At 58.2% G+C, this 57,671-nt stretch carries 53 protein-coding genes (2 of these 53 running past the window's edge); 30 read left to right on the top strand and 23 right to left on the bottom strand.

Annotation, left to right across the window (positions count from 1 at the left end; translation table 11 throughout):
• Positions 1-107: the 3' end of a hypothetical protein gene (locus H2Z84_RS12920; protein ID WP_181836339.1), read on the top strand. Its footprint begins 289 nt before the window's first position; the window shows 107 of its 396 coding nt (coding positions 290-396); the start codon falls outside the window, past its left edge; the stop codon is at positions 105-107.
• Between the two features lie 23 nt (positions 108-130).
• Here H2Z84_RS12920 and H2Z84_RS12925 read toward each other — a convergent pair whose 3' ends face one another.
• Entirely contained in the window at positions 131-829 is a 699-nt protein-coding gene (locus tag H2Z84_RS12925) for a substrate-binding periplasmic protein (RefSeq protein ID WP_258869413.1), read from the bottom strand.
• Between the two features lie 158 nt (positions 830-987).
• Here H2Z84_RS12925 and H2Z84_RS12930 point away from each other — a divergent pair, with 158 nt between their 5' ends.
• The 6 genes from H2Z84_RS12930 (at position 988) to H2Z84_RS21540 (ending at position 9,493) form a co-directional block, all read left to right on the top strand.
• A complete protein-coding gene (locus H2Z84_RS12930; RefSeq protein ID WP_181836341.1) occupies positions 988-1,488 on the top strand; it encodes a prolyl-tRNA synthetase associated domain-containing protein in 501 nt (166 codons plus the stop codon).
• Between the two features lie 469 nt (positions 1,489-1,957).
• Positions 1,958-4,825 carry a hypothetical protein gene (locus tag H2Z84_RS12935; protein WP_181836342.1) on the top strand — a complete coding sequence of 956 codons (2,868 nt, stop codon included), beginning with the start codon at positions 1,958-1,960 and terminating at the stop codon, positions 4,823-4,825.
• A 217-nt stretch (positions 4,826-5,042) separates the two neighbouring features.
• The gene (locus H2Z84_RS12940; protein WP_181836343.1) at positions 5,043-5,699 is read left to right on the top strand and encodes a TnsA endonuclease N-terminal domain-containing protein; all 657 of its coding nucleotides are present in this window, start codon (positions 5,043-5,045) and stop codon (positions 5,697-5,699) included.
• Positions 5,696-7,573, top strand: coding sequence for a TnsB C-terminal domain-containing protein (locus H2Z84_RS12945; protein ID WP_181836344.1), 1,878 nt, complete (start codon positions 5,696-5,698; stop codon positions 7,571-7,573). Before H2Z84_RS12940 ends, H2Z84_RS12945 begins: the two co-directional genes overlap by 4 nt.
• Positions 7,570-8,457 carry a TniB family NTP-binding protein gene (locus tag H2Z84_RS12950; protein WP_181836345.1) on the top strand — a complete coding sequence of 296 codons (888 nt, stop codon included), beginning with the start codon at positions 7,570-7,572 and terminating at the stop codon, positions 8,455-8,457. Before H2Z84_RS12945 ends, H2Z84_RS12950 begins: the two co-directional genes overlap by 4 nt.
• Position 8,458: 1 nt before the next feature.
• A complete protein-coding gene (locus tag H2Z84_RS21540) occupies positions 8,459-9,493 on the top strand; it encodes a TniQ family protein (RefSeq protein ID WP_369597788.1) in 1,035 nt (344 codons plus the stop codon).
• A 91-nt stretch (positions 9,494-9,584) separates the two neighbouring features.
• Here H2Z84_RS21540 and H2Z84_RS12960 read toward each other — a convergent pair whose 3' ends face one another.
• The 9 genes from H2Z84_RS12960 to H2Z84_RS13000 form a co-directional block, all read right to left on the bottom strand.
• Positions 9,585-10,529, bottom strand: a complete 945-nt coding sequence (locus H2Z84_RS12960; RefSeq protein WP_181836347.1) for a DNA adenine methylase — start codon at positions 10,527-10,529, stop codon at positions 9,585-9,587.
• The gene (locus H2Z84_RS12965) at positions 10,522-12,000 is read right to left on the bottom strand and encodes a hypothetical protein (RefSeq protein WP_181836348.1); all 1,479 of its coding nucleotides are present in this window, start codon (positions 11,998-12,000) and stop codon (positions 10,522-10,524) included. The genes H2Z84_RS12960 and H2Z84_RS12965 overlap by 8 nt, the downstream gene beginning before the upstream one ends.
• Positions 12,001-12,037: 37 nt before the next feature.
• Positions 12,038-12,304, bottom strand: coding sequence for a helix-turn-helix domain-containing protein (locus H2Z84_RS12970; protein ID WP_181836349.1), 267 nt, complete (start codon positions 12,302-12,304; stop codon positions 12,038-12,040).
• Between the two features lie 694 nt (positions 12,305-12,998).
• Entirely contained in the window at positions 12,999-14,483 is a 1,485-nt protein-coding gene (locus tag H2Z84_RS12975) for a hypothetical protein (RefSeq protein ID WP_181836350.1), read from the bottom strand.
• Between the two features lie 200 nt (positions 14,484-14,683).
• Positions 14,684-16,405 (bottom strand): hypothetical protein, encoded by a 1,722-nt coding sequence (locus H2Z84_RS12980; protein WP_181836351.1) that lies wholly within the window; start codon positions 16,403-16,405, stop codon positions 14,684-14,686.
• An 80-nt stretch (positions 16,406-16,485) separates the two neighbouring features.
• The gene (gene lipA / locus H2Z84_RS12985) at positions 16,486-17,433 is read right to left on the bottom strand and encodes a lipoyl synthase (RefSeq protein WP_181836352.1); all 948 of its coding nucleotides are present in this window, start codon (positions 17,431-17,433) and stop codon (positions 16,486-16,488) included.
• A complete protein-coding gene (gene lipB / locus H2Z84_RS12990; protein ID WP_103526144.1) occupies positions 17,430-18,053 on the bottom strand; it encodes a lipoyl(octanoyl) transferase LipB in 624 nt (207 codons plus the stop codon). The genes lipA and lipB overlap by 4 nt, the downstream gene beginning before the upstream one ends.
• A gap of 20 nt (positions 18,054-18,073) precedes the next feature.
• A complete protein-coding gene (locus tag H2Z84_RS12995) occupies positions 18,074-18,352 on the bottom strand; it encodes a YbeD family protein (protein ID WP_103526145.1) in 279 nt (92 codons plus the stop codon).
• A 93-nt stretch (positions 18,353-18,445) separates the two neighbouring features.
• Positions 18,446-19,594 (bottom strand): D-alanyl-D-alanine carboxypeptidase family protein, encoded by a 1,149-nt coding sequence (locus tag H2Z84_RS13000; RefSeq protein ID WP_181836601.1) that lies wholly within the window; start codon positions 19,592-19,594, stop codon positions 18,446-18,448.
• Between the two features lie 225 nt (positions 19,595-19,819).
• Between H2Z84_RS13000 and ilvA the strand changes: the two genes are divergently transcribed.
• The 4 genes from ilvA to H2Z84_RS13020 all read left to right on the top strand — a co-directional run bounded on the left by ilvA (position 19,820) and on the right by H2Z84_RS13020 (position 22,947).
• Positions 19,820-21,349 (top strand): threonine ammonia-lyase, biosynthetic, encoded by a 1,530-nt coding sequence (ilvA, locus tag H2Z84_RS13005; protein ID WP_181836353.1) that lies wholly within the window; start codon positions 19,820-19,822, stop codon positions 21,347-21,349.
• 57 nt (positions 21,350-21,406) lie between these two features.
• Positions 21,407-22,054, top strand: coding sequence for an HAD family hydrolase (locus H2Z84_RS13010; RefSeq protein ID WP_103526147.1), 648 nt, complete (start codon positions 21,407-21,409; stop codon positions 22,052-22,054).
• Positions 22,055-22,232: 178 nt separating this feature from the next.
• Entirely contained in the window at positions 22,233-22,472 is a 240-nt protein-coding gene (locus tag H2Z84_RS13015) for a hypothetical protein (RefSeq protein ID WP_181836354.1), read from the top strand.
• Positions 22,473-22,494: 22 nt separating this feature from the next.
• Positions 22,495-22,947, top strand: coding sequence for a hypothetical protein (locus H2Z84_RS13020; RefSeq protein WP_181836355.1), 453 nt, complete (start codon positions 22,495-22,497; stop codon positions 22,945-22,947).
• A 101-nt stretch (positions 22,948-23,048) separates the two neighbouring features.
• Here H2Z84_RS13020 and H2Z84_RS13025 read toward each other — a convergent pair whose 3' ends face one another.
• Together H2Z84_RS13025 and H2Z84_RS13030 are read right to left on the bottom strand one after the other, a co-directional pair.
• Positions 23,049-23,315, bottom strand: coding sequence for a hypothetical protein (locus H2Z84_RS13025; RefSeq protein WP_103526150.1), 267 nt, complete (start codon positions 23,313-23,315; stop codon positions 23,049-23,051).
• A gap of 182 nt (positions 23,316-23,497) precedes the next feature.
• Entirely contained in the window at positions 23,498-24,070 is a 573-nt protein-coding gene (locus tag H2Z84_RS13030) for a hypothetical protein (protein ID WP_181836356.1), read from the bottom strand.
• A 697-nt stretch (positions 24,071-24,767) separates the two neighbouring features.
• Here H2Z84_RS13030 and pdeR point away from each other — a divergent pair.
• Complete coding sequence (pdeR, locus tag H2Z84_RS13035) at positions 24,768-26,747, top strand: cyclic di-GMP phosphodiesterase (RefSeq protein ID WP_181836357.1); 1,980 nt, start codon at positions 24,768-24,770, stop codon at positions 26,745-26,747.
• Between the two features lie 36 nt (positions 26,748-26,783).
• Here the strand turns inward: pdeR and H2Z84_RS13040 are convergent, their stop codons facing one another.
• On the bottom strand, positions 26,784-27,635 hold the full coding sequence (locus tag H2Z84_RS13040; RefSeq protein WP_181836358.1) for a crotonase/enoyl-CoA hydratase family protein: 852 nt from the start codon (positions 27,633-27,635) through the stop codon (positions 26,784-26,786).
• A gap of 278 nt (positions 27,636-27,913) precedes the next feature.
• Here H2Z84_RS13040 and H2Z84_RS13045 point away from each other — a divergent pair, with 278 nt between their 5' ends.
• The 8 genes from H2Z84_RS13045 to mdcH all read left to right on the top strand — a co-directional run bounded on the left by H2Z84_RS13045 (position 27,914) and on the right by mdcH (position 35,186).
• Positions 27,914-28,861 carry a LysR substrate-binding domain-containing protein gene (locus tag H2Z84_RS13045; protein WP_181836359.1) on the top strand — a complete coding sequence of 316 codons (948 nt, stop codon included), beginning with the start codon at positions 27,914-27,916 and terminating at the stop codon, positions 28,859-28,861.
• Positions 28,862-28,942: 81 nt separating this feature from the next.
• Positions 28,943-30,604 (top strand): malonate decarboxylase subunit alpha, encoded by a 1,662-nt coding sequence (gene mdcA, locus H2Z84_RS13050; protein ID WP_181836360.1) that lies wholly within the window; start codon positions 28,943-28,945, stop codon positions 30,602-30,604.
• On the top strand, positions 30,604-31,461 hold the full coding sequence (locus H2Z84_RS13055; protein WP_181836361.1) for a triphosphoribosyl-dephospho-CoA synthase: 858 nt from the start codon (positions 30,604-30,606) through the stop codon (positions 31,459-31,461). Before mdcA ends, H2Z84_RS13055 begins: the two co-directional genes overlap by 1 nt.
• 25 nt (positions 31,462-31,486) lie before the next feature.
• Complete coding sequence (locus tag H2Z84_RS13060) at positions 31,487-31,783, top strand: malonate decarboxylase subunit delta (protein ID WP_181836362.1); 297 nt, start codon at positions 31,487-31,489, stop codon at positions 31,781-31,783.
• Complete coding sequence (locus H2Z84_RS13065; RefSeq protein ID WP_181836363.1) at positions 31,780-32,643, top strand: biotin-independent malonate decarboxylase subunit beta; 864 nt, start codon at positions 31,780-31,782, stop codon at positions 32,641-32,643. The genes H2Z84_RS13060 and H2Z84_RS13065 overlap by 4 nt, the downstream gene beginning before the upstream one ends.
• Positions 32,640-33,467, top strand: coding sequence for a biotin-independent malonate decarboxylase subunit gamma (gene mdcE / locus H2Z84_RS13070; protein WP_181836364.1), 828 nt, complete (start codon positions 32,640-32,642; stop codon positions 33,465-33,467). Before H2Z84_RS13065 ends, mdcE begins: the two co-directional genes overlap by 4 nt.
• A 124-nt stretch (positions 33,468-33,591) precedes the next feature.
• Positions 33,592-34,257, top strand: coding sequence for a malonate decarboxylase holo-ACP synthase (locus tag H2Z84_RS13075; RefSeq protein WP_181836365.1), 666 nt, complete (start codon positions 33,592-33,594; stop codon positions 34,255-34,257).
• Complete coding sequence (gene mdcH / locus H2Z84_RS13080) at positions 34,254-35,186, top strand: malonate decarboxylase subunit epsilon (protein WP_181836366.1); 933 nt, start codon at positions 34,254-34,256, stop codon at positions 35,184-35,186. The genes H2Z84_RS13075 and mdcH overlap by 4 nt, the downstream gene beginning before the upstream one ends.
• A 6-nt stretch (positions 35,187-35,192) precedes the next feature.
• On the opposite strand, the gene H2Z84_RS13085 is transcribed toward mdcH, so the two are convergent.
• Genes H2Z84_RS13085 through H2Z84_RS13095 form a run of 3 tightly spaced genes read right to left on the bottom strand, consistent with a single transcriptional unit; the run spans position 35,193 to position 38,339 of the window.
• Entirely contained in the window at positions 35,193-36,527 is a 1,335-nt protein-coding gene (locus H2Z84_RS13085) for an aspartate aminotransferase family protein (protein WP_220272831.1), read from the bottom strand.
• Positions 36,524-37,606, bottom strand: coding sequence for a phosphotransferase (locus H2Z84_RS13090; protein ID WP_181836367.1), 1,083 nt, complete (start codon positions 37,604-37,606; stop codon positions 36,524-36,526). Before H2Z84_RS13090 ends, H2Z84_RS13085 begins: the two co-directional genes overlap by 4 nt.
• Complete coding sequence (locus tag H2Z84_RS13095; RefSeq protein WP_181836368.1) at positions 37,599-38,339, bottom strand: SDR family NAD(P)-dependent oxidoreductase; 741 nt, start codon at positions 38,337-38,339, stop codon at positions 37,599-37,601. Before H2Z84_RS13095 ends, H2Z84_RS13090 begins: the two co-directional genes overlap by 8 nt.
• A 133-nt stretch (positions 38,340-38,472) precedes the next feature.
• Between H2Z84_RS13095 and H2Z84_RS13100 the strand changes: the two genes are divergently transcribed.
• Positions 38,473-39,144 (top strand): GntR family transcriptional regulator, encoded by a 672-nt coding sequence (locus tag H2Z84_RS13100; protein WP_181836369.1) that lies wholly within the window; start codon positions 38,473-38,475, stop codon positions 39,142-39,144.
• 148 nt (positions 39,145-39,292) lie between these two features.
• Positions 39,293-39,481 (top strand): hypothetical protein, encoded by a 189-nt coding sequence (locus H2Z84_RS13105; RefSeq protein WP_181836370.1) that lies wholly within the window; start codon positions 39,293-39,295, stop codon positions 39,479-39,481.
• Between the two features lie 156 nt (positions 39,482-39,637).
• Here the strand turns inward: H2Z84_RS13105 and H2Z84_RS13110 are convergent, their stop codons facing one another.
• Entirely contained in the window at positions 39,638-40,579 is a 942-nt protein-coding gene (locus tag H2Z84_RS13110; RefSeq protein WP_181836371.1) for an AEC family transporter, read from the bottom strand.
• A 419-nt stretch (positions 40,580-40,998) separates the two neighbouring features.
• On the opposite strand from H2Z84_RS13110, the gene H2Z84_RS13115 reads away from it, so the two are divergent.
• The 4 genes from H2Z84_RS13115 to H2Z84_RS13130 all read left to right on the top strand — a co-directional run bounded on the left by H2Z84_RS13115 (position 40,999) and on the right by H2Z84_RS13130 (position 45,099).
• Entirely contained in the window at positions 40,999-41,646 is a 648-nt protein-coding gene (locus H2Z84_RS13115; RefSeq protein WP_181836372.1) for a 4Fe-4S dicluster domain-containing protein, read from the top strand.
• Positions 41,643-43,277, top strand: coding sequence for an FAD-binding protein (locus H2Z84_RS13120; RefSeq protein WP_181836373.1), 1,635 nt, complete (start codon positions 41,643-41,645; stop codon positions 43,275-43,277). The genes H2Z84_RS13115 and H2Z84_RS13120 overlap by 4 nt, the downstream gene beginning before the upstream one ends.
• 12 nt (positions 43,278-43,289) lie before the next feature.
• Positions 43,290-44,540: a complex I 51 kDa subunit family protein gene (locus H2Z84_RS13125; protein WP_181836374.1), complete on the top strand. Its 1,251-nt coding sequence runs from the start codon at positions 43,290-43,292 to the stop codon at positions 44,538-44,540.
• 67 nt (positions 44,541-44,607) lie between these two features.
• Complete coding sequence (locus H2Z84_RS13130) at positions 44,608-45,099, top strand: aminoacyl-tRNA deacylase (protein WP_181836375.1); 492 nt, start codon at positions 44,608-44,610, stop codon at positions 45,097-45,099.
• Here H2Z84_RS13130 and H2Z84_RS13135 read toward each other — a convergent pair.
• On the bottom strand, positions 45,037-45,483 hold the full coding sequence (locus H2Z84_RS13135) for a hypothetical protein (protein ID WP_181836376.1): 447 nt from the start codon (positions 45,481-45,483) through the stop codon (positions 45,037-45,039). The two genes, H2Z84_RS13130 and H2Z84_RS13135, sit on opposite strands and share 63 nt — an antisense overlap.
• 756 nt (positions 45,484-46,239) lie before the next feature.
• On the opposite strand from H2Z84_RS13135, the gene H2Z84_RS13140 reads away from it, so the two are divergent.
• Positions 46,240-47,412 carry a GGDEF domain-containing protein gene (locus H2Z84_RS13140; protein WP_181836377.1) on the top strand — a complete coding sequence of 391 codons (1,173 nt, stop codon included), beginning with the start codon at positions 46,240-46,242 and terminating at the stop codon, positions 47,410-47,412.
• A gap of 190 nt (positions 47,413-47,602) precedes the next feature.
• Here H2Z84_RS13140 and H2Z84_RS13145 read toward each other — a convergent pair whose 3' ends face one another.
• From H2Z84_RS13145 to H2Z84_RS13160, 4 genes are all read right to left on the bottom strand, one after another.
• Complete coding sequence (locus H2Z84_RS13145) at positions 47,603-48,922, bottom strand: sigma-54-dependent transcriptional regulator (RefSeq protein ID WP_181836378.1); 1,320 nt, start codon at positions 48,920-48,922, stop codon at positions 47,603-47,605.
• Between the two features lie 3 nt (positions 48,923-48,925).
• Positions 48,926-50,749 (bottom strand): sensor histidine kinase, encoded by a 1,824-nt coding sequence (locus H2Z84_RS13150; protein WP_181836379.1) that lies wholly within the window; start codon positions 50,747-50,749, stop codon positions 48,926-48,928.
• A 190-nt stretch (positions 50,750-50,939) separates the two neighbouring features.
• Positions 50,940-52,622, bottom strand: coding sequence for an aspartate-alanine antiporter (aspT, locus tag H2Z84_RS13155; protein WP_181836380.1), 1,683 nt, complete (start codon positions 52,620-52,622; stop codon positions 50,940-50,942).
• Between the two features lie 123 nt (positions 52,623-52,745).
• Entirely contained in the window at positions 52,746-54,404 is a 1,659-nt protein-coding gene (locus tag H2Z84_RS13160) for an NAD-dependent malic enzyme (RefSeq protein WP_181836381.1), read from the bottom strand.
• Here H2Z84_RS13160 and H2Z84_RS13165 point away from each other — a divergent pair.
• Complete coding sequence (locus H2Z84_RS13165) at positions 54,403-54,606, top strand: hypothetical protein (protein ID WP_181836382.1); 204 nt, start codon at positions 54,403-54,405, stop codon at positions 54,604-54,606. The genes H2Z84_RS13160 and H2Z84_RS13165 overlap by 2 nt on opposite strands.
• A gap of 567 nt (positions 54,607-55,173) precedes the next feature.
• On the top strand, positions 55,174-56,106 hold the full coding sequence (locus H2Z84_RS13170; RefSeq protein ID WP_220272832.1) for a DMT family transporter: 933 nt from the start codon (positions 55,174-55,176) through the stop codon (positions 56,104-56,106).
• Between the two features lie 10 nt (positions 56,107-56,116).
• On the opposite strand, the gene H2Z84_RS13175 is transcribed toward H2Z84_RS13170, so the two are convergent.
• The gene (locus H2Z84_RS13175; RefSeq protein ID WP_181836383.1) at positions 56,117-57,049 is read right to left on the bottom strand and encodes a LysR family transcriptional regulator; all 933 of its coding nucleotides are present in this window, start codon (positions 57,047-57,049) and stop codon (positions 56,117-56,119) included.
• A gap of 110 nt (positions 57,050-57,159) precedes the next feature.
• Between H2Z84_RS13175 and H2Z84_RS13180 the strand changes: the two genes are divergently transcribed.
• Positions 57,160-57,671, top strand: partial view of an RraA family protein gene (locus H2Z84_RS13180; RefSeq protein ID WP_181836384.1) — the 5' portion only. The gene runs 157 nt beyond the window's last position; 512 of the gene's 669 nt are visible here — the first part of the coding sequence; its start codon is at positions 57,160-57,162; its stop codon lies beyond the right edge, outside the window.

Below are 57,671 nucleotides of genomic sequence, written 5' to 3' on the forward strand. Positions count from 1 at the left end.
ACGCCACCCTGAGCTTCGCCACCCTGCAAAATGGCCCCGCCCTGCTGGACGTGTTACAGCAGATCGACGGTGTACTGGAAGACTACCGTCAACTGAAAGGCGGCTAGAGCCGACACCTGCCAGCACACTATCAGCGCAGATGGCGCGCCAGCATGGTCGCCAGCTGCCCACTGGCTTCCAGCCTGAGCAGCGCCTGATCCAGTTCCCCGCGCAGCCTTTCCGCACCGGCCATTTGCCGGGAAATCATGAAATACACCTGCACCGGTCGACTAGCCGGCAGTGGCCGCATTTGCAGTGGCACACTACCCGTCGTCGCCACCCCTAGCTTTTGCAAGCCCTGCCACACTTCGCGGTATTCGACAAAGCCGCGACAATGCCCGGCCTGCAGCTTGCGCAATAGGTCGGGATAATTGGCCGATCCGGCATCCACCTGCGCCGGACTCAAACCGAAAGCACGATAGTTGAAACCATTCAGGCCACACCAGGGCAACTTGGCTGCAGCCGCCAGTGGTGTGCGCAAGGTCAGCTGCACCGGTTGCAATTGCAAATAAGTGCGGGTGAACAAAAATCGCTGCGCCCGCTCTGCCGAATAGCTGGCAGCCATCACCAACTGCACCTGCCGCCCCTGCTCTGCAGCGGCCAGGCAACGCGCAAAGGGCATCAGCCTGACCTCCACCCCGACCCGATCCGCCAGCGCTGCCCGCAGCACATCCGGCGAATAGCCCTGCACCTCACCACTGCCCGGCTGGTGATACGACGAGGGCGGCCACTGATTATCTCCGCCACACGCCACCACTGCCGCCCACAAGGGCAAGGGCAGCAGCGCCATAATCACTAGCAGCCCTACTCGACACTTGCTTACTCGCCCCATCCGCCTCCCACTGGCCAGCCACCATCGGCACCATCATCAAACATCCACCCGAAACACCAACAATACCATCATGGCTACTGACTTTTCGAGCGGTATCCACCGTGTTAGGCTGAGGCATGTCTCAAGCACTGTATGCCTTCCTGGCGGCACAGCACATCCACTACCAGCGCTTCGACCATGCGCCAGTGTTTAACTGCGCCGAAGCCAGCGCCATCATCCCCGACCTGCCGGGCGCGGAAACCAAGAACCTGTTTCTCAAAGCAGGCAAGAGCGGGCGCTATTTGCTGATCTGCCTGCCCGCCACGCAGCGGCTTGACCTCAAAGCCTGCGCCGAACTGCTGCAACTCAAGGGGCTGGGCTTTGCTTCACCCGAACGACTGCAACAGGCACTGGGCCTGACACCCGGCGCAGTCAGCCTGCTGGCGGTCATCAATGATCACGCCGGCGTAGTGGATGTGATCATCGACCCTGCCCTGCTGCAACAGCCCGCCATCCTGTGCCACCCCTTGCACAACACCAGTACGCTGGCCGTTGCCACTGGCGACCTGCTGCGCTTCCTGGAGTTAACCGGCCATCCACCACGCCTACTGACCTTGCCACTACAGCCATCCAACTGACTCGCACGCAAAAAAGGCTGCAACCAGAGGCGTACAAGCACGCCTCCCATTACAGCCTTTTTGCGGCACAGGCCGCGCTGTGACTTCCAACGCTCGTCTGTACTGTAAGTCAATTTTACCTCCAGTTATACATCGCTATTCGATACTGACTAACATCATTCCTTTGTACCCATCCAAGTTTTACAGTGCTATTGTGTACTGAATAAGGTACATATCCGTTGGGCTAGCCATCTGTGCCTGTAGCCGCTAACCACTTAGCGCTTCCACGCTGACACGAACCGCCCCGGCAGCAGCAGGCTGTCTTCGACGGGAAGCAAACAGCTGCAACCTGTTAAAGGTGGTTTTGTAACTTACGAACCATGCCTTTGCAGATGGGCTTGAGAAATCTTTCATGTGGCAGCGACCGATACGGTGCAATCGCTAAGTGTGGCCGCCCTGCCATAACCTTCCGAGGAGAGGGAATCTACTGATGACTGCAATGCCGTCGGAAAGCGAAATCAAGAAGGCCATCGAAGCGCTCAAATCGCAGCCTGCGAAGTTCCAAGTACTGGCCGAGAACATTATGCGAATCAAGTTCGGAGGGAAGTACCAGAACATCATCCCACAGGGACGCAATGCCGCACTGCAAACCACGATCGGCTATCCGGATGCGTATGCGACAGATGAGTTCCAGAAGCAATACCTGATCGAAGCGACAATTGGCGACTGGAGGAAACATCTTGAGAAAGAGGATATTCCTGGCATAACCAAGATTGGCGGTGCCAACGTGGCGGAGTTCGCCTTGTTCTGCATGTCGGATTCAGAGCTCTTGATTCAGCAGAAACGCAAAGACCGCAAAGTCAAGAAGAAGTCGGTGGACGAGTATAAGGCCGATTTGGCGGCACTGGGTGTGCCGCTGGCGGGAATCCGCTTCTTCTTCATGGATCAGCTCATCAAAGAGCTGCGCCAACCAGTCTATGCCCGCGTGCTATCCGAGCTAGGATTGGACATCGACATCTCGCCGTTTTTCAGCATCGAAAAGAGGCTATTCCATCCCGATACCGGCCCCACGCGAAGCGAGTTTGAGGCAGGTGACGTGGTAGCCGACGACCTTATCAAATCAATGAGACGTGCACTTAGCCCGGGTTCAAAGCTACTGGCAGAGGGTGGCAGTGGGCTCGGCAAGACCACTCTCGCCACCGCCTTCGCTTTTGATTGGTTGAAACGAGAACAGGGGGCCTTTTACGTAGACCTGGTGGCGTTCGATGATCCAGCAGCCATCGTGCATATACTGGTGCAGCGAATCAAGCAGTATGGTTGCCGGGCCCATCTCTTTGTCCTGGATAACTGCCATCGGTTAGCCCCGGATCTACTTTCGCAGATCCTCGGTGCGCATGTGGCTCCCGATGATCGACCGACAGTCCTGGCGATGTCCAGAAAGCTCACCGAGTCTGCAGTGCAGGCGCTGTGCAAAGCCCATGAACTCAAGCGGATGCATATCCGGCTGCGCCAAGAGGATCTTCTCGCGATCTACCGGCTGCTGGCGCGGCGTTACTCCCAATCAGCGTTTTTCACGCCCCCAACCGATGCTGATATGCAGCGCTGGCATTCATTGCACGCTGATCTAGTGACCTTCACTCTTGCCATGAATGGTGCGACGACCAGACTACGCGCGGGCCTGGTGCCTAAGTTGGCCGAGAACGATGCGATCAACCATCTCCAGGCACGCTACATTAGCAACTTATCTGCCAATGAGCGCGAGATGCTCGCAGTGATCGCGCTGTGTGCGCGACTCGACGTACCGGCGTCACAATCCAGTCTGAACGGCGGAGTGCCGCAGCAATCGCTGGATCGTGGTTTGGTGTTTCAGCAGACGGCCAAGAATCAGATGCCGCGATATGCGCTCGCCCACGCCAAGATCGGTGAATTGCTGCTGAAATGCTTAAACGTGGATGAAAAACAGGCGTGGGAGGAGCTCATCCAGAGAGATCACTTCCAAGCCTGCTTCATTGCCAAGCAGCTATTGGATGCAGACAGCGAATCAATAGAGACGCCGGTAGGCGCCGCTTCAAAGGCGAAAGAAGTACTGGAACTAGTTGGCGAGAACGCCTGGCAGTTTTCGGAGCGCTTTTCTCCGGGGTATTCTGGGGTGATCGCCAGCCTCTATAGGCAAGTGGGGCTGGAGGTTACCATCATCAAAGAGGTGCTAAGTCGAGGGATCTCGCGCTATGTTATCGATCAAGAGAGTTTCCTGATCGGTCTTCCGTCTTTCCTAGATTTTGCGCAGGAGGAAGGCTTCGATGCTGAGATTACTCAAGTCTGGGCTGACCTCACGAAGGCCGCTCAAGATGGGCGCCTTGAGATTGCAGCCTGCCTGGCGCCAGTATCGACCGTCCGCGAAATGCTAATGCGGACGGCTAAACGTGACGAGCAAACGTTCCGAACGCTGACAGCAGCGTTCAGCTCAAAGGCTGTAGCGATAGCGGTTGCAAACAAGTTTGGCATGTTGAAGCCGGATTTAGCAGAACAGGTATTGAAAGACTTAGAAAAGTTAGCACCGACCCTTCATCATTTACTGCTGGCGGAGTTGCCTGTAGGGGATCGCTTGCAGAAGCTTAAGTCCAGTCTAGCGAATGCAGTGAGTCCGCCGAACATTCGGAAATGGCTCCGTCGAAGTAGATTGCTGCACTTGTTAACCGGCGACCCGGCCCTGATCTTACCAACGGAATGGTTGTATAACCGCGGTGTGATCGTGCTGGAGCTGCTACTCGGCGAGCTTGAGAGCTTGCGCACGATCTACGACGATCAAATACAGGTTCTGATTGCAACGTGGGCGAGTGAGCGTATTTGTGAAACGCCGGACCCCGCCGCGACGGCGGCACGAATTCGTTTAATGCTGTCTATGGCAGATGCCAAGCGCGAGAAGGCCGTTTGCAAACGCATCGCGATGACGAAGGCGGACACTCTGAAGGCTTGCCTGCGCACTCAGAGACCGTCAGAACTCGGGGCACTGCTGATCGGCGCAGGACCAGTGTTTGATCGCAAAGAGCAGTTCTTGCCTCTGAAGAGCATAATCCTGGAAATCGCTCAGGAGCGAATTGAGAAATCGATCGCCGGCCGAGCGCCTCATCCACCAGCAGCGTTTCATTTGGCCTCACATGTGTATGTCGCCAAGCTGGCGGGGGCGGAGCACAACGAAGATTGGTTGCAGCCGGCACTTGAAACTCTAGGGCAGGCCCCTGCATGGCAGCCTACCTCTCGTGATGCCCAGAGACACACACGAGCCGGCCGACTGATGCGGACATACTGGAAAGGGGTAGAGACATTGCTCCAGACCGGCTACCAGGAGAGCACTTGAGCGCAGACGAATCATTCCGCTCTGGTTCGCATTACTTGGCAAAGGCCCCCTATGCCGGACGAATCTTAGGAGCGCCCAGCGTCTGGAGTAACCGCGCCGTCGAGCTCAAACGTTGGGATCCAGCTCTATTGCAAAGCGACTGCCAATTACAGCGGCTTAGTCAGCGTAGGACAGTGGGCTGCTCAACCTTGAGCCGGTGCCCGCAGCGAGGTACATCATGCCCATACGCAAGATCCCCAAAAACTACCGCAACGTAACCGGTGTCGCCGCTCACCGTAAGGCCGACGGCCCGGCGATGTTCGAATCCACGCTGGAGCGTGACTTCATTACGCTGCTGGAATTCGACCCAACCGTCGAAACCTTTGAGGTTCAGCCTCTGACGCTCGACTGGACCGACTCGAGCGGTAAAATTCGCCGCTACACGCCCGACGTGCTCGCCACATTCAACCTGCCGCATGAACACCGAAGCAAGACGCTCTATGAAGTCAAATACCGCGACGAGCTGCGCAGGGACTGGCAAGACCTTCGCCCGAAACTCCGGGCTGCTGTGCATTTCGCCCGAACTCAAGGCTGGCGTTTCAAAATTCTCACCGAAGTCGAGATACGTACGCCGTACCTCGATAACGCCAAGTTCCTGCTGCCTTTCATTCGACAAGGCCCGGCCGAAGAAGCACACATGGACCTGCTGGACGAACAGCTACGGCTGTTACACCACTCCACACCGGCTGAATTGCTGGCGACAGTGTTTCAGGATGAATGGAATCAGGCTCGCCTGCTCCCCTCTCTCTGGTATTTGGTCGGCACCCAGCAAATTGGGACCGACCTATCCAAGAAACTGACAATGATCAGCCCGATCTGGAGCTTCCACAAATGAACATGCCCAGCGCGCTTTTACAGCTCCAACCAGGCACGGCTGTGGTTTATCAAAATCGGCTCCATCGCATCACCCACGTGCTCGATCTGGATGAAGTGCTGCTGGTCGATGACGAAACGAATCAGGTCAGCCATGCAAAAGTGGGAGCCCTGGAGACGGTGGTTGGTGGCACACAGTCAGTGGCACGTCCCGACCTGGTACAGGTGCTCGACAAGGATTGGGAAGAAGCCAAGCGACGCTATGAGATCATCCGCCCCTTGCTCGATAAGGCAGACCGTAGCCGGCAGGACGTTACCGAGCGAGGGAAAACGTGCGGGCTTCATACCAACACGCTGTATGAATGGATACGGCGCTACGAAGACAGCCATTTGCTGACCTCACTGCTACCGCGCATTCGCAACGACAAGGGCTCCACCAAGCTTACCCCGGAAGTCGAAACCATCATCCAGGCGGTCGTGGAAAGCGAATATCTGACCAAGCAGCGCAAATCACAGCAAAAGGTCTGCGACGAGGTGCGTAAACGCTGCCTGTACGCCGGCCTCGAACCACCGCACGACAACACCGTACGAAACCGTCTGAAGCTACTGACCGGCGAGCACGTAATGGCCAAGCGTAGAGGCCGCAAAGCAGCCGACCAGGCCTATTCCCCCATCGAAGGCTGCTTTCCCGGTGCAGACTGGCCGCTCGCGGTTGTCCAGATCGATCACACCCCGCTGGATATCATCCTAGTGGACGACATCGACCGCAGGCCGGTAAACAAGCCGTGGATCACCTTGGCAATCGACGTGTTCAGCCGAATGGTAGTCGGGTTCTACGTCTCGTTCGATCCTCCCGGTGCGCTGTCGGCCGGTCAATGCTTGGCCAGTGCAATCCTGCCCAAAGAGAGCTGGCTGGCCAAACACGACATCAAAGGGGAGTGGCCATGCTGGGGCATGCCGGCGAAGCTGCACATGGACAATGCCCGGGAATTTCGCGGCAACATGCTGAAGCGCGCATGCGACCAATACGGCATCGATATCGAATGGCGGCCGGTTGCCCGACCACATTTCGGCGGACACATCGAACGCTTGCTGGGCACATTCGCCAAGGAAATCCATACACTGCCTGGCACTACATTCTCGAATGTCCGAGAACGCGGCGACTACGATTCAGAGGGCAAGGCAGCACTGACGCTGACCGAGCTTGAGGAATGGCTGGTGACCTTCATCGTCAACGTTTACCACCAGCGCGTGCATTCCAGCCTCAATATGCCACCGATGGAAAAATACCGGCGAGGTATCTTCGGCACCAAGGACTCGCCCGGTCGCGGCCTGCCGGCACGGATTACCGATGAAAACCGGCTGCGGCTCGACCTCATGCCGTACGAAGAACGCACCGTTCAAGACTACGGAGTGGTAATCGACGAGATCCACTACTACCACGACGTGCTGCGCCGCTGGATCAATGCTCCTGACTTGGTAGCCCCCAAATACAAGCGCAAGTTCATGTTCCGTCGCGATCCACGAGACATCAGCACGATCTGGTTCTACGACCCGGAGGTCGACCTCTACTATCCAATCCCCTACAGGGATACATCCCACCCGCCGATCAGCATTTGGGAAATGCGCGAGGCGAAGCGCCGCGCCGAGGCGGACGGACGGCGGCACGTGGACGAACGAGCGCTATTTGCCGCCTACGACCGCATGCGCGAGATCGAGCAAAACGCCCAAGCCAAAACCACGTCGGTACGCCGAGCAGCCCAACGCCGGAAACATCATCAAGAGGTCATCCGCCCCCTCCCCCTGCCGGTAGCACCTGTCGCCGAACCCGTCCCGCCACAACCACAAACATCCCCGGCCATCCTCCCCTTTGATGAAATGGATGACTTGGCATGAGCCATCTGAACGAATCGACCCTCAAACTGCTCGAGCTAAGCGACGCAGAGCGTGTCGAGCGCATCCGCGCACCGCGATGGATCGGCTACCCGCAAGCAAAAACCATATTGACCAAGCTAGAAGACTTGCTGACCTACCCCAAATCACACCGCATGCCCAACCTGCTGGTAGTCGGGGACACCAATAACGGCAAGACCATGCTGGTGCAGCGGTTTTGCTCCCAACACCCAGCAGACGATAACCCCTCTGGCGACGGCATCCGCGTACCCGTACTGTTCGTACAAGCCCCACCAGTCCCTGATGAGGGCCGCTTCTACAATGCGATCCTCGAGCTGCTGTTTGCCCCGTACAAGCCGAACGATCGGGTGGACAAAAAGCAGTTCCAGGTCATCAAGCTGCTGAAATATGTTGGCCTGCGCATGCTGGTGATCGACGAGATCCATCATGTGCTAGCCGGAAACCTGAACCGGCAGCGCGCCTTTCTGAATGTGCTCAAATACCTCGGCAACGAACTGCAGGTTCCGATCGTGGCAGTTGGAACCCGCGATGCCTTCCGAGCGCTGCAGACTGACCCACAGTTGGCCAACCGATTCGAACCGGCACTACTGCCGCGCTGGGAATTTGATACCGACTTTCTTCGCCTGCTGGCCAGCTTCGAACGTATGTTGCCTCTCCGTGAGCCCTCGGTGCTGCACGACACTACCCTGGCTACCAAGTTGTTCTCGATGAGCGAAGGCTACATCGGGGAGCTCTCACGCCTGCTGACCAATGCTGCCGTACACGCAGTAGAGACAGGGCGAGAGCGGATCGACGAACGTGTTTTAAATGGAATTGGCTGGGTGCCGCCGTCAGACCGTAAGCGGCAGATCGACCAAAACAGCTAAAATGCTTTGGCCCGCTCATCCGCATCCCTTCAGGGATGAATTACTGTCCTCATGGCTTGTACGGGTTGCACACGCCAACGGGCTTAAAGTGCAAACCTTCTGCGACCATGAATTCGGTAGTGAACGGCAGCTCTGGAATCGGGACATAGATCGCCTGGCACCTACTTGGTTGGTAGAGACCATGAGTGAGAAGACAGGAACCCCACTGAAGTGTGCCATGGCTACGACTCTACTTACCTACGAGGGAAAGCTGTACAACAAGTACCATCCGTCTGGACAATTGCGCTGGATACTTCCGCTTCAAATCTACCACCGCAAACGCCGAGGTCATGGCCTCCAATTCTGCCCTCAATGCCTCGATGAAGACACCGAGCCCTACTATCGCAAGGCTTGGCGCGTCGGCCTGTATACTTTTTGCCCCAAACACAACGTAATGCTGCTCGACCGGTGCCCTCGGTGCGGCTATGGCGTGGCATTCCACCGATTGGAGCTTGGACGGCCCAGCGTAGTCAAAGCGCCCTCGTTAGCAAGCTGCTGGTACTGTGATTTTGACCTACGCACCGCACCCGCCCCGCCCATATCCGAATGGGATGAGTGCACATTTCAGCATTGGAATGAGGCCTTGCAATGCATCGAAAACAACTCCACATTCACAACACACTTCGATTACTCCACGCTAACCGTCCTGCACCACTTCTGTACATTACTAGTTTCGATGCGGCTTGCCCCTAAGCTTCATGCCTACTTATGCGATCAAACAGGGCAACCTTTTCAACTTCTAGTCAAAAACAGAACCGCTTTCGAACTACGTACACAAGAAGAAAGGCATTACGTGAGCGGGTTGGCTTGGTGGCTTCTTGGACAATGGCCTAATCGACTGATGGCCGCCTGGTTATCAAAAGCAATCCGGTACAACACCTTGCTCAAGGATTTTGGCGATCCACCGACATGGTACTTAACCGTTTCAGATGAGATAGGAGCCATGACATGGACAAAACTCTCATCCAAAAAACGCCACACGATGCTGCCAAATTAAAATAAACAACAAAAGCTGTGGAATACCAACGAATACCGGCAATAACTTCCACAAGGGTTCAGTTATCGCCGGAACGGTGTCAGTTGTCGCATTAATGGTGTGCTAACACAACCTCCGCCATCTCAGCAACGACATGATTGACAACAGACTCCTGGGATTCTTGGACTTCTTGAGACTCCTGATATACCGGAGGGGGAATCTCAATATTGGATATCAAAAGCTCTGTCGCCCGCCTTGATGCCTTGACATTATAATCCAAGTAAATCGGTTGAATTTTATTTTGTGCGTACAGTTCCTTGATACGAGTGTGATCGTCGTAACTAATCAGCCATGGGTATCCCTGCCCAGTGATAAAATTCGCTAAATTTACATGATGCTGGTCTTCATAGAAATAACGGTAGAGCTTTTTTCCTTGACTATAATAAGGAGGGTCAATATAAACAAAATTAAAACCCGCAGATATGACTCCGGTGCTTTTACGCATGAAGTCAATTGCGTCACCATAATGCAACTCAATTAGGTCGCTATATGCTGACACACTCCGGATTTGTTCAATAATTCGCGCCTTATTAAATCGACAATCAATGCCATATTTCGAAGACTGGTTTTTTCCTCCGATTGGTCCTGCCCCAATAATTCCCGAGAAATTAGTCCGATTGAAAAAAAGACCTGCAATTCCCAACTCTAACAAAGAGCAATTTTCATTGCTTGGATCCGTCACATCCCGGTAAAGCTGGAATCTTTGCCATGTTTCTATAGAAATCTCAAGATCATCAATTGCGGAGCATAACCCATCCGGATCAAACAAAACGGAATGCCAAAACGCATAGACTAAAGGGTCTCGCTCCACCCAGACGGCACTTGAAATACTACCTTTCCCAAGCAATGCCAACGAAACAGATGCTCCTCCTAGATAGGGTTCATAAAAAGTGCAACCGGTCAGCAAATGGGCCTCAAGTATATCCGCAATATAGTCTGCGAGGAGTGCTTTTCCTCCAGGATACCGCAGAGGACTTACAGGAACAGGATTAGGCACTTTCTTCCTCCATATCGTGGTCTTGGCCTTCAACAATGTGCGCAATCAGTGGGCGAAGCAGTCGAGCAGCAGTTTCAACAACAGCCGCCTCTGCCTCGATCCAGCGACCATGAACGATAAAATCGAGGTGTTCTTTCAACCCAGCCTTTTCAAAGGCATCCAATGCATCACTGGCACGCTTATGAAAAAATATCTGATTTTGAGAATTAGCACAAAAAGAGATTAGGGTCTGCAATCCGACGTCCCGACCATTGCTCTTCTTATTTAGCTCTTTGGACTTGCCCGCTTTTCTAACCTGGTACGTAAGAGCAGACTCAAATAACGCACGAAGAAGCATTGCAGACGCTATTGGAAAATCAGCCGGCTGAATGCGAGTTATTTCATCAGTCAATGCAATAAGTCGATCATCATCAACCGTACAAATCAGCTTTTCAAAAAATGTTGATGCCTTAGCTGACTTTGGCGCACCGGGCTTTGGTTTATTAGTTCTCCCACTGCCAGATGCTGGTTTTCCTGACGGGGACACCACCCCCCCACCGCCACTTGGCGGAGTAACAACGCCACCGCCCCCTGTGACAAAATCATTACCACTGAAGTGCAGTCCATCTTTCTTCAAAGCAAAACTTGCAAACACTTCTTCTGAAGTAGTGCGGGTATTCGCCCATGGCTTTTTGTTAGGCGGAATCGGGATAAAAAAGCATCTGGCAATATGGTGCATATACTGATCAAATACATCAGTCGATAGGGAAGTTGTGACATGATCATGTTCATCAAACGACAACCCTAACTTTTCTTTAACCCCAGCCAGGGTAAAGAAACGGGTGTATGGGTTTGTTTGCAAAGTCTGATCAGTAAGCCGTTCCAATTCATTTTGGCTCCAAACTCGGTGTCCCAAATCCAATACATAACGAAGCAATCGATACTCTCTTATTGAGGCACGCAAAACCGAATGCCGAGCGCCGAGCTTTTCTGCAATTTGCGCCAGATCATAACCAGCCTCAAGCAATTTTGATGCACGCCGCATCTTTGCCGTTGTCCTCCACCGCTCAATCCCGGGCTCCGTATGACGTTTCGTGATAGTCGGCTCGGCAGCATCGCGATCTGGAGCAATATCGGCCTTTATCTCTTTGATCGCATCCTTTAATTCTTGGCTTGCAATCGGGAATCTCTTCTTGAATTTCTCTGGAACAAGCTCAGGCTTGAGCAGTAACTGACAGGCACATACCCGTCGATTCCCCTCAACTACGACATATTTACGATTTTCTTTGCAAACAATGATGCGCTCACCTGGCATCAAGCCGCCAAACTCAACAATACCAATGGCAAGCTTTACGACGTCTTCATGAGCCAATAACTTTAGACGAATTTCATCTTGGTCCGCATCGCCTGCAACTTCAATACGCGGATTCTGGGCATCAAGTACAATTTTGAGTGGATTAAGAGCAGTTTCTGCCCATGCATTCTGCGCCATAGATATCCCCCTTTTATATATCCGTTGCTTCTACTATTTATTGCTTCTCAACTGCTGTTTTTTTGACGTGGCCTGAGGAATTTCGCCATTCACTCACAACGCGTACTACTTCCTGATCGTCCAGCATGGAAAGAAGGTTCAGCAGGGCTTTCATCGCCAATGGTGCATTAGTACCCCTCTGATATTCCATATACGTACGATAGCCAACACCTATTCGCTTTGCCATTTCTTCCTGTGTGATACGCCTTTTCTCCCTTGCTTCGACCAGGGAATGCGCTCCACGTATCAGCTCTTTTAGTTCCACTGAAAATCCTGGCAACCATTTTGTATATCCCATTAAAACACAAATAGCACAAAAAGCAAATATAAATGCATATTTTATGCACAAAAACAACAAAAATATACATAAATTTGTATATCGCAAGATTGATGCATACATAATTATGTAGTTTTAATGCACATTCGTAGATATTTAATGAAGTGGTACGACATAAGCTTTTGTCCTCCCCAGCCTCAATGGCGACGCCCACGCCACATTCAATCAGACTGCCCAGAAGTTAAAAACCCCCATGCACTCGTAGCCACTACTTACAGCAACCAAGCCAAGGCATATTAATCAGACTCACCACAACACACCGACATGAAACAACACGGCAAACTTTGTCAGACAAGCGGATGGGATGAGTGGACACGAAGGGACATACTCATCAAGGAGAACAGAAGACACAGCAAAAAGCTGATAAGGAATTTTTGATACCGAAGACTTGCTCTACATACACTAAAGCCACGATTAATACCGCGAACTCACACGCCACCACCTACCTTCACTTCCATTTACAATGACAGGCCGATTAGCTCAATCATCATCACAACACCACACCCAATAAAGCCGTCAAAAAATTACCGCACTAATTATTAAGCACGCATGCAAAAAGCGGAAATACAATCAAACAAGCAAGGCGTGGCAACCATTAAAAAGATCAACACGCCCATATAAATCAACTATTCATCGCCTCCAACAAAGGGAAAACATTCCCAAATAACGTGGGAATATCACTTGGAACAACAGAAAAATTCGGATTGTGTACTAGCTGGTTTAGCGAAGTCACAGAAAGAACACTATCTTTCTTACCAAGCTCGGTCATTGCCCCATGCAACCTCTTCACCATAGCTGCATCTTTATTGTTACGAGTCAAATGATTTGTTATTTCCCGCAAAACATCTTCGAGCGTATTAAATGCTCCATTCTGCTTAGTAAATGATGGACCTCCGTTACCTCCATTGTCATCACAATATGCTTTCGCTGAAATCTCAAACATACTACGCAACAAGAAACAAAAAGCAATTGGATTATCATTGAGATCTAATTTTCCAGCCTCAATGCGCAATGTAACTACTTTTTGACGATTACGTCCAAGTGGCACAAATTTTTTAAGAGATCTCTTGACTGATCGCGGGTCACTTATCGCGACAGCCGCAACATTTTTTGTATTTGATGATGTAGCTTTCGTAATAGAAGAAACATTACCCTCAATTACTGTTGCACTATCCACCTCTACTTGACCTACACCACCATTTCCACTGCCCACTTGCAAATTAGAGGCCTCAGACATTGAGCCTAAATCAATAGAAGAGGAACTAAAGCTACTATCTTGCGTAGTCACAGAGACAGCACTGGTCGAACCAACCTCAAAAATACCATATTTATCAAAGAAATCCTTTTTAGCCCTCAGCATCGGATGGGTAATATGCTCGACCCCAATATCTCTTAATATTTCATCAAGCACCGCCTTATTACTGATGATAGGATAATTTCTTGAAAGCTCACGCCCATTTTTTACCCCGAATTTTACCGCAAGCCTTCCAAGTGCATCATCAAGCACTGAAAGCGGGTATTTCCCCGCCCAAAGTTTAGCTTGAAGCTTGCTTAAATTCTCACCATGCACCAAATACTTTTCAAGTAAATCAAGCCCATTTTCAGGCACCTTGCCTTCATCACGATTATGCCTAGCTCTAGCAACTGCGTTCCAATTATGTCGCCCAGCCTTTTCTGCCTTACCATGAGTCAATGTCACAATTTTATCTACAATGGCAGCTTCATCTGCCGAATACACCGCACATGGAACTAATTCGTTTGCACTTTTCCATTCCAATGAAATTTCACTTATTTTTTTCAGAACAACACTTGGAATTGAAAACTCAGAAATCGGCAGATACCCATGCAGTAGTTTTAACGCCGCCACGCGACGATTTCCCTCTTTTACCAATAGCTGTCCAGATGCCGAACCAGACTTTAAAACAATAATATTTTCAGTAGGCAGATAGCCATCATCGGCCAAGCTTTCGATCAATGCCCATAGTTCATCCGCACCAATTGAAATCATGGCTTGTATAGCCTGCATTTCATCTGGTTGTTCTACTGTTCTAAAATTTTTTAGATCAATAACAAGATCTCGTACCGGTGTCGCTATAGTGTTCGGCATTGGCTAACTTTTCAAATAGAAGAATGACTTCACGGAATAAACATTATTCCAAAGCGAACAATGGCCATATTACAATACACCCCAGCCACCTTTAGGCTCACGATGGAAAACCAATAGAAAACAGATTATTACCTAGACACCCGCACCCAACCGAGCTGCGAGCAACTAAAATTATCTACTCAAAATCAATTATGGGATGGCTAACTGCCACTTAGCTTTACCATAATTTTAGAGACTACTGCATCTGCATAGGCAAATACCGATGGCCACGTATGCTTAAGCGTAGCAAGCTCGACATATCCCAGCAATGGTTTTGCATTTTCCCAACGTCCTTCTTTTTTTGCTAAAACCCGGAGCAACAAATACAACTGTTCGTCACCCAACCTAGCCCCACTCGGCAATGAAACCATTGCCAGCTTAAACGACTCCCCTTCACGCCACTGAAACTCGATTAAACTGTATGCGCTCGCCCCCCTCACAATATCTGCAACCACAACAGCACGTCTTTGCTGCTTCTCTGAATCCAGATAGCTCCATTGCCAAGCCTTATGAGGCTTCGTTAGTGGTATATATGCAATGGCATCAGTTCTGGCACGGATTCTAGCCCGGCATCCAGCCTCCCCATCCAGATGCTTCACCATCGCCTCAAAGTTTTCAAAGCTTGCTGGTATTGCCTCCTGACGTATATGCTTGACCTCTGCTGAAGTAGGCGTTATACCAGTATCCGAGTAGGAACCATCACCAGTGCCAAACACTTCTGTGGGCAGTGCAAGTGGCCGAACAACTCCGGCGCTAAAGTAATTGCAAACCTCCTTCTCAGGCTTCTCCAGTTCCATGCCGGCCAATGCGCCAAAGCGCTCCTCTGGCATGGACACTACGGCCGATTGGATGTTTTTGGAGGTATCCTCGTCACTCTGCAGCTCTCCATCAGTAACGTCCTGACCGGATGGTTGCTTACTTGGGTATGCTGGCTCTTTCAAATCATCCGGTTGGTCCTTACCCTCTTCTGGGCGGAGGTTGCTGTTATCTCTATCACAGGTAATTGCACTGAATGGGAATGGCGCCGTGCAATGCTCCAGGGCAAAGACGATGAAACGCCAACTTTTCTCATCAGGCGTTTTCATTCCCTTCATCCTCACCCGCAGATTGGTTGAGCCAACGAATGGAAACGCAGCGTCAGGGTACAAACGCGGCTTACCCAGCACGGCTTGTTTGATCATCGAATCATGCACGAGAACCGCCCCTTCTAAGGCCTCGTGGCAATTCAGAATGCGGCCAATAATATAGGCATCCACATCAGCAAACTCCTTACGCAGCTTAAGTATGCAGCGCCTCTCTGGCGCAACGTACTGACATTCATCCGGATTCACGATCGCCCCCAGATCGTGTCGAAAATCACCCGCAAAAATAGCTTTGGCCAAGTCCGACGACGTGGCGTAATAAAACCGAATGATCTCAGCTGTTGGAATGATAATGCCATAGGGATCATCTTGCCATTCGATAGCAAGACATTGCGCAGCCAATCCTGCACCGATCTGGTGATACTTCTTACGGATGAGCTGCTGCCCATCAACCAAGACATCCGATTTCACCAGTCGGACCGTCTCAGGCGAGATAATGAGGTTTTCGAAGACCTTGGTCTTGCCTGCACTTTCGATAAGGCAATGCCGGTTTTGCCAAAGCGAACCGATAGAAACAAGGGGCAGTTGACCAACACCGATGCTGATTGAGCGGCGTTCTTCGTGATTGACGGCGTTGCTGGCGGCGTAGTCGGTGGCGCCATCTACCACCGGACTGATGATGAGTTGGATTTTAGGTTCGGAGGGAACCTGGGGATTGCGCTCTACACCGCCAAACCAATCTACCCTCCAGATGCGGCCGTCGTCGGGAAACTCCTTGATCCTTGGAATTGCCTTCCGCATGCCCGCCCCTCTCAGTAGCGTTTAGCGATGTAGAGTACAAATTAGCGTTGTTTAGTCGCCATTAGCGTTGGAAGTGTCACTTAAACGCCGGCCTCGTGCGCCTGCACATCGGCGTGGTAGCTGGAGCGCACCATGGCACCGACTGCCGCATGGGCAAAGCCCATTTCGTAGGCTTTTTCCTCGAACATCTTGAACACATCCGGGTGCACATAACGCAGCACCGGCAGATGGCCATCGGACGGCTGCAGGTACTGGCCGATAGTCAGCATGTCCACATTATGGGCGCGCAGGTCGCGCATCACCTCGAGGATTTCCTCGTCGGTTTCACCCAGGCCGACCATCAGGCCGGACTTGGTACGCACCGCCGGGTTCTTGGCCTTGTAATCTTTCAGCAGCTGCAGCGAATGCGCGTAATCGGCACCCGGACGGGCCTGCTTGTACAGGCGCGGCACGGTTTCCAGATTATGGTTCATCACATCCGGCGGCGTGGTGGTGAGAATGTCCACCGCGATATCCAGGCGACCACGGAAGTCCGGCACCAGGGTTTCGATCTGGGTATCCGGCGAAGCCGCCCGCACCGCGCTGATGCAGTCGGCAAAGTGCTGGGCACCGCCGTCGCGCAGGTCGTCACGGTCGACCGAGGTCACCACCACGTATTTGAGCCGCATGGCGGCCACGCTCTCGGCCAGGTGCTTGGGCTCGTTCTCATCCAGCGGATTGGGACGGCCATGACCCACATCACAGAAGGGGCAGCGACGGGTGCAGATATCCCCCATGATCATGAAGGTAGCCGTACCCTTGCTGAAGCACTCGCCGATATTCGGGCAGGTGGCTTCTTCGCACACGGTGTGCAGTTTCTGATCGCGCAGAATCTGTTTGATTTCGTGAAAACGCTGGCCGGTGGGCAGCTTGGCGCGAATCCATTCCGGCTTTTTCAGCTTTTCATCCAGCGGCACGATCTTGATGGGAATGCGTGCGGTTTTGGCGGCGCCTTTATGCTTGACCCCTGCCTCGTTGTCCAACTTCATGCTGTCTCCTTCACCACGGTAAGGTGTTTTTCCAACTGGGGCAGCAGCAGCTCGGCCACTTGCGCCAGGGTTTTATCCACCCCCAAATCCTTCATTTGCGTCACCCGCAGGCCTTCGTAGCCGCAGGGATTGATCCAGCTGAACGGGGTCAGGTCCATGTCCACATTCAGCGACAGACCGTGATACACCGCTCCGTTCTTGATGCGCAAGCCCAGCGAGGCAATCTTGGCACCATCCACATACACACCGGGGGCGTTGACATCGCCATTGGCGGTAATGCCCTGCCCGGCCAGCATGTCGATGACCGCCTGCTCGATGCGCCGCACCAGTTCGCGCACGCCGATATGCATGCGCTTGAAATCGATCAGCAGATACACCACCAGTTGGCCGGGGCCATGATAGGTAACCTGGCCGCCACGGTCGGTTTTCACCACCGGAATATCAGTGAGCCGCAGCAAGTGCTCCGGCTTGCCAGCCAGGCCCTGGGTATACACCGGGTGATGCTCCACCACCCATAGCTCGTCCGGCGTATCTGCCGTGCGGCTATCGGTAAAGGACTGCATGGTGCGCCAGGTCGGTTCGTAGTCCACCAGACCCAAATGCTTGATCAGACGCTGCACGCGCGAGGCTCCTGTTCGGTTTAAAGCACCATCTTGACCATGGGGTGGCCAGTGAGCGACAGATAGATATTGTCCAGCTGTTCGCGCGAGGTGGCGTTCACGGTAATGGTGAGTGCATAGAAGCGCCCGCCCGAGCTTTCGCGCAGGGTGACATCGTGCACCGCCAAGTCCGGGGCATTCACCCGCACCACTTCGGTCATGGTGACCACGAATTCATCATGCCGCTCACCCATTACCTTGAGCGGAAAACGACAGGGGAATTCGATGATTTCCTGCTTTTCAGGGATTTGTTCAGCCATATTCAACTCGATCCGCAATGGCAAACGGCCCGCATCTTCCGATGCAGGCCATTGCCTGGCCCCGTCACGCGGGGCGGTCAATCAAAAGCCGGATTACTTCCAGCCCAGCATCAGCTTGATGCTGTCCCACAGGCGGCCAAAAAAGCCACCCTCTTCCACTGCCTGCAAGGCAACCACCGGGCGCTCCAGCAAGGGCTTGCCATCCAGGCTCACCACCAGCTTGCCTACGGTCTGGCCGGCTTTGATCGGCGCAATGAGCGGCTGCACGGTGGACAGGTCGGCTTTCAGCTGACCTGCCTGACCCTTGACCACGGTGGCGTAAACATCCTGGCCAAAACCAACCGGCACCGACTTGGCAGCACCCTTGTACACCGGAACATCAGAAACCGGCTTGGCTGCCGAGTAAAGTTTGGGCGTATCGAAAAACTGCAAGCCGTAATTAAGCAACTTCGAGCTTTCCACCGCACGCGCTTCCGGGCTGGCCGTACCCACCACCACGGAAATCACCCGGCGGCCATCACGATGGCTGGAGGTGATCATATTGTAGCCTGCGGTATCGGTGTAGCCGGTTTTCATGCCGTCCACATTGGGATCACGGTACAGCAGCAGGTTGCGGTTGGGCTGGGTGATGTTGTTATAGGTAAACGACTTGATGGAGTAAGTAGGATAAAACTCCGGGAAATCACGAATCAGCGCGGCGGACAGGATGGCCAGATCATGCACCGTGGTGTAGTGATCGGCATGCGGCAGGCCAGTGGCATTGCGGAACTGGGTGTTCTTCATGCCGAGCTTCTGCGCCTGCTGGGTCATCACCTGGGCGAACACGTCTTCACTGCCGGCAATGGCTTCGGCCAGGGTGACGCAGGCGTCGTTGCCGGATTGCACGATCATGCCCTTGATCAGGTCATCCACCTTAACCGGCACTTTCGGATCCAGGAACATGCGCGAACCGTCGGTTTTCCAGCCACGGCTGGACACGGTCAGCATCTGGTCCAGCGTCAGGCGCTTTTCCTTGACTGCCTTGAACGTGAGGTAGGCGGTCATCAGCTTGGTCAGCGAGGCCGGCTCGACACGGGCGTCAGGGCCTTGAGCGGCCAGCACCTGTCCGCTGTTGAAATCGACCAGATAGTAGGCCTTGCCGGCGATTTCCGGCACCGGCGGTACAAAAGCAGCAGTGGCAGAGGCAGCAACAGGCAGGGCAAGCGTGGCAGCAAGCAAAATTCGGGAGATGGTGGTTTTCATTGAGATCGACAACTGGGTGAGGGCTACAAACAATAGCCGTTGATTATACACGCCCACGCTGCTGCGTTGACCGTAAATGGCTGGTTTTTGCAGCAGTGCAGCAGCTGCCGCCCATGCGGTTGCGGCAATGCAGCATGAAAATGGCGACACGGCTTCCCGCCGGCTTGGAGTTCCTGCTACTCTGACAGTTCAATAAAAAAGAACGACAAGGACATCGGCATCACCATGCAAGACAAGCAAGACTATCTGGAGCGCATCCTCACCTCGCGCGTCTATGACGTCGCGGTGGAAACTCCGCTGGAAACAGCGAACAATCTCAGCCGCCGTACCGGCAACACCATTTTGCTGAAGCGCGAAGACCTGCAGCCGGTGTTCTCGTTCAAGCTGCGCGGCGCGTACAACAAAATGGCCAAGCTGACCCCCGCGCAGCTGGCCAACGGCGTAATTACCGCCAGCGCCGGCAACCATGCCCAAGGCGTGGCGCTGTCGGCCAAAAAAATCGGCTGTGAAGCCATCATCGTGATGCCGGTGACCACCCCGCAGGTGAAGATTGACGGCGTCACCAGCCGTGGCGGCAAGGTGGTATTGCATGGCGAATCGTTCAGCGATGCCTACCAGCACGCCATGACCCTGGTAGCCGAAACCGGCAAAACCTATATCCCGCCGTTTGACGACCCGGACGTGATTGCCGGCCAGGGCACCATCGGCATGGAAATCCTGCGCCAGCACCCCGGCCATATCGATGCCGTGTTCGTGGCGATTGGCGGCGGCGGTCTTGCGGCTGGCGTGGCCAGCTTCATCAAGCGCCTGAAGCCGGAAATCAAGATCATCGGCGTGCAACCGGTGGATTCCGACGCCATGAAGCAGTCCATCGAAAAAGGCGAACGTGTCGAACTGAAAGACGTGGGCCTGTTTGCCGATGGCGTGGCAGTAAAACTGGTGGGTGAGGAAACCTTCCGCATCTGTCGCGAGCTGCTGGACGAAATTATGCTGGTGGATTCGGACGCCATGTGCGCCGCCATCAAGGATATCTTCGAAGACACCCGTTCCATCGTAGAGCCAGCCGGCGCACTGGCCGTGGCAGCCGCCAAGGCCTATATCGAGCGTGAAGGCTGTACCGGCCAGACCCTGGTGGCCATCAATTGCGGCGCCAACATGAACTTCGACCGCCTGCGCCATGTATCGGAACGCTCCGAACTGGGCGAGCGCCGCGAAGCCATCATTGCCGTCACCATTCCGGAAAAACCGGGCAGCTTCAAGCAATTCTGTTCGGTAATCGGCAACCGCAACATCACCGAATTCAACTACCGCTTTGCCGACCCCGGCACGGCTCATGTGTTTGTCGGCGTACAGATCAGCGGCAAGCAGGATTCGGAACGCATCATTGCCGAGCTCAAGGCCAATGATCTGGATGGACTGGACCTGACCGATAACGAGCTGGCCAAACTGCACATCCGCCACCTGGTGGGCGGGCATGCACCGCAACTGAAAGATGAGCGCGTGCTGCGCTTTGAATTCCCCGAGCGCCCGGGCGCGCTGATGCGCTTCCTGGAAGGCATGCGCACCCACTGGAATATCAGCCTGTTCCACTACCGTAACCACGGTGCCGACTATGGCCGCGTGCTGGTAGGCATTCAGGTGCCGGCCAGCGACAATGCCGAGTTCCAGCACTTCCTGGATGGCCTGGCCTATCCCTATGTGGAAGAGACGGACAATCCGGCCTACAAGCTGTTCCTGGGCAAGACCATCCGCTAAACTCTGCCGGCCAGCCAACACGGCTGGCCGCAGAACTTCCCGCACAGGCATCCCCATATGATCAAAGCAGTATTGTTCGACCTCGACGGCACCCTGGCCGACACGGCGCGCGACCTGGGCGCTGCCCTCAACCGCTTGCTGGCCGAGGAAGGCCTGCCGCCCCAGCCCTATTCCGCCATTCGCCCACTGGCCAGCCATGGCGCACGCGGGCTGGTCAGCCTGGGCTTTGGCATAGACCGCGAGCATCCGCGTTTCGAGGAATACCGGCTGCGTTTTCTTGATCATTACGAGCACAGCTTTGCCGATGAAACCGTGCTGTTCGACGGCATCAACAACATGCTCGAGGGCATTGCTGCCAAAGGCCTCACCTGGGGCATCATCACCAACAAGCCGATGCGCTTTACCGATCGACTGGTGCCGGCCCTGCCCTTTGTCAGTCGCCCGGCAGTCACCGTCAGCGGTGACACCGTCGGCGTACCCAAGCCGGACCCGGCTCCCATGTTGCATGCTGCCGGGCAGATTGGTATCGACCCGGTCCATTGCCTGTACGTGGGCGATGCCGAGCGTGACATCCAGGCCGGCCGCGTGGTGGGCATGAAAACCGTGCTGGCCAACTGGGGCTATATCTCGGAGCAGGACCAGCCGCAGCAATGGGGAGCCGACATCAGCATCGAACACCCGCTGGAGCTACTGCAGCACCTGTAAGCTGGCGACCGCCTGTATTTGCAACCCGCATGGCGCCAGTGGCCGATGCGGGTTTTCTTTAGCCGGATTAAACACCAAAAAGAAACAATATCTTGAAATAAAGCATCTATTTCCACCAAGGGGTAATCAATACACTGCAGGCATGCACTTGCAGCACAACCCGACAAGGAAACAGATCATGAAACACCTCACTCTCGCCCTAATCGCCCTTGGCTTTAGCACTGCAGCCCTGGCAGGTCATCACGATAGCCGCCCCAGCGCCGCCGACATCAGCGCCTGGCAGGCAGAGCAAGCAGCCATCAAGGCCGCCGATGCCCTGCTGCCGCCAGAACGGCAGGCAGAGATCGCCCGCGACCATACCGCCTGGCAAGCTGCGCTGCTGCAAAAAAACCAGCATAACGCCGGCATCAATCACTGAAACGACAAGGCCTGACACCACCATGAGCCATCTTCATCTGCATATCGCTGCCGAACACACCAGCCTTGCTGCGCAACAGCAGCAAACCAGCATGCCGGTCGGCTGGCAGACGGCACTGGCCAGCCGCAAGCAGCCCGACCTGCCAACGGCTGCTGCCCTGGAGCTAGCCATCATGCAGGTGGAAGACGCCATCAGCGCCAACTGGCCGCAGCGGCTGATGCTGGCTACCGTCAGCAGCAGCGACCCGGCCATGTACCAGATCGCCACACTGAGTGGCCTGGCTGCAGAGCATGGCAGCCAGCTGGGGCGACATAGCGTGGAGGGTCTGTTTTCACGCCTGGCTAATGCCGTGGAAGGTGGCTCGGCCGCCGGCCTGCCGGATGGCGCCGAATTCATCGGCAGCCTGCTGATCCTGCGCGAATTGCTGCACCACCTGGATATCGCGGCCATCACACTGGTCAGCCCTGCCACTTGAAATAGCCGACGGCACATCGGGCAAAGACAAAGAAAAACCGCCGCCAGATTACCCTGGCGGCGGTTGCATATTGATCAGGCCATAGCAGCCCGAACCCGGGCTCAGAAGGGGTAGACCACTTCTGCCGGCTTGAATTCGCAAGGCTTGTCGGACGGTGCCGCATCATGCATTTCAGCCTTGCTGGCGGAAATCTTCTTCCACGAACCACCCAGGCTACAGGCAAAATCCTGCCCCAGCTCCAGCTCACCAAACGTCGATGGCAGTACCGGCTCTTCGCAGTGCGGGCACAGATTGGCCGCAGGGCCGGTCAGCTTTGCCCGGCTGGATACCTTGTCGCACCAGCAACATTTGATTTGATCTTCAGTCATCTTCACTTCCCGTTACCTAAGCTTGCCATGTCGAAATGACGCGAATGCAGCCGCGCATTATACCCTGTCTGTGGCAAACCGCCGAATGAGGGTGACGCGCCCCAGCCGCGCACAGCGCAAAGCCTTCGGCGGCGGCAGTCCGGAATCCACGCACGACATGACAGAAGGCAGAACTTGTGGGCTCAGCAGGCATCCAGCCGCTGCAACACCGCGTCGCCCTGCTCAGCAGACAGGAAAGTGGCAAAACCATGGCGGGCATAGTTTTCCCGCAGCACTGCCAACCGTGTCGGCTGTGCCGCATAGGCCGCCGGCAACAGAAAGCCGATGCGTGGTGCTGGCAGTGCCAGCCGGTCGACAATCTGGCGAAATACCCGGCCATGCTCCTGGCTGACGGCCTCCAACAACAAGGCCGACACCGGCAAGATCAGCCCCTGTTCGCCATAGCCGGCTTGCAGATAATTGAGCAAATGCAGGCTACGGATAAAGCGGTCCAGCACCACCGGTGTTTCGCTGACGCGGGTCAGCCTTGTCAGCGCTTCGTCAGCCAGCACTTCGCCGCCCGGCGCCATGGCATGCAGCCGCGCCAGCACGCCCAGCGACTGGCCGGCGGCATCATGGACTGGCTGAAAATGGCTGGACAAGCGCACCTTGATGAACTCACCCATCACCTGCCCATCCGCCGTACTCCATAAGGGAAATTCCATGAAGTACTCGGCATGGACGGTGCGTAAAAACTGGGTGAGAAATGCATTCATGACAAACCTGACCATCTGCAGGCAATACGCAATGGAAACAGAAAGAGAATGCCAGCCAGCGCTGGCCACCTGCGTGATACAGCAGGACGCTGACAGACAAGGGAATCGCCCGCGGCCACGGCTGATCGACGCCTCACTGTAGCCCGGCCGGCCTGGATTGATAAATGCCCATTCCTGATATCGCTATTCGCCACACAGATAAGCCCGCCCACGACCAGCCGGTATTGATATGGCACAAACCAGTGAAAAGTTGCACTGGACCGCAAGAAATACCCACTGGATACTGGGGACGTTAATCCTCCTCCATCCTTATGGAACTTGCGCCCACCCCTTGCCGGGTGGGCGATTTTTATTCCGCCCCCCTGCCATAGCAAGCTGCGACAAGCAGTTTCACACTATCTGCCCACCATCTCCACGGCCACTGACCAGCCGGCCTGACACGCTTCTGCCCTGCCCGAATACAAACCGCCGTAATAACTGCTTTAAACAAAATTGGAGTAATCTGCCATGATGAATTCTGTTTGCGCCATCCTGGCAAGCAGCACGGTGGTAACAGACTTCCCGGCACGACGGCGATCTTTGAACAGAAGCTTATTTATGCAATAAGAGCGACTCGATATACTGCATGGAAAAGCCCAATAAGCGTCATTTTTTATAGATTTTATTTAAACTGACGCCATCTGCAGAAAGAAATAACGTGATTGACCTTACGCCCTCCTCCTGGTTGACGCAGCGATTCGGCACGGACAGCCCACGCTGGAGACTGCCGCCGGACTCCAACGCGCTCTATCTTTCCGATGCCGACGACCGGATGATCGTCGCCATTGCCCTGAGCAATGCCCAGGCCGAAGACGTACGCAGCCTGGCCGGCTCCACCGCTACCGTCGCCATCGAAACCCAGCTGGAAGGCACGCCGCTGGGCCTGATTCTGATTGGCCGCCGCACCGACCATGACGAGTGGCGCGGTGTGGCCACCTGGTGCAATGACACCGCCGCCGTACGGCGCGAGATGGAACGCGGGCTGAATTTCTCCGAGCAGGTCATTTCCGAAGTCAGCTCGCTGATCGTGATCGTGGACGACAACGGCAATATCAAGCGCTTCAACCGCGAATGCGAACGGCTTTCGGGCAAGACCGAGGCCGAAGTCATGGGCAAGAACGCACTGGAGCTGTTTTTCTCGGCCGAAGAGTCGGAAAAGATCCGCGCCAATCTCACCACTTTTTTCCGCAGCATGCAAAGCTGGGAAACCGAACGCCACATTCTGACCAAAGACGGCCCGCGGCTGATCTGGTGGCGCAACCGGCTGGTGCGCAACGCCACGGTGGACCAGTGGTTTCTGGTGTGTTCCGGCACCGACATCACCGAGCAGCGCCGCGCACAGGCCAGGCTGGAGGAACAGGCCAGCACCGACAGCACCACCGGCCTGCCCAATCGCCATGCCATCCAGAACATCATCAATCTCGCGGTTGCCACCAAGCCAGCCAAACCCTTCGACCTGCTGTTTCTGGACCTGGACAACTTCAAGAACATCAACGACCACTATGGCCATGCCATGGGCGACCTGCTGATCGCCCGTGTCGGCCAGGCGCTACGCGAACAAATCGGCCCCGGCGATGCCCTGGCACGCTTTGGCGGCGACGAATTCTTGCTGCTGCTCTACGACGCCACCCCGGAAAAAACCGCCAGCGTGTGCCGCCAGATCCGCCAGTTGATGGAAACACCGTTCACCTTGCAGCACATTCAGGTGTATTCCGGCTGCTCTATCGGCGTGGCCAGTTTTCCAGCCGACGGCGAAAGCCTGAGCGAGCTGGTGCGCAATGCCGACACCGCCATGTATGCCGCCAAGGCAGCAAACAAGGGGGGTGTGATGTATTTTTCCCGCGAAATGAACAACCACCTGCAGGAAAGCATGTGGCTGGATGGCGGCTTGCGCCAGGCCTTGCAGGAGGGCCAGTTCAGCCTGCACTACCAGCCGCAGGTGTGCCTGCGCAGCATGCAGGCAGCTTCGGTAGAGGCACTGATTCGCTGGCAATCGACCGAGCGTGGCATGGTGCCACCGCTGAGCTTCATCCGTTACGCCGAGGATTCCGGCCTGATCAAGCAGATTGGCCGCTGGGTCATCCGCGAAGCCATGGCCCAGGCCAGACGCTGGAGCACGCTACCGCAGCCACTGCGCATTTCGGTCAATCTGTCGGCCCGCCAGTTGGGCGACCCCGAGCTACTGTCCGACTTCATGGCCGCCATGCAGCAGCATGGCTTCACCCAGTCGCCGCTGGATATCGAGCTGACCGAATCCTGCATCGCCTCGGACGAGGCGCGCACCATCGAAATCATGAGCGCAATGCGCGCACTGGGTGTCAATATCCACCTGGACGATTTCGGCACCGGTTACTCCTCGCTGTCACAGCTCACCCGTTTGCCACTGCAAGTCATCAAGATGGATCAAAGCTTTATCCGCGCTATCCCGGCGGATGCCCGGTCCATGGCGCTGCTGCGCTCGATGGTGGCCGTGGCGCAGCAGCTTGATTTCCAGATCGTGGCAGAGGGTGTGGAAACCGACAGCCAGCTGGACTTCATCCGTGAAATCGGGGTCGATCTGGCACAGGGCTATCACTTTGCCCGCCCCATGCCCGCCGACCAGCTGGAACAATGGCTGCGCCAGCATGGCAAACCCTGAACGGGCCTGCCATGCCACTCAATCAGCTGCCAGGATTCAAGCGCGTGTGCGCTTGTTCTGCAGCTGAACCAGCCTTTCCATATAGGCAATATCCTTTTCTTCCACGGACAGCGCGGTGTCCACCCAGTCCTGGGTAATATCCATCAGCTCTTCGCGGTGGATAGGGAATACCCGGTGGCGGGCACGCAGCATGGCACGGATGCCGTTCATTCTGGGCTGCAGGGTGTCGATGAAGGTTCTGGCTGCCATCACTCCCTCGCCCGGCTCGAACAGCTGATCGGCCAGCCCCACCTCATGATGCCAGGGCGCCCGCGGTGCCTCGCCCGAGGAAATCAGCTGCTCGGCCACCCGCTGCCCCGCCTTGCGTCCGACAAATGAATAAGCCCCCATGCCGGGGAAAAGATTAAACGAGATCTCGGGGAATCCCATTTTTGCATCACGTTGTGCCAGCAGGTAATGATGGGCCAGCGCCGCCTCGAAGCCTCCTCCCAGCGCACTCCCCTCCACCAGTGCCAGCGTGATGACATTGCGGCCAAAGCCACCATCCAGATGGCACAGAATATCAATGCACCGGGTGGCGTAGCTGGACAGTACATCGCGCTGACGCTGGCGTATCGCCTGGGAAAACAGGCTCAGATCGCCACCGGTGTTATACATATGCGGCACGGTGGAACCCGAGATGAAGAAATCAATCGGCAGCTTGCTGTCGCATACGGCACGAAACACCGCCTCGACATCATCCAGCAAGGCCGGGTTGAAGCTGGGGCGCGGATGGGTATGCATCATCAGCCAGACGATGCGGCGGCCGCTTTCGTAGTAGGCGGTCAGTTGCGATGTGTGACCTGCTTCGGTAAAAATCTGGCAATCTTTGTGGAATGCGTCAGTCATGTCGGCTCCTCATGAGCGTGGTGGAAAATCGATGGAACGTTCGATTTTCCAGCTTTGCCGCCAGCATAAACAGTGACCTCGGTTCATTCCATATGTTTTGAATAATTTCTGCCTTTTCATTTTATTTAAACAAATCAACAGGAAATGGTGTTTTTTGCCTATTCCTACGCATTTCTATTCATCATGATATTTATGCTGGTTTTTACAAAAAACAGCACACCTGCCTGCCCGGCCAGCACTGCATCGGGCAGTGCTACCCCACCTGGCAAGGCCACGCGATGATCAGTGAAGAAATTACCCTGCGCAAACTACAGATCCTGACTGCCTTCGTCGCCAGCGGCAGCCTGGCACGCACTGCCGAACGCATGCAGATGAGCACCGTCAGCGTGCACCGCGCCCTGCATTCGCTGGAAGACGCCATGCGCTGCGTCCTGTTTCGTCACGAAGGCCGCCGACTGATTGCCTTGCCCGCCGCCCTGGCGCTGGCCGAAGCCGCCGAGGATGCCGGGCGAACACTGGAAAGCGGCATCCGCAAAGCCCGTGAAAAAGCCGGCTTTGGCGCAGCTCAACTGAAAATTGGTGCCATGTACTCGCTGACGGTGGAGCTGATTCCACGCCTGGTGATGGGGGTAAAGCTGCGCCGGCCAGAACTGGCCATCGAACTGCAACTGGGCTCCAACACCCAGTTGCTGGAGAAACTGCAAACCCAGCAGGTGGACGCCCTGCTGATGTCGCTGCCGGCCGATGGCTGCCCACCCGGCTTGCTGGCAGTACCACTATTCGAAGACGAGTTGTTTCTTGCCTCCTCGCCAGCCGGTCCGTCACCGGCTGCTGCCACGGCAGATCTGGCCGACTACCGCCATCATAAATTCGTCGCACTCAACGACGGCTTTGCCACCAGCCGGGACTTCCAGCGCCTGTTCGAGCAAGCCGGTTACCAGCCGGATGTAGTGATGCGGGTAGACGACATTTTTTCGCTGATGAACCTGGTAGCTGCCGGGGTAGGCCTCAGTCTGCTGCCCGGCCGGGTCAGCTCATTGTTTGCCGGGCGCATCCGCTTCACCCCACTGGCTCCGCAGTGGCACAGTACCCAGCATATCGGCCTGTTGCTGCAGGAATGCCGCGAGCGCGACCCCAATCTGCTGGCCTTGCTGGCCGAAGCCCGCATGCTGGGACAGCAGCCATCCGCCACGGGCCTTGCCACCAAACCATTAGCCTCAGGCTAACAATTCGCCGGCCAGCTTGATTGATGGCCAGCGTGCCAGCGCCTACCTTGCGGACATTGTCATCTGCGATATGGAGCCCCCATGCTGGCAGCCTCATCCCCCACCCCGGTCTGGCATCGCCGCCGTAGTGAAAAGCGCCGCCGGATCGAGCTGGCCGGCCACCTGGCCAGCGGCCGCATCCTGTCCACCAGCCAGCTGACCGCCGCACTGGAAATCCTGATCGCCCCCGGCGACCGGGTAGTACTGGAAGGCAACAATCAAAAACAGGCCGATTTCCTGTCACGCTGTCTGGCACGGGCAGACCCGACCCGCCTGCATGATCTGCACATGATCATTCCCAGCGTGGGCCGGCCCGAGCATCTGGACATTTTCGAAAGCGGCATTGCCCGCAAGCTGGACTTTTCCTTTTCCGGCCCGCAAAGCCTGCGTATCGGCCAGCTGCTACAGGATGGCTGTCTGGAAATCGGTGCCATCCATACTTATGTCGAGCTGTATGCCCGGCTGTTTGTCGACCTCACCCCCAATGTCGCACTGGTCGCTGCTTATCAGGCCGACCGCCACGGTAATCTCTACACCGGCCCCAGCACCGAGGACACCCCGGCACTGGTGGAAGCCACCGCTTTTCGCGACGGCATTGTCATCGCCCAGGTGAATGAAATTGTCGAAGACCCGTCCGCACTCACCCGCGTGGACATTCCGGCCGACTGGGTGGATTTCGTAGTACTGGCCGACCGCCCCTTCTTTATCGAGCCGCTGTTCACCCGCGACCCGCGCCTGATCAAGCCGGTACACGTGCTGATGGCGATGATGGCCATTCGCGGCATCTACGAGCGGCATCAGGTGCAATCGCTCAACCACGGCCTGGGCTTCAATACCGCCGCCATCGAACTGCTGCTGCCCACCTATGGCGAGCAACTGGGGCTGAAAGGCAAGATCTGCCGCCACTGGACGCTGAACCCGCATCCGACGCTGATCCCGGCCATCGAAAGCGGCTGGGTGGACAGCGTGCACTGTTTTGGCGGCGAACTGGGCATGGAAGCTTATGTGGCGGCCCGCCCCGATGTGTTCTTCACCGGCCGCGATGGCTCGCTGCGCTCCAACCGCGCCTTCTGCCAGATGGCCGGGCAGTACGCGGTGGACATGTTCATCGGCTCCACCCTGCAAATGGATGGCGACGGCCACTCCTCCACCGTCACCCATGGCCGGCTATCCGGCTTTGGCGGCGCACCCAATATGGGCCACGACCCGCATGGCCGGCGCCATGCCAGCCCGGCCTGGCTGGATCTGATCCAGACCGACAGCCTGCTGGCCCGTGGCCGCAAGCTGGTGGTGCAAATGGTGGAAACCTTCCAGGGCAATGGCCAGCCCACCATCGTGGAAAGCCTGGACGCAGTAGAGGTGGCCCGCAACAGCGGCATGCCGCTGGCCCCGGTGATGATTTACGGCGACGACGTCAGCCATGTACTGACCGAAGAGGGCATCGCCTATCTGTACAAGGCCGAATCACTAGAACAGCGCCGGCAGATGATTGCCTCCGTGGCCGGCATCACCCCCATCGGCCTGCGCCACGACCCGGCCAACACCGCCGCACTGCGCCAGGCTGGACTGGTCGCCCTGCCGGAAGACCTGGGCATCCGCCGCAGCGAAGCCAGCCGCTCGCTGCTGGCCGCCAAGAGCATGGCCGAACTGGTGAGCTGGTCGGACGGGCTGTACCAGCCGCCGGCCCGCTTCCGGAGCTGGTAATGCGCCGCGCTTTTGCCCCCGACCAGGCCGGACAACTGGCCAAGCAACTGGCGGCGCTGGCCTGTCAGTCGCTGCTGGACGAAGCCCGCCTGGCTCCCAAGCCCGGGCTGGTGGACAGCCGTGGCAGCGGCGCCCACAGCGACCTGACACTGGCACTGCTGTGCCGCTCGGCCCACGCCTTGTACCCAACCTTCTTCGCCATGGCCAATGCCGCCTGGCAGCAACAGCCATCGCCAGCACTGCGCGAACAGCTGGGCAGCCTGGGCCGGGCCGGCGAGCAGGCCATGCTGCAGGCCAGTGACGGCGTCAACACCCATCGCGGCGCGATCTGGGCCATCGGCTTGCTGGTAGCCGCTGCCGCCATGGATGCCAGCCAGCTGCAGGCCGTGGCGGTCTGCCAGCGTGCCGCTACGCTGGCAAAACTACCCGACCGCCTGCTGCCGGCACAGCCACGCAAGGGCGAACTGGCCTGCCAGCGCTACGGCGTGAGTGGTGCCCGTGGCGAAGCGCAGCAGGGCTTTCCGCACATCACCAAGCTGGCCTTGCCCGCCTTGCAGGCCAGCCGCACACGCGGCGACGGCGAAGTGAATGCCCGGCTTAATGCCCTGCTGGCCATCATGAGCCGGCTGGACGACACCTGCCTGCTGTCGCGCGGCGGCATGCCGGGACTGACGCTGGTACAGGCTGGGGCGCAAAGCGTACTGGCTGTCGGCGGTGTCGCCACCCTGCCCGGGCGCCGCCGGCTCTATCAACTGGAAAAAGACATGCTGGCGCAACGCCTGTCACCCGGTGGCGCCGCCGACCTGCTGGCCGCCACCCTGCTGCTGGACCGGCTACCGGCCATGGCAGGCAACTGACCCGGCCAACCAACAAGGAGAAATCATGGAAAAACTACATCTGCACTATCCGGCCGGAGCCCCGGCCGCACAAGCCGTGCTGGTGGGGGTAGTAGCCTCGGGCGACCTGGAAGTGCTGATCGCACCGGCCGCCGCCGGCAGCTGCCACATCGTGATACACAGCGCCGCTGATGGCAGCGCCGCCCGCTGGCGCGCCCAGCTCGACCGCCTGTTTGCCGATGGCCAGGCCGCCGCCATGCAGATGGAAATCAATGATTTCGGCGCCACCCCGGGCGTGGTCAGCCTGCGGCTGGCCCAGGCACTGGAGGAGCTGTCCGCATGAGCCATCAACAAGACATCGCCCGGCTGCTGCAGGGCCGCAGCTTTATCGAGCTGAGCGCGCGCGAACGCGCCCACAGCCTGCTAGATGCCGGCAGCTGCCGTGAGCTGGCCGGGCCGTTCGAACGACTGTACTCACCCTGGCTCAGTGCGCAGGGCATCGTGACCCAGGCCGATGACGGCGTGGTCATCTGCAAGGGCTTGCTGGATGGCCAGCCGGCGGTGATTGCCGCCATCGAAGGCAGTTTTCAGGGCGGCAGCCTGGGTGAAGTGGGCGGGGCCAAGCTGGCCTCTGCACTGGAGCTGGCGGCAGCAGACAATCGCCAGGGCATTCCCACCCGCGGCGTCATCCTGTTTGAAACCGGTGGTGTGCGCCTGCAGGAGGCCAACCTGGGCCTGGCCGCCATTGCCGAAATCCACGCTGCCATTGCCGACCTTACCCGCTATCAGCCGGTCATCGGCATCATCGCCGGCACCGTGGGTTGTTTTGGCGGCATGTCGATTGCCGCCGGCCTGTGCAGCTATCTCATCGTCACTCGCGAAGCCAGGCTGGGGCTGAACGGCCCGCAAGTGATCGAGCAGGAAGCCGGCGTGGCGGAATATGACTCGCGCAACCGGCCCTTCATCTGGAGCCTCACTGGCGGCGAACAGCGCCAGGCCTGCGCTCTGGCCGATGCCTTACTGGAAGACGACAGCACACTCATTCGCCAGCAACTGCTGCAGTTCATGGCCCGTGGCCTGCCCGAGCAGCCGCGCCACCGCCGCAGCCGGCACTATCTGGAGCGGCTGCTGGCCATGGATAGCGCCGCCCAGGCTGATGCCGACTCCGCCCGCCAACTGTTCCACTCAGGAGAAAAACCATGAGCCAGCCCACCATCAGCCAGCGCGGCCGCGACTGGTTTCACGCCCTGTGCGGCAGTACTCCCCTGCAGAAAGGCTTGCCGCCATCCCTGCTGGTGGCAGATGGCGAGCTGGCCGGGCAGCCGGCACGTTATGTGGCCGTGGTGGCCGACCCGCATAATCCCTTTGTCCGCGCCCGCCACGGCGAGGTGGGCCTGCTGGAGGGCTGGGCACTGGCCGCCGCCATCGACGCTGCAGTGCACGCCGATCAGCAAGAGACAGACAAGCGCGCCATCGTCGCCATCATCGACGTCCCCAGTCAGGCCTATGGCCGCCGTGAAGAGGCCTACGGCATCCACCAGGCGCTGGCCGCCGCCGCCGCGGCCTATGCCAGCGCCCGGCTAGCTGGCCATCCGGTAATCGGGCTGATTGTCGGCAAGGCCATGTCCGGCGCCTTCCTGGCCCACGGCTACCAGGCCAACCGCCTGCTGGCACTGGACGATGCCGGGGTGATGGTGCACGCCATGGGCAAGCAGGCCGCCGCCCGCATCACCCTGCGTTCGGTGGACGAATTGGAAACCCTGGCCGCCAGTATCGCGCCCATGGCCTATGACATCGCCAGCTATGCCAGCCTGGGCCTGTTGTGGCAATTGCTCAAAGTGAACCAGCCAGACCAGCCCACGCCGGCTGATGTGCAACGGGTGCGCAGCGCACTGGCAGATGCGCTTCACGACATCCAGGCCGATCCGCAACGCGGCCTACAGCAGCGGCTGCACGGCGAGCATCGCCAGGCCACGCGCAAGGTCCGTGAGCTGCTGCAAGGGCAATGGGCGGAGAACGCAGGCTAAAGCCAGCACGCATCCCGGCACATGGCCATGGCCATGGCCAGCGTCGCCGGATGCCTACCACATGGTTGACCGCAGCTGACGCAGCAAAGCCTTGTCGCCTGCCGTTTCTTGTCAGGAGTTTCCGATGCTCAAGCCTTACCTGCCGCATGATCTGCTCTGGCTTGCCCCCCGCTCGGCGCTGGCCACCGACACCGAGCTGCCCGCCTGGCTGCCGCAGCACTGGCACCCCGGCCTGCCGGTGGTGGTGCGCCGCGCCAGCAGCAGGCCCGGCTGGATCGCGGTCGGGGTGCGTGGCCCGCTACGCTGGCAGCGCTGTGCCTTGTGGGCGCGCCTCCAGCAGGTAGGTCGGGCGCTGAGCCCGGAGCAAGTGGCCGCACAGCAGGGCTGGCGACAGCACCCACGTCTTGCCGCCCTGCCGGCATTGCAGGCCCTGCAGCAGTTACATCCGGCATTGCAGGCCAGCGGCCTCGCCTGGGGCATCACTGGCAGTGCCGGTTTCGAACTGGCCACTGGTCAGCCTGCTCTTGGTCCGGCCAGCGATCTTGACCTGCTGCTGCGCTGCCCGCAGCCACCCGCGCGGGCAGTAGTGCAAGCGTTGGCGGAAACGCTGGCAGGGCTGCCTTGTCGCGTGGATATCCAGTTGCAAACCCCTACCGGCGGTGTGGCGCTGGACGAATGGCTGCGCGGCGGCAGGGTGCTGCTGAAAACCGCCAGCGGCCCGCTGCTGCTGGATGAACCGCTAGCCGCGTGGCCGGCCCACAGGCAAAACCATGTGGAGCAATGCCCATGAGCATCTTGTTTGTCTTTCCCGGCCAGGGCAGCCAGCGCCCCGGCATGCTGCAACAGCTACCGCAACACGCGGCCTGTCATGCGGTACTGGCCGAGGCCGAGGCCGTGCTGGGCAGTTCGCCGCACTTGCTGGATTCTGCCGCCGCGCTGCGCTCCACGGTGGCAGTACAGCTCTGCCTGCTGATTGCCGGCGTGGCCTCGGCCCGTCTGCTGCAAGCAGCAGGCATCCAGCCGCAGATGGTGGCTGGCTTGTCGATTGGTGCCTTTGCCGCCGCCGTAGTGGCCGAGGCGCTGCCGCTGGTCGATGCCCTGCGCCTGGTGCGGCGGCGTGGCCAGTTGATGGAGCAGGCCTATCCGCAGGGCTATGGCCTGTGCGCGGTATCCGGACTGGACCTGCCGCAGCTGGACAGCCTGCTGGCACAGCTGCGGGCTACCGGCAGCCCGCTCTATCTGGCCAATATCAATGCCGAGCGCCAACTGGTGGTGGCCGGCAGCGACACAGGCCTGCAGCAGCTGGCCAGCCTGATCCAGAGCAGTGGGGCCGGCCGCTGCCAGCGGCTGGACATCAGCGTGCCTTCGCACTGCAGCCTGCTGGATGAAGCTGCCAGCGCGCTGCATCAGGATTTCATCCGCATCCGCCTGGCCGCGCCACGGCTGGACTACCTCAGCGCCAGCGCCGCCCGCCTACTGCGGCGGCCCGAGCAGATTGCCGATGATCTGGCCGGCAATATGGCGCGGCTGGTGCGCTGGCACGACTGTAGCCGACTGGCTTATGAACGCGGCGCACGGCTGGCGGTGGAAATGCTGCCTGGCAGCACCCTGAGCAAGTTGCTTGCTGCGGTATTTGAAGACGGCACCGCACTGGCCCTGGCCACCACCCGGCTGGACAGCCTGCAAGCCCAGGCCAGCCGGCTGCAGGCTCAGGACTGATGCCGGCTACCGTGCGGCCAGCACCGCGTCCAGCGCATCCAGCAACAAGTCGGCATGTTCGCGGGCAAACGGCAGCTGCGGCCGCAGTTTGAGGATATTGCCGGCCGGTCCGGTGGCACTGAGCAGGATGCGCCGCTCGCGCAGCGCATTGACCACACGGCTGGCGGCGGCGGTGGCCGGCTGTTTGCCTTGACGGTCGTTCACCAGTTCCACCCCAAGGAAAAAACCGGCACCGCGCACATCGCCGATCAGCTCGTGCTTGCCGGCCAGCGCCTGCAACCCTGCCTTGAGATACGCCCCGGTGACGTGGGCATTGTGCTGCAAGCCTTCTTGTTCGATCACCTCCAGCACGGCCATACCGGCGGCACAGGACACCGGATTGCCACCAAAGGTATTGAAGTAGCGCACGCGGCTGCCAAAGGCATCGATGATGTCGGCACGCGCCGCCAGCCCGGCCAGCGGGTGACCATTGCCCATCGGCTTGCCCATGGTGACGATGTCCGGCTGCACACCATGGCGCTGGAAGCCCCAGAAATGGCTGCCACTGCGGGCAAAGCCGGCCTGTACTTCGTCGGCAATGAACAAGCCGCCTGCTGCATGAATGGCATCGACCGCACCAGCCAGGAAACCGGGCGGGTCGGCAAACACGCCATCGCTGGTAAACAGCGTATCCACCAGCAGTGCAGCCGGGCGCAGGCCGTGGCGCTGCAGGTCGGCAATCGCCGCCTGCACATCGTGGGTAAAGCGCGTGGCGACATCCTCGCCGGCCACGCCACGGTAGCTATCCGGGGTGGGCACGGTACGCACATTCGGCCCCAGCGCCACGCCCTCGCCAAAAGCTGGCGAACAGGCCGCCACGCTACTGGTGACGCCATGGTAGGCATGGGCGGTGACAATCACCCCTTGCCCACCGGTGAAATTGCTCGCCAGCCGCAAGGCCAGATCGTTGGCCTCGCTGCCGGTACAGGTAAACATGGCCTGATGACCCGGCATGGCCAGAGTGGCCAGCAGGCGCTCGGCATAATCGACAATGCCTTCATCCAGGTAACGGGTATGGGTGTTGAGCGTGGCCGCCTGGCGGGCAATGGCCTGCACCACCTGCGGATGGCTATGCCCTACCGAGGCGACATTGTTGTAGACATCCAGATAGGGCTGGCCGGCGGCGTCGTACAGCCACACCCCCTCGCCGCGCAGCAGATGCAAGGGCTGCTGATAGAACAGGCGATATGCCTGCCCCAGTGCCTGTTGGCGACGGCGGATCAGCGCCTGCTCACGGGCAGGCAGGCTGGCCAGCGTGCCCGGATCAAAGGCATTGGCCATGCGTTGGTCTGGCGGATTCATGCTGCTCCTTTCGTCTGGCACAACTGCTGCAGATAGGCGGTGGCGCGTGCCGGGCCGAATGCGGCCAGCCGTTGCAGGCCATCCCAGCTCAGGCCGTTGTTGCGCAGGATATAACTGCGATTTTCCGGATAACGTGCCGCCCGCCAGCCGGTGATGGTGACCGTCATGCACAGCCGGGTCATGATCAAGGAATACAGCAGATCAATTTCGCCCGGCAGCAAGGGACAGACCGCGTGGTAGCCGGCAATCAGCTCGCCGGCACTATCCAGCGGATTGGCGGTGGTGGACAGCTGGTAGGAACAGGCCACCGCCAGCTCGTTGATCAAGGGTGCTTCCACCATGTCACCAAAGTCGATCAGGCCGGCGGTGCTGATCTGGTCTTGCGCATCCACCAGCACATTGTGCGGGTTCAGGTCATTGTGAATCACCTGCCGGCGCAGTCCACCCAGCTGCGGCTGCACCTGCTGCATGAACTGCGCCAGCCAGTCGGCCAGCACCGCCTTTTGCGGCCCGTCCGGGGTTTCCGCCAGCAAGGGCTGCAGCCGCTGGGCATGCTGGATATCCCACAACAGCGGGTGATGGGCTGCCGGGTGGGCATAGTCGCGCAAGGCATTGTCCAGCCGGCCCAGCGTCTGCCCCAGATGACGGCGCTGGGCCGCACTGCGCTGAGTCTGGTGCAAGGGCTGGCCGGCCAGATAACTGAGCAGGCGCAGCACGCGCAGGCTGCCATCGACCATTTCGACCAGGGCATAGGGCTGGCCATCGCGGCGTGGCAGCAACTGCGGAATGGGCAGGGTCGGGTCCTGCGCCAGCGCGTGCAGCAAGGCACGGCTCTGGAAATCGGTAACGGCGCGGTCCTCCGCCGGGTGGCTCAGCTTCAACACATATTCGCGGCCATCGTAGCCACGGATGTGGAAATTGGCATCGCGCTCGCTATTGAGCGGGCTGGCCACACCGCGCAGGCCGTAATGCTGCCACAGCAAGGCGGTGGCCTCGCTGCACTCCACCGGCGCGGCGGCGGTGGAAAACAGCTGATCGATCACGCCTTCGGACACCTCTGCGGACACGGTTTCAGACATGCTGGCCACCGTTGATGTGGATTTCCGAGCCGTTGATATAAGAAGAATGGCCAGAGCAAAGGAAATAAATGGCCTCGGCCACTTCATGCGGCGTACCCAGGCGGTGCATCGGCACATCACGCTCGATAATGCGGGCGGTATCCGGTGACAGGATGGCGGTGTCGATTTCGCCCGGCGCAATGGCATTGGCGCGGATGCCATGCGGGCCGAACTCGTGCGCCAGCTCGCGGGTGAGTGCCGCCAAGCCGGCCTTGGAGGCGGCATAGGCCACGCCGGCAAACGGGTGCACGCGCGAGCCGGCAATGGACGTGACATTGACAATGGAGCCCTGCCCCTGTTTCAGCTCGGCAAACAAGCCACGCGCCAGCAAGGCGGTGGACACCAGATTCACATTCAGCACCCGGCTCCAGTCATCGGCAGCGCTGGCCAGAATGCCCAGCCGCTCACCCTGCGGCCCCTTGGGCGAGATACCGGCGTTGTTCACCAGCGCGTGCAGCTCGCCATTTGGCAGGCGGCTTTGTACTTCGGCAATCAGCTGGTCGAGGCAGGACAGGTCGGACAAATCGGCCTGGATATGGCTTTGCCGTGCCGATGGCCACAGGCAGGCCTCGGAAAATGGCTGGCGTGACACGGTGAAAATCTGCCAGTCATGCTCCTGAAACAGCTTGACCGTGGCATGGCCGATGCCGCGACTGGCACCAGTCAACAACATATAGCGGGTAGATGGGGACATGGCATTACTCCTGTCAGCGTGATATCGACGACGGCACGCGGCTGAATCAAATTATGATGCATCATATTTGCTGCATTTCCATCTGGCAAGCACGGTGTTACCATGCCGCCATCACCCTTTCGTCCGCTGCGCCATGCACTACCAACTCGACACCCTGGAACACGACAATCTGGGCAGCACGGTCTACCAGCTGCTGTGCAATGACTTGCTGCAAGGCCGGCTGCAGCCTGGCGCACGGCTGAAAATCCGCGAACTGGCCGAGCAACTGGGCACCAGCGTCACCCCGGTGCGTGATGCCATCCTGCGGCTGGTGCAGGAGCAGGCGCTGGCCATGCAATCGCCGCGCGACATTCGCGTGCCCTACATGACGGTGGAGCGTTATCTGGAAATACGCGCCATCCGCATCCGGCTGGAAGGGCTGGCGGCGGAAACCGCCGCGACCAAGGCACAGCCAGCCGACATCACCCGGCTGGAAGAGATCGTAGCGCGCAATGCTGTGGCCATGACCGCGCAGGACATCGCGCTGGGCTGCGCGCTGAACCAGCAGTTTCACTTTGCCCTGGTCGACATTGCCGGCCTGCCCTTCCTGCACGGCATTCTTTACCGCATCTGGCTGCAAATGGGGCCGCTGATCGCTGCCGTCTACCAGCAAGGGGGCAGCGCCATGCTGGATTATCACTACCCGGTGATGGCAGCAATGCGCCAAGGCGATGGCGCGGCGGCGGCACTGGCCATTGGCGACGATATTCTCAGCGGTGGCCAGGCCATCCTGCTGCATCTGCAAGCCCGCCAGAGCGCCGGCTGACGGATTTCCGCACGGCCGACACCGCAACATCGGCGGTCCGCCGTATCAATCCGGAAAAACACCTTTCATTTCAATGATTTGAACAGGCCATTTCAGGCACGATGTTTGCAATACACAGCTGCGTTCGTTCTTGCAGAAAGCTGCTGCCATGACATTCAAACTGCTGTGCACCCTGTTTATTACCTCCCTGCTGGCCGGCACCCTCAAGGCCGGCCCGCTGGCCGAGCAATCCAGCCTGTCGCTGCTGGCCATCCTGCTGCTGATGACGGCGCTGAACGCCGTGGTCTATGTACTGATCCGTCTGCTATTCCTCAAGCTGGCCCCACGCGGCGAATAAGCGGCAGCGGCCCAGACGTGACAAGGCCCGGCTATGCCGGGCCTTGTCACGTCTGGCACTACCATCAGCAGAGGCATGCTGCAACCACTGCCTGCTGCTGCAAACAGCAATAACAGGCTGGTCGGTTTCCTGACCAGCCTTTGCAACACCGTCCACTCAGGCCATCAGGTAAATCAGCGCCGCTTCACCAAACACACCAATCACCGTCCCCACCAGTACCGAGTGCGAGGCATGCAGGGCGTAGGTCTGGTTGCGCACGGCAAACATCGAGGCGGCAATCGCCGTCGGCACCGCTCCCACGATCAAGGCCTGGCGGGCAAACTCGGCATCCACGCCAAACAGCAGGACACCCAGCAGCATCAGCGCCGGCTGCAGGAAATTCTTCATCGCCACATTACCCACCACATGGCCGTTGAACGCCGGTTTTTCGCCGCAGAACATCAGGCCCAGCGCCAGCAAGGACACGCCACCGGCCGCCTTGGCCAGCATGTCCACACTCTCCTGCACTGCCGCCGGCAGGTGCAGATGATTGAAGCTCAGCACCACCCCCAGAATGGGCAGCCAGACAATCTGATTAGACAGGGTCTTCACCATGCTCTGTTTCAGCATGGTCACCACCCCATCATCACTGCCAGAGGCGGACATTTCGCCACAGCGGCACAGCACGATGGTCAGCGGCAGGATGATAAAGCTGGTGATCAGGTTGCCAATCAGTACCGCGATAAAGCCCTGCGGCCCGCACACCTGCTGCAGAATGGGCGCGCCAAAGTAGGCCATATCGGGAAAGGTACAGACCAGCGCCTGGATGGCGCTGCTTTTCAGATCACTACGGTAGTAATAACGCCCAGCCAGCAAGGCCAGGACGTAAGTGCCGACAAAGCCAAAGGTCAGGCACAAGATAAACGGCACATTCTGGATGCGCTCCGGCGGCGTTTTCAGCGCGCCGATAAATAGCGAACAAGGCAAGGCATAGCGCATCACCAGCGTGGCCAACACGCTGACATCCGCCTGACGGAAATAGCCACGCTGCCCGCCAAACCAGCCCAACATCATCAACAGCACCACTGGCAGCAGTGCCGTGCTCATCGTTCCCAGCATGTTATTGCTCCTTATTTCTGCAAAGTGTCTCTCACCACTTGCATAGCAAGGCGCATGCCATCGCACAACAACAACAAGTCATTGATTTTAATAAACAAATAAACACATCTCGCCGCCACAGTACGGTTTCCCGCGAATCCGTCGCGCCCAGCGCGCGGAAAACCGCACGCGCCAGCCAAGCCCACTGCCCCCAAGCCAGACAGGGTTTTCCGTCGATCCGGCCATGACAAAAACACGGAATTCCGACGCCCACCAGCTCTGCACGCAGCAAAAATTTGCCATTTTTCTTTATTTTCAACAACTTGCCAAATCACAAGGCGGTGGCACGCTCCTTGCAAAGCCCCGACCAAGGGCCAGGCCATCCACCCGCCGGCGATCCGCACGGGCCGGTGGCCAGCACCACAGCAAAGGAAATCCCCATGAGTGAAACCATCTGCATCAGCATTGACGGCAAGGTGATGGCCGCACAGCCAGGCGACTCCATCCTGCAAACCCGGCTGCACGGCCCCGAGGCCGTTACCGCCAATATCGGCTGCATGGGCCAGGGGGTGTGCGGCTCCTGTCGCTGCCTGGTCCGCAAGGCCGGCGAGCGCGAAACCGTCAGCCGGCTGGCCTGCGAAACCGAGGTGGAAGACGGCATGCAGGTCAGCTTCATCGACTACTACCAGCCCGACCACGTCCACCGTTATCGCCCGCATGATCTGCGCGACGGCTGGCAGGCACTACCGCAACTGCAGCAGACCTTTCCCGAAACCGCCCACTGCCGCCACTGCGGCGGTTGCGACCGCGCCTGTCCGCGTGGCATCCCGGTGCAGCAAGGCATTGCCCTGGCCAGCCGTGGCGAGCTGCCCGCCGCTGCCGCGCTGTTCGACGCCTGCATCATGTGCAATCTGTGCACCCTGGCCTGCCCGGAAAACATCCGCCCCAATCATGTCGGGCTCTACCTGCGCCGCGCCCAGGCCATCCAGAACCTGCGCCCCGGCGACCTGTTGCGCCGACTGGATCAACAAGCCCGTGGCCAGTTGAGCATCGACACCACGGCCCATCTTGCAAGGAGCGAGTCATGAGCACAGCCATTTCCTACCAGCAGGCCTGCCTTAACCGGGCCAGCCATGCCACACCGCCACTGCGGGCGGACGATCTGTCACGCGCTGCACTGTTGGCGCAACACCACCCCGACCACGCTGCCGATGCCAGCACCCTGCTGCAAATCGGCAGCAGCCGTGGCCAGCCCTGCCACCCGCGCCTGGCCGAACTGCTGCAAAGCAATGCCTTGATTGACGGCTTTGATCTGGCCGGTGCCGAACAACGCAGCACCGACGTGCTGGTGCTAGGCGGCGGCGGTGCCGGTGCGGCAGCCGCACTGACCGCCGCCCGTGGCGGGGCCACGGTCATGCTGGCCAGCAAGCTGCGGCTGGGCGACAGCAATACCGTGATGGCCGAAGGCGGCATCCAGGCCGCACTGGCCGCCAGCGACAGCCCGCAACAGCATTTCGACGACGCCATGCGCGGCGGCCACAACTGCGCCGATCCGCAACTGCTGGCCCAACTGGCCAGCGATGCAGCCGGTGTCATCCGCTGGCTGATCGAACTGGGCATGCATTTTGACCTGACCGATGCCAGCTGCGACGGCGGCAAGCTGCGCTACAAGCAAGCCGGCGGCTGCAGCCAGCCACGCATTCTGTCCTACCGCGATTACACCGGGCTGGAGATGATGCGCGTGCTGCGCGAAACGGTGGAACTGGAGCCGGGCATCCAGCTGTTGAACCGCTGCCCGGTGGTGGAATTGCTGTCGCACGAAGACGGCAGCTGCGCCGGTGCCGTGCTGTACGACCTGGAATACCAGCGCTTCATCGTGGTGTCGGCCCGGCAAACCATTCTGGCTACCGGCGGCTGCGGCCGGCTGCATCTGCAAGGCTTTCCCACCTCCAATCACTACGGTGCCACTGCCGATGGCCTGGTGCTGGCCTACCGCCTGGGCGCGCAACTGCGTGATATGGATGCCTTCCAGTACCACCCCACCGGGGTGGCCTGGCCGCAGCGTTTGCGCGGCGGGCTGATCTCCGAAGCCGCCCGCTCGGCCGGTGCCATGCTGCTGAACGGTCTGGGTGAGCGCTTTGTCGATGAACTGGCGCCGCGTGATGTCGTCACCGCCGCCATGCTGCGCGAATGCGCCGCCGGCCGTGGCATCGAGCGCGACGGTCAGCAAGGCGTATTTCTCGACCTGCGCCGCCTGTGTGGCCCGGACCAGCCCGCGCTGGCCAGCCAGCTGCCGGCACTGCAGCACCTGGCCGACAAATGCGGCATCGACCCGATGCGCGAGCCCATGCTGGTCTACCCCACCCTGCACTACCAGAACGGCGGCGTGGTAATCGACAGCCAGGGCCAGAGCAGCGTGCCCGGCCTGCTGTGTGCCGGGGAAATCACCGGCGGCATTCATGGCCGCAACCGGTTGATGGGCAATGCCCTGCTCGACATCCTCGCCTTTGGCCGCCGCGCCGGCCGCCAGGCGGCACGGCTGGCCCAGGCTGCCCGCAACAAATCATCGCTGCCGCCCCTGCGCGGCGGTATCGAACACGTTTATCGCTGGCAGCGCCAGCTGGCCCTGGCCGGACTGGACGCCAGCCAGCAAGCCCCGCTGCTGTATCCGGGCCAGGCCAGGCTGACACTGCACCGCCCCGCCAGCGCACGCGCCTAAGAGAACACAATCATGGAAAAACTCAATCAGGTATTGCTCAACCCGGCCGTACAGGTCGGCCCCGATCTGGCCGCCTGGCTGCAAGCGGGCGGCGGCCTTGGGCTGCAAGCGGCCCTCACGGCCCCCACCGCCATCATCCGCTGCATTGCCGATGCCGACCTGCGCGGCATGGGCGGGGCCGGCTTTCCGGCCTGGCGCAAATGGGAAGCCACCGCCAATGCGGTGGGCGATTGCAAGTACGTGGTGTGCAATGGCAATGAAGACGAACCGGGCACCTTCAAGGACCGCACCCTGCTCAGCGCATCGCCGCACCAGGTGATAGAAGGCGCACTGATCGCCGCGCTGGCCGTGCGCGCCCGCTGCCTCATCTTCTACCTCAACCCGCACCAGGGCAGCAGCCTGCACACCATGCAGCAGGCAGTCAGCCAGTGGCAGGACAGCCCCTGGCCGGAAAAACTGGCTGCCGTCATGGGCCATGCACTGGAAATCAAGGTGGTGGCCAGCTCGGGCCGCTATATCGGCGGGGAAGAAACCGCCGTGGTCGCCTCGCTGGAAGCCGGCTTTCCCTTCCCGCGCAAAAAGCCGCCTTTCCCGGCCGAGCAAGGCATCAACAACCAGCCCACGCTGATCAACAATGTGGAAACCCTGGCCAATGTCAGCCACATCCTGCGCCACGGTGCCGGCTGGTACCGGGCACTGGGCGTGGGCAAGGCCTGCGGCACCAAGCTGTACTCGCTGTCCGGCGACGTACTGCGCCCCGGTCTGTACGAGCTGCCCATGGGCTCCAGCCTGCAAGAGCTGGTGTTCCACTACGGCGGCGGCATGTTGCAGGGCAAGGCCTTCAAGGCGGTATTTACCGGCGGCCCGTCCAATACCCTGCTCACCGCGCGCGATCTGGACGTGGCACTGGATTTCGACTCGGTCTGGCTGCGTCATTCGCGGCTGGGCACCGGTGCCATGATCGTCATCTCCGAAGGCAGCAGCATCATCCGCAAGGTGGCCGAATACATCGACTTCTTCGCCAAGGGTTCCTGCGGCCAGTGCCCCTCGTGCAAATGCGGCACCTTCCAGCTGGCCCGCCTGCTGGACCGGGTAGATGGCGGCCGCCACAGCCCGGCCGATCTGGATGCGCTGCAGCACCTGTGCCAGATCCTGCCCGGCAGTGGCCGCTGCGGCCTGATCGACGGCGCGGTCACCGTGGTGAAAAGCTCACTGCACACCTTTCCCGAGGAATACGGCCTGCTAGTCCAGCAACCAGCCTGATACCGACACCACCTCCGGCGGCGAGTACAAGCCGCTGGCATCGTCCTCATGCATTACGGAGTAAGCCATGCAACACCAGACCATTGCCGGCAGCACCCCGGCACTACGCTTTTTGCTGGACCACAAGGTGGAATTCAGCTGCCACGCCTACCGCTACGAAGAACACGGCGGCACCGCCACCCCGGCCCGCGAACTGGAGGTAAACGAACACGCGGTGATCAAGACCCTGCTGTTTGAAGACCAGGACGGCCTGCCGCTGGTGGTACTGATGCACGGCGATTGCAAGGTATCGGCCAAGGAACTGGCGCGCCAGTTGCCTTGCAAAAAAGTGCAGCCGTGCAAGCCCGACGTGGCCAACCGCCACTCCGGCTACCTGGTAGGCGGCACCAGCCCCTTTGCCACCCGCACGCCGATGCCGGTGTATATGGAAGCCAGCATCCTGCAACTGCCCAAGGTCTATATCAACGGTGGCCGCCGTGGCCTGCAGGTGGCGATGTCACCGATAGACATTGGCCGCCTGCTGCAGGCGCGCTGTGTGGAAGTGGCGCTGGCGAAGTGAACCACCAGGCCGCAAGGGCAAGTGGTCCATGCCAGCCAGCCAAATAATCTGCCCCTGCTGCCCCGCCAACAAAAAAGGGATCTTTGCTAAGCAAAGATCCCTTGCATCCCATGACACCACCAAGGTGAGCGGCCAATTATCATGAGCCAACCCGCATACCGGTTTCACTGCCCTATGCAGCACAGCACTTAAAAGGAGTGTCTTTTTAAACAATTTAAAAAAAATGGCATGATGTCTCATTCTGAACATCATGCGGACCGATACCCGTTTTACTACACATACGCCCACCACGATCAGATCGTTTGATCTTGTCCCATTCGTGCCAATTTCCGCATCCCATGCCATATCAATAATGATATTTGCAGAGGCGATTGCGCTGGACATTACACTAGATTTCTTTGAGCAGGCGATGCGAGAACGAGCCGAGCAACTTGTACTCAGCCGTGGTATGGACACCATAGCAGAGCATAAGGACAGGCCTGATCAGCAAAGCCAGTCTTACCGGTGCCCGCCTGTCTGGGCAGGATGCCAGGATGCCCGGTCGCTGTACGGACAGCACATGGCTTCCTTTCTCAGCCCGGCGGCATTGCCGGCATTCTCTGCCTTGCTGGCGGATGTCTTTGTGCGCCAACCCGCTGTTGAATGTACGCTGGCCTTACCAGCCACACCGGGCACTGAGCGATGGGTGCAAATCACCGCCCGAACCACCCCGGCAAGCATGACCTGCAACAGCCCAAACAGACACGGTGCCAAGTGGTAACAAGCAGCCGACTATCCCTGTCGAGAGAGGCTACCGGAGGGTACTGGTGTCGACACAAAACTGACTTGAACATTTGCAATGATACCGGGCAGAGCGCTACCCTTGTACCAATATGCCTTGCAATAGGCATCAATACATCTCAAGTGCATAATATTGTATTCCCTACTGATTATTGGCCTTAATACACACAGGCGGACATTAACCACATATCCTATATTTACAGAAAATTCCCGAAAATTCGCCATCACACATGATTTCATTCATCACAAACAACTACAACCGCATACCGCTCAGGCATTCAAAACAGACCACCCCACCTAACACTTGAAACAAATAAAGAACAAGCATGAATCTTTTAAATTCATACTTTTAATAAATTTATGAACACCTCTACTCACACACCATCTGTTCGCGAAGACGCCACGGGAAAAGCCCTTAGCCAATGCGTAGAGTCATTGCAAAAAACACTATTTCTGACACCCCTGGGATGGGGATTGGTGGCATGGCTTTCTCACGGACATATTCCAACAAAAAACATAAACATATGGATATTGATATTTTTCGCAGAATGGATTGTTGCACACGGAGTAATTCTACATATAAAATCATCAAAGCCACGCAATAAAAAAACCGTCTTCTTATTGAATTCAATCTGCGCAACAGATGGGATTGCGTGGGGATGTATCGTACCCTTCCTGTTTCTTTACAACCAGCTCATCGACTCATGGCTGGTTGTTGTCTTATGTGGCGTTGCCGCCATCAACGCCCCAGTATACGTAACGTGCATGTCCGCCTTCAGATTTTTTGCGGTTGGACTTTGGTTTTGCTCCGTACCACCTGCATTGCTATGGGGAATGGAAATATTTGCTGCAACAGAATTCTCAATAGGATTTACAATATATTTATTGATTTTACATTACAACCTAAACGTCCTATCCACCAAGGTAATACTTGGAATAAAATTACAGTTAGAAAATAATATTTTTGCAAAAGATTTGGCAGAATCTCTTAAGAAAGTTGAGATTTTGGCAAACAATGACGCCTTGACCAACCTGGCAAATCGGAGATCACTCAATTCGATGCTAATTAATTTTCAGCAGAAGAAAGACAGTGAACAGGAAAACTCCTGCTTGATTATGTTTGATATTGATTTCTTCAAAAAAGTCAATGACATTTACGGTCACGCCATCGGCGATAAGGTTTTATTTCATTTTGGCCAGCGCGTGCAATCATGCTTACGCTCATCAGATACACTCTCTCGATACGGAGGTGAAGAATTCATTGCCATCCTACCTAGTGCAGATTTGAAAATAGCACTGGAAATTGCAGAGAGAATCAGAATTGATATTGAACAACACGAATTGACATCAGACCCATCGATTTCCGTCACGGTTTCTATCGGGGTATCCGCATTTGAGAAAAATGAATCAATCGACGATTTGATAAACAAAGTAGATGCCTGCCTGTACATGGCAAAAAACAACGGAAGAAACCAGGTATGGTTCAATACTGACAATGCGGCACATGAATATCATGCCTCACCACGAACATAAGTATTTCTTCTGCTAAAACTGCACAGTGTGCCGTTTTTCATATCATCAGTTGACGCCCATTATTTCCGTCTTTAACGATGGCTGCGCATAAGCAGCAAGCTTCGCCTTTCCGCCACACGGCATAAAAAAAGCCAACAGCCTAGCGGTGATCTGCCCAGCTGCTGGCTTTTCCTGTGGCATGCTGCCTGGCTTACTTTTCTTCCAGATCGTATTTGCGGATCTTGTCGAATAGCGTGGTCTTGGCGATTTTCAGCACTTCGGCGGTTTTGGAGACATTACCGCCCTGTTTGCGCAGTTCTTCGGCAATCATGCCCTTTTCAAAGGATTCCACTGCCGCGTGCAGGGTGAGCTGGGTGTCGGCGGCGGCGGTACCCGGCACCATTTTCAGGTCCAGCACAAAGCGATCGGCCTGGTTGCGCAATTCGCGCACATTGCCCGGCCAGTGGTAGGCCATCAGGTCGCGTACCACTTCCGGGGTGATGACCGGTGCCGGGCGGTTCATGCGCAGGGCGGACTGGCTAACGAAGTAGTCGAACAGCAGCGGGATATCCTCGCGCCGGGCGCGCAAGGGTGGCAGGTCCAGCGTGACCACGTTCAAGCGGAAATACAGGTCGGCGCGGAATTTGTCCTCATCGGCCAGCTTGGACAGATCGGCCTTGGTGGCGGCAATCACGCGAAAATCCACCGGAATCAGCCGGTTGGAGCCCAGCCGTTCGATCACCCTTTCCTGCAGCACCCGTAATAGCTTGATCTGCATCGGCATGCTCATGCTTTCGATTTCGTCCAGAAACAGCGTACCGTGCTGGGCGTATTCGATCTTGCCTATACGCTGCTTGCTGGCCCCGGAAAACGCGCCGGCTTCGTGGCCGAACATTTCGCTGTCAAACAGGGTTTCCGGCAGGCCGCCGCAATTGAGCGCCACAAAGGGGCCGGTGCGCCCGGAGAGGTCGTGCAGACAGCGCGCCAGCAGTTCCTTGCCGGCACCGGTTTCGCCATTGATCAGGATGTCGGTGGGGGTAGCCGCCACGCCCTGCACCAGTCGGCGCAGTTCGGCCATTACACCAGAATTGCCGATCAGCCGGCTTTCCAGGCCGCCAAATGCCGCCAGTTGGCGGCGCAGCTGGCGTACTTCCAGTGCCAGCCGGCGTTTTTCCATGGCGCGCTGCACTACCGATACCAGCACCTGTGGCAGGAAGGGTTTCTGGATGAAGTCGTAAGCGCCGTCGCGCATCGCCTGCACGGCCATGGCGATGTCGCCGTGGCCGGTGATGAGGATGACCGGCAGGTCGGGATCGTCGGCCAGCAGCTCCTGCATGAAGGCCAGCCCGTCCATGCCGGGCAGGCGGATATCGCTGACGATGATGCCGGCAAAATCACGGCCAATGGCGCGGCGGGCCTTTTCCACCGAATCGAAGCCCTGCGCCGGAATGCCATCCAGCCCCAGTGCCTGCACATAGCCCAGCTGGACGTCCTGGTCGTCCTCGATCACCAGTACCTGAAGATTGCTCATGTTTTACTCCTGCCTGTTTTGTCTGAGCGTGATGGTGAATACCGCTCCGCCATCCGGGTGATTGTCGGCGGACAATACGCCGCCATAGGCCTTGATGATGTCCGAGGACAGCGCCAGGCCCAGCCCCAGCCCGCTGGTTTTCTTGGTGGTAAAGAAGGGTTCGAAAATATGCTGTCTGACCTGTTCCGACAGGCCGCTGCCATTGTCACGCACCTGGATGCGTACGATGTCGTCCTGGCGTTGCCAACTGATGGCGATCAGCGGGTCGGCCACTTCCTGTAGCGCATCAATGGCATTGCTGACCAGGTTCACCAGCACCTGCTCCAGCCGCACCGCTTCGCACAGCACCACGATGTCTTCCGGCTGGGCGGGCAGCTGCAGCCGGATCAGGGTTTTCTTCAGCCGGTGATTGAGCAGGAACAGTGCATTGTCCACGGCCTGTGCCACTGCGACGGATTCGCGTTCGCCACTGGGGCGGCGGGCAAAGGATTTCAGCTGCTCGGTGAGCGCACCCAGCCGTGCCACGATGTCGGTAATGCGCTCCAGATTGGTCCGCGCGGTGGCCAGGTCGTTGATTTCCAGAAAGCGCACGGTATTGGCCGATAGTGCGGACAAGGCAGCCAGCGGCTGGTTGATCTCGTGGGCGATGCCGGTGGACAGCTGGCCGATCACCGCCAGGTTTTCGGTGCGGATCAGCTCGTTCTGAAAGTTCTCCACCTGGCGCGCAGCCTGGATGCGCTCCTCGATTTCCATTTTCAGGCTGGCATTAGCCTGTTTCAGCTCGCTGCTGCGCTGTTCTACTTGCTCTTCCAGCTGGTCATGGGCGCGCTGCAGGGCGCGGCGGGCCTCGGCCTGAGTCTTGATGCCCATGCGCCACAGCCGTACCGAGTGCAACAGCAGGCAGGCAAAGCCCACCATCACCGCCACTGCCAGCGCCCGGGTCAGCGCCAGACTGTGCATTTCGTGGGTATCAATCACCATGGTCAGCGTCATGCCGCTGACCGGGATGGTCTGATTGATGGCCAGATATTCGTGCCGAGTGCGGCCCTGCCCCATCTGCACCAGCATGGCCTGGTTGTTGAGCACGCTTTTGCGCTGCCAGATGGGCGGCTTGATGATCTGCTTGTTGTACTGCTGGGCTTTTTCCAGTGCCAGCCGGGCGTCAAAGCTGAGCGGCACCGTGGCGTGGTATTTCCATTCCGGCACCGATGACAGCACCACCACGCCATTGGAATCCGACACCAGCAAGGGCTCCACGATATTGCCCCACATGTGCTCCAGCTGTTCCAGCCCGATCTTGATGGCCACCACGCCCAGCCGCTCGCCCCCCTGGTAGATGCCGGTGGCCAGATAAAATCCCGTCGCGTTGCCGGTGGTACCCACGGCGTAAAAGGTGGTGATGCGATTGGCCGCCGCCTGCTGGAAATACGGGCGATAGGCGATATTGCGCCCGACAAAGCTGTCTTTTTGCTGCCAGTTGCTGGAGGCAATCACCTTGCCCTGCTTGTCCATCAGATAGGCCTGCAAGGAGCCGGCCCCCTGATTGAGCCGCAGCAGGTAGTCATTGGCACGGGCCAGCTGTGGCGGATCGGCCGGCTGCAGCAGCGCTTCGCGCAGGGTGTCGTTATACGATGCTGCCAGTGGCAGCAGGCCGTATTTGTCCACCTCGTGCTCCAGAAAGCCGGCATTGCGTGCCAGCCGCCGTGCCGACTCCTGCTGCCGCTGCTGTAACAGCTGCTGCCAGCTGATGCTGTACACCGCATACGCGGCCAGCAGCGACAGCAGCATGGAAAACAGCAGATAAAGATAAAAACGGGTTCGCTTCATACCAACTCCGGGTCACACACCCGTCTGACTGGAAAAACCGGCCTTGCTGCAGCCATGGCGGGCGCATTATCCCACAATCCCCAGCTGATTATTGCATCGCAGCATGACAAGCAAAAAAGCCACGCAGGGTCATCTGCGTGGCAAGGTCATGGCAGAACCACGACGACCGAAAGGAGAAAGAACAAGACAGCTAGAACACGTTGACCAGCACGATGGTGAACACAGCCATCACCAGCCGGGACACGGCATACCCTACGGTATAGCCCAGTGCCGGCACCTTGCTCTGGGCGGCGTCCTGCAATGCACCCAGCGCGGCGGTGGTGGAACGGGCGCCGGCGCAGGCTCCCAGCAGGATGCCAGGGTGGAACTTGAACACGAAACGCCCCAGCAGCAGGCCGACAATCAGCGGCACCATGGTAACCACAGCACCGGCAAACAGCAGGGTCAGGCCGTATTGTTGCAGGCCGGAAATGAAGCCCGGCGCAGCGTTCAGGCCGATGACCGCGATAAAGCCGTTCAGGCCGACATTATTGAACACCCACAGCGCCGGGCCGGGGATCTTGCCAAAAGTACGCATGGAAGCACGCAGGTAGCCGCAGACAATACCGGCCACAATGGAGCCCACCGAAGTACCGAAGCTGAGCGGGATACCGGCCACGTGCACGGTGATGGCACCCAGAATGCTACCGGCCACGATACCGAAGCCCATAAAGGCCATGTCGGAGTTTTCCAGCGGACGGTCGGCATAGCCCAGTTGCTTGGCCACTACGGCCACGTCCTGCTTGGCACCCAGAATGGTCAGCACGTCGCCGCGTTGCACCACCACATCCTGCCCCATCGGCATGTCGAGATCACCACGGCTGAAACGGGTGAGGAACAGGCCACGGCCAGGCTTGCCGAACAGTTCGCCGGTGATGTCGCCCAGCGTCTTGCCGGCGTATTTGCGACTGGTCACCACCAGGTCGAGCAACTCGGTGGAGAAGTCCAGCAGCGGCACGTCTTTCACTTCCTGGCCGAAATGGTGCTGGTATTTCAGCAGCGCGGTCAGCGTGCCGGAAATGGCCACCACATCATTACGCTGAATACGGGTGCTGCCTTCGCAATCGACAATCTTGGCACCCACGGCCTGACGCACGCGGCGCACGAAGATTTCGTGGTTGAACATGGCTTCCACTTCGGAAACCGTCTTGTCGAACAGATCAACATTGTTCAGCTGGAAGGCACGGGCGGAAAACTCGCGGTACGCGGTGCTACCCACGGTGTGGCCGCTGCCGTTTTCCTTTTCGTAGGTCTTGCACTCTTCCACCAGGTTGAAGCCCAGCACTTTCGGTGCAAAGGAAGCCAGAAACCAGGCCGAACCGGCAGTGCCGAAGGGATAGGTCACGGCATAGGCCACCGGCATCAGCGCCATGGCCACCTTCACGCCACCGGGCATCTGGCTGGCCTGATTGAGCAGGTCGGTCGCCACACCCAGCACGGTGGAATTGGTATAGCCACCGGACAGCAGGCCGGCAGTCAGCGCGGCATCATAGTGCAGCATCTTGCCCAGCAAGATGGCGGTGAACAGGCCAGAGGCACACACCAGCACGGTAAAGAACACTTGCGAGATACCGTCGCTCTTGAGGGCGCGGATGAATTGCGGCCCCACGGCGTAGCCGACGGCAAACAGGAACATGGCAAAGAAGGTGGATTGCAGCACCGCCGGAATCACCAGATGCACCTGGCCAATCAACAGGCCAGCCAGCAAGGTGGAGGTAACCACCCCCAGATTGAACTTGCCCAGATTGAGGTTACCCACCCAGAAACCGACGGCGATGGTCAGATAGATCGCAATCTCCGGGTATTTCTGCAGGGTATGAATGATGTAGTCCATGATAGACACCTTTGTTTGGTCAGCCACCACCAGCCGACATGTCGTACCGGTGGTGACCATCAGGCGCGAAGCACCCGTCAGCTATTCACGCGCCACCCGTCCGGGCGGCGCATGTCTTCCCTCTCAGTACTGAGGCTTGTACAGCTGAGCCTCAAGCCAGGCGCGGATATCACGCGGACGCTCTACCTGGGCCAGACCGGAATCGAACATGTACTCGGCAATACGGGCCGCCGTGGTCACTTCGGTTTCCAGAATCTGCTCCTGGCTGGGGAACAGCATGGCCTTGGCGCGCTGGGTCAGCGTGACCTGGTCGGCGGTGGCGTGGGCGGCCACGATAAAGCACTCGTCGTTCAGGCGGGTCGGGCGGCAGGCATAGGTCGCCAGGCCGATGGCCGGGTAGATGTAGAAGTTGTTGGCCTGGCCCGGACGATAGGTTTTGCCTTCGTATTCGAAGTCGGGGAACTGCACGCCAGCGGCAAACAGCGCCTTGCCCTTGGACCAGGTGTAGGCTTCCTCGGCGCTGCACTCGGCCTTGTGGGTGGGGTTGGACAGGGCAAAGATGATGGGCTGCTCGTTCAGCTTGCTCATCAGCTCGATCACTTCACGGGTAAAGGCGCGCGCCTTGGTGCTCACGCCAATCAGCACGGTCGGTTTGAACTCTTCGATGGCCTTGAGGAAATCCTTGCACGGCTTGGCCGGGCGGGCATACAGCTTCTGGGTTTCCGACAGATCGGTACGGGAATGCTCGATCAGGCCGTTGATATCGAACAGGGCAACCTGCTTGCGTGCTTCGGCTTCGCTCAGACCCAGGGTTTGCAGCTCGGCGCAGAACAGCTTGGCAATGCCCAGGCCAGCAGAACCGGCACCCAGGAACATCACGCGCTGGTCGGTCAGCTTGCCACCGGTAATGTTCATGCCGGCAGCGATACCTGCCAGTGCCACACTGGCGGTGCCCTGGATGTCATCGTTGTAGCAGAGGATCTTGTCTTTGTAGCGATCCAGCATGCGAATGGCGTCGGTGCCTTTCCAGTCTTCAAAATGCACGCAGCAATTGGGGAAGACCTCCTGCACGGCCTGGATGAATTCTTCGGTCAGCTCGTCCAGTTCGGCTTCGGAAACTGGGGCTTCGCGGGTGCCCATATAGAAAGGGTCGGCGCGCAGGGTTTCATTGGTGGTACCGATATCAAACAGCACCGGCAGCAGGCCGGCCGGCGGTACTGCAGCGCAAGCGGTGTACAGCTGCAGCTTGCCAATCGGGATGCCCATGCCATTGGCGCCGATGTCACCCAGACCCAGAATGCGGCCACCGGTGGATACGCAGATAAAGCGCACGTCTTTTTCCGGCCAGTTGCGCAGCACCTCGGCCATGCGGCCCTTCATATAGCGGGTGATATACATGCCACGGGCGCGGCGGTAGTTGTTGCCGAAGGTTTCGCAGGCATCGGCTACGGTCGGGTCGTACAGCACCGGGATGAAGCGTTTCGGGTCGGACATCACCGTCTTGTAGAACACGGTTTCGTTACGGTCTTCCAGGCCGATCAGGTAGGTGTAGCGTTCCAGATCGTCCGCTTTTTCGTCCAGGTGGGCCATGACGCGCTCTACCTGACGGTCCAGGTTTTCCACTGCATGCGGCAGCAGGCCTTCCAGCCCCATCTGACGGCGCTCTTCCACGCTATAGGCCGTGCCCTTGTTCAGCTTGGGTTCATGCAACAGCGGCATGCCGCCGTGTTGGCCATTGGCGCTCAGCTTGTCATTCTTGACGGAAGTGTTCTTTACAGTCATGGCATTCTCCAGTTTGTATCGAAAGGGTGAGTTGAAAGCTTCTCAGCTGCCCTTCTTATTGCAACTGGCGTGCCAGCCTTTCCGGCCCGTTAAAAATTTTTATCTTATTGATTTTAATGATTTTTTATTTCCAGAAAAAACCATGCTGACGTCAGGCCGTACTTTGCCCCGCACGGCGGGTGCGGAAGTCCGTACTTTGTGAGTGGGCTTTGCGCGGCTAGGGAAAAAACTGGTTTTTGGGGAAGGAGGAAGTGAAAGAGAGCGTGGCGCGCCATACCCGGTTGGGGTAAGACCCGCGAAGTTAAACCCGATATCGCCACACCGCTGTCGCTTGGCAACTATCGAACTATTTAAACATCAGCTGTCGGCTAGGCGGATGATGATTTGCCTGCCGCTGCCGCTGCAGCTGCCGCACGGCGGACGGGAAAGGGGTCGCATCGGTGCGGTCAGGTATGCGGATCGGGTGAATGGGGGTGAATGCAGAAAGTGGAACGGCACAAGTTTAAATAGATTACTGACAAGGGGGATTCTGCTTACGACCTTGAGCAGCTATCCCAGATGTGTCCACAGCATTACCGGAGATCGGCCGAAGCGGCCTTTCATGGCTAAACCTGCGAAGTCCGCTTCTGTATGGATTGCAGCCGCCAAAGTGTCTGGATAGGTCGGGGGGATTCAGTCTGAATTTCCTATCACAGCCATTGGCTAAAAGTATTTAACCTTTCCGGTAGGCCAGCCGATCATCGCATATTTCACCTGCGTGGTACCTCCATTGAAAGCCCTCTTCAACCCCGAACAGCGTGGTGTGCTGTTTGCCTTTCTGGCCGCCTTTGGCTTTTCCTTCAAGGCGATCTTCGTCAAGCTGGCCTATGCCTCGGCCACGGTGGATGCGGTCACCCTACTTACACTACGCATGGTGTTCTGCATTCCCTTTGTACTGCTGGCAGCCATTCCCGCAATCCGGAGATTTCCCAGCCTACCCGCGCGCGACAAGGCACTACTACTCGTATTGGGCGTGCTGGGCTATTACGGTTCCAGCATGCTGGATTTTTACGGGCTGCAATACATCAGCGCGGGGCTGGAACGGCTGATCCTGTTTACTTACCCCACCATTACCATCGCCATTGGCATCGTGTTCATGGGCAAGAAAGCCGATGCGCGCATCCTGCTGGCTGCAGCCCTGTCCTATGGCGGTATCGCCATTGCATTTTTGCATGATGCCAGCCAGAGCCGGGATGTCGGCACGGTATTGCTGGGTGCAGGTTTTGTCTTTGCCTGTGCGGTGCTGTATGCCTTTTACAATGCAGGATCGGAAGTCGCCATCCGCCGCATGGGTGCGCACCAGTTTTCTCTGCTGGCCATCCTGATTGCTACCGGCGCCATCCTGCTGCATTTTGTCCTGGCCAGACCGCTGGCCACACTGTGGCTGCCGTGGCCTGTTTATGGCTACAGCGTTGGCATGGCGCTGTTTTCTACCATTCTTCCCATTTTTTGGCAGTCCATTTCCATCCGCCATATCGGTGCCGAACGCTCAGTGCTGATCGGTACGCTGGGGCCGGCCCTGACGTTGCTGTTTGGCTGGTGGCTATTGCACGAACCGATTTCACTGGCGCAACTGGCTGGTACCGCGCTGGTCATGGCCGGGGTTCTGCTGGCCAGTTATCAGGCAAAGCCAGCTTTGGCCCTGCCTGAAAACCCGGCGTGATGCGGCCCAATCAGCTTGCATCAACCTGCGTGGTGCCGTCTGTCTCGTGCAGGTAGGTGGCACTGATGTGATCAATCACGATATCAATGAGCGGGTTTTGGCGCTTGCTGCTCCAGGCCATGGCGGTGGTAACCACATGCAGCCCGTCCTCCAGTTGACGAATCACCACTGCAGGAGGTGCCATCAGCTGCAATGAGTCCGGCACCAGCGCCACACCCTGCTTGCAGCCAACAAATGCAATCTGAGATGCCACTGAACGGACTTCATGCAAGATTCGGGGTGAAAAGCCGCTATTGCCGCAGGCTGAAATCAGGGCATCAAAGGACAAGGGGCTCACCTTGCGCGCAAACATGATGAAGTCCTCCTCAGCCAGGTCTGCCAGGTACAACCCAGACCGTTCGCACAGCGGATGCGTGGCTGGCAAGGCTACGGCCAGACGATCCTGGCGGATGGGCAGTGAATTGATGTTTTCGCCCAGATTGCCTTCCAGCCGGGCAAAGGCAAGGTCGATATCACCGGCTTCCAAAGCGGGAATCGCTTCATAGCTATCGATTTCCTTGACCGCGATGGTCAACCCGGGGTGGTTCTGCCTTACCTGTTCAATGAGCGCCGGCAACACCTCAAGGATGGCTGAGGTAATCGCACCGATGGTAACCGTGCCGATTTGCCCGGCCACCGCCTCACGCACCGCCAGTTCCAGGCTTTCCAGCTGCTCGGCAAACTTCCGTACTGCCGGCAGGATAGCCTGACCTACCGGGGTCAGCTGCGCGCCACGCCGCGAGCGATCAAACAGCTTCACCTTGAGTGCGTGCTCCAGTATCTGAATCTGCTCGGTCAGCGGGGGTTGCGACATGCCTAGCCGTTTGGCGGCACGGCCAAAGTGTTTCTCTTCGGCAATGGCCAGGAACAGCCAGAGGTGGCGAATCAGGCGAAAGTTGATCATGGGTTTTGATAGGTTTTTCGTATTTTAACTTTAGATACAACGGAATTTACCTATTTAACTGTAGAGCGGAAAGTAGGCCTCACACAAGTCCCAGACCAAGGAGTGACCTCATGTCTCACGCTTCTCCGCTCGCCCGATTGCAGCAGATGGACAGCAATACCCTGTCCGATGCACTCGATTTTCTTGACCTGCCCGGTGCCACCTACGGCCTGCAACCGCTGTGGGACTGCCCCAAGGTGGTGGGGCGTGCCAGCACGGTTCAACTGGGGCGCAAAACCGACACCAAACCCACCGCCCATCTTATTTCTCCGGTGATTGCCAAGGTAACGAGTCAGGACCGGGTGCTGGTGATCGCCGGTGGTGTGGAGGGTATTTCCTGCTGGGGAGACATTCTGGCCAATGCCGCCAGATGCAAGGGTATCCGTGGCACCGTCATCGACGGCCTGAGCCGGGATATCGACGGCAGTGCCGACATTGGCTACCCGGTGTATGGACGCGGCGTCACCATGATCAGCGCCCGCAACCGCGTGGTGCAGCTGTCGTCCGGCCAAGCCGTCCGCATGGCGGGTGTCACCGTAGAGGAGGATGACTACGTGCTGGCCGACCGCTGCGGCACTGTATT

Origin of the sequence: Aquitalea aquatica (genome assembly GCF_013911085.1) — a bacterium.
GTDB lineage: Bacteria > Pseudomonadota > Gammaproteobacteria > Burkholderiales > Chromobacteriaceae > Aquitalea > Aquitalea aquatica.

Bases quoted from the DNA above. Each gene is read 5' to 3' on its own strand.
- H2Z84_RS12925 (WP_258869413.1), bottom strand. From the start codon at position 829: ATGGCGCTGCTGCCCTTGCCCTTGTGGGCGGCAGTGGTGGCGTGTGGC.
- H2Z84_RS12930 (WP_181836341.1), top strand. From the start codon at position 988: ATGTCTCAAGCACTGTATGCCTTCCTGGCGGCACAGCACATCCACTAC.
- H2Z84_RS12935 (WP_181836342.1), top strand. From the start codon at position 1,958: ATGACTGCAATGCCGTCGGAAAGCGAAATCAAGAAGGCCATCGAAGCG.
- H2Z84_RS12940 (WP_181836343.1), top strand. From the start codon at position 5,043: ATGCCCATACGCAAGATCCCCAAAAACTACCGCAACGTAACCGGTGTC.
- H2Z84_RS12945 (WP_181836344.1), top strand. From the start codon at position 5,696: ATGAACATGCCCAGCGCGCTTTTACAGCTCCAACCAGGCACGGCTGTG.
- H2Z84_RS12950 (WP_181836345.1), top strand. From the start codon at position 7,570: ATGAGCCATCTGAACGAATCGACCCTCAAACTGCTCGAGCTAAGCGAC.
- H2Z84_RS21540 (WP_369597788.1), top strand. From the start codon at position 8,459: ATGCTTTGGCCCGCTCATCCGCATCCCTTCAGGGATGAATTACTGTCC.
- H2Z84_RS12965 (WP_181836348.1), bottom strand. From the start codon at position 12,000: ATGGCGCAGAATGCATGGGCAGAAACTGCTCTTAATCCACTCAAAATT.
- H2Z84_RS12975 (WP_181836350.1), bottom strand. From the start codon at position 14,483: ATGCCGAACACTATAGCGACACCGGTACGAGATCTTGTTATTGATCTA.
- H2Z84_RS12980 (WP_181836351.1), bottom strand. From the start codon at position 16,405: ATGCGGAAGGCAATTCCAAGGATCAAGGAGTTTCCCGACGACGGCCGC.
- lipA (WP_181836352.1), bottom strand. From the start codon at position 17,433: ATGAAGTTGGACAACGAGGCAGGGGTCAAGCATAAAGGCGCCGCCAAA.
- H2Z84_RS12995 (WP_103526145.1), bottom strand. From the start codon at position 18,352: ATGGCTGAACAAATCCCTGAAAAGCAGGAAATCATCGAATTCCCCTGT.
- H2Z84_RS13000 (WP_181836601.1), bottom strand. From the start codon at position 19,594: ATGAAAACCACCATCTCCCGAATTTTGCTTGCTGCCACGCTTGCCCTG.
- ilvA (WP_181836353.1), top strand. From the start codon at position 19,820: ATGCAAGACAAGCAAGACTATCTGGAGCGCATCCTCACCTCGCGCGTC.
- H2Z84_RS13010 (WP_103526147.1), top strand. From the start codon at position 21,407: ATGATCAAAGCAGTATTGTTCGACCTCGACGGCACCCTGGCCGACACG.
- H2Z84_RS13015 (WP_181836354.1), top strand. From the start codon at position 22,233: ATGAAACACCTCACTCTCGCCCTAATCGCCCTTGGCTTTAGCACTGCA.
- H2Z84_RS13020 (WP_181836355.1), top strand. From the start codon at position 22,495: ATGAGCCATCTTCATCTGCATATCGCTGCCGAACACACCAGCCTTGCT.
- H2Z84_RS13025 (WP_103526150.1), bottom strand. From the start codon at position 23,315: ATGACTGAAGATCAAATCAAATGTTGCTGGTGCGACAAGGTATCCAGC.
- H2Z84_RS13030 (WP_181836356.1), bottom strand. From the start codon at position 24,070: ATGAATGCATTTCTCACCCAGTTTTTACGCACCGTCCATGCCGAGTAC.
- H2Z84_RS13040 (WP_181836358.1), bottom strand. From the start codon at position 27,635: ATGACTGACGCATTCCACAAAGATTGCCAGATTTTTACCGAAGCAGGT.
- H2Z84_RS13045 (WP_181836359.1), top strand. From the start codon at position 27,914: ATGATCAGTGAAGAAATTACCCTGCGCAAACTACAGATCCTGACTGCC.
- mdcA (WP_181836360.1), top strand. From the start codon at position 28,943: ATGCTGGCAGCCTCATCCCCCACCCCGGTCTGGCATCGCCGCCGTAGT.
- H2Z84_RS13055 (WP_181836361.1), top strand. From the start codon at position 30,604: ATGCGCCGCGCTTTTGCCCCCGACCAGGCCGGACAACTGGCCAAGCAA.
- H2Z84_RS13060 (WP_181836362.1), top strand. From the start codon at position 31,487: ATGGAAAAACTACATCTGCACTATCCGGCCGGAGCCCCGGCCGCACAA.
- H2Z84_RS13065 (WP_181836363.1), top strand. From the start codon at position 31,780: ATGAGCCATCAACAAGACATCGCCCGGCTGCTGCAGGGCCGCAGCTTT.
- mdcE (WP_181836364.1), top strand. From the start codon at position 32,640: ATGAGCCAGCCCACCATCAGCCAGCGCGGCCGCGACTGGTTTCACGCC.
- H2Z84_RS13075 (WP_181836365.1), top strand. From the start codon at position 33,592: ATGCTCAAGCCTTACCTGCCGCATGATCTGCTCTGGCTTGCCCCCCGC.
- mdcH (WP_181836366.1), top strand. From the start codon at position 34,254: ATGAGCATCTTGTTTGTCTTTCCCGGCCAGGGCAGCCAGCGCCCCGGC.
- H2Z84_RS13085 (WP_220272831.1), bottom strand. From the start codon at position 36,527: ATGAATCCGCCAGACCAACGCATGGCCAATGCCTTTGATCCGGGCACG.
- H2Z84_RS13090 (WP_181836367.1), bottom strand. From the start codon at position 37,606: ATGTCTGAAACCGTGTCCGCAGAGGTGTCCGAAGGCGTGATCGATCAG.
- H2Z84_RS13095 (WP_181836368.1), bottom strand. From the start codon at position 38,339: ATGTCCCCATCTACCCGCTATATGTTGTTGACTGGTGCCAGTCGCGGC.
- H2Z84_RS13100 (WP_181836369.1), top strand. From the start codon at position 38,473: ATGCACTACCAACTCGACACCCTGGAACACGACAATCTGGGCAGCACG.
- H2Z84_RS13105 (WP_181836370.1), top strand. From the start codon at position 39,293: ATGACATTCAAACTGCTGTGCACCCTGTTTATTACCTCCCTGCTGGCC.
- H2Z84_RS13110 (WP_181836371.1), bottom strand. From the start codon at position 40,579: ATGCTGGGAACGATGAGCACGGCACTGCTGCCAGTGGTGCTGTTGATG.
- H2Z84_RS13115 (WP_181836372.1), top strand. From the start codon at position 40,999: ATGAGTGAAACCATCTGCATCAGCATTGACGGCAAGGTGATGGCCGCA.
- H2Z84_RS13120 (WP_181836373.1), top strand. From the start codon at position 41,643: ATGAGCACAGCCATTTCCTACCAGCAGGCCTGCCTTAACCGGGCCAGC.
- H2Z84_RS13125 (WP_181836374.1), top strand. From the start codon at position 43,290: ATGGAAAAACTCAATCAGGTATTGCTCAACCCGGCCGTACAGGTCGGC.
- H2Z84_RS13130 (WP_181836375.1), top strand. From the start codon at position 44,608: ATGCAACACCAGACCATTGCCGGCAGCACCCCGGCACTACGCTTTTTG.
- H2Z84_RS13135 (WP_181836376.1), bottom strand. From the start codon at position 45,483: ATGTCCAGCGCAATCGCCTCTGCAAATATCATTATTGATATGGCATGG.
- H2Z84_RS13140 (WP_181836377.1), top strand. From the start codon at position 46,240: ATGAACACCTCTACTCACACACCATCTGTTCGCGAAGACGCCACGGGA.
- H2Z84_RS13145 (WP_181836378.1), bottom strand. From the start codon at position 48,922: ATGAGCAATCTTCAGGTACTGGTGATCGAGGACGACCAGGACGTCCAG.
- H2Z84_RS13150 (WP_181836379.1), bottom strand. From the start codon at position 50,749: ATGAAGCGAACCCGTTTTTATCTTTATCTGCTGTTTTCCATGCTGCTG.
- aspT (WP_181836380.1), bottom strand. From the start codon at position 52,622: ATGGACTACATCATTCATACCCTGCAGAAATACCCGGAGATTGCGATC.
- H2Z84_RS13165 (WP_181836382.1), top strand. From the start codon at position 54,403: ATGGCATTCTCCAGTTTGTATCGAAAGGGTGAGTTGAAAGCTTCTCAG.
- H2Z84_RS13160 (WP_181836381.1), bottom strand. From the start codon at position 54,404: ATGACTGTAAAGAACACTTCCGTCAAGAATGACAAGCTGAGCGCCAAT.
- H2Z84_RS13175 (WP_181836383.1), bottom strand. From the start codon at position 57,049: ATGATCAACTTTCGCCTGATTCGCCACCTCTGGCTGTTCCTGGCCATT.